Below are 57,671 nucleotides of genomic sequence, written 5' to 3'. Positions count from 1 at the left end.
TTATCTGCTCCAATTGTTCCATCAGATCGTTATACATGATGAGGGTCGCCTTCAGGCGATCAGCCAGCCTGTAGATTCGGAGCAGTTGCCGCACCGCCCATTCCGGCATTTCCAATTCGAACGCATGAAGCACCTTGCCCATATCCTTCTCCGGCACCGGCACCTCCTGCAAGAATTCCATCAACCGTTCCTGCTGCTCTTCGGTCAGCCTTGATCCGATCTGGACGGCAAATTGCAGCTTGGTGGTCCCGGCCTTCACTCTGTTCTGCCAATCCCTGTTCAAGTTCATCAAGGCCCGGACGAACTCGACAATATAAGGTTCGGTCACCGTAACGCCTTCCGAATCATGCACATTGGCGAATTGAGCCCCTTCCATGTAGCCATCTTCTCTGCCGATCTCCATATCCTTCCTCACCTCGAAATGGACGCCGCCGTCTGAACTAGATAATTTCTTCATCATCATTTGTCGTCTCATGGCCCGAAGGGACGCTTCGCTTCCCGGTAATGCGGAACATGCATTTACGCCCGCCGTCCGCCATGCATTCCGTCCGCTCGACATCGGCTTGCAGCAGATCTGCAAACAAAGCCAACTCGCACTGGCAGGGCGGGGAATGCTTGGCGGCCACCTGCGCAATCGGACAATGGGCCTCCTCCAGCCAGAACGATTCATCCGAGCCGTATCCCCACCGGGCCATATAGCCTTCCCGGTCCTGAATATCAGCCAGCGCCTGCACCCGCTGCTCCAGCTTCTGTCCCTCCAGGATGCTCGCATATCGCTGCATCAGCTTCCGCTTCCGCCGCTCGAACAACCGCTCCACGAACGTATCGCCGGCCATGGCCCGCATCTCTTCCATCAACTCCAGCGCAAGGCTGTCATACTTGGTCACGAACAAGGCGCTTGCCTTCTCCGACAAGCTATATAGATAGGCCGGTCTGCCGATGCTGGGGCGGGTCAATTGAATGCGGACATATCCGCCTTTCTGCAGATCGTACAAATGCCTGCGGACCGCGATGCACGTCAGATTCAGCTGATCCGCCAGCGGTTGAATGCCAATGGGCCCCTGCTGCTTCAGCATCGCCAGGATGTCTCTGCGCGTGGGCTGGTTGAGCAGACGGGCTTTCTGCGCAATTGTCATCTTTCATCCCTCCGCCGATTCATTCTTATGAAATTCAGACGGCCACGCTTGCCGTCAGACCCGGTTTTCACTCCTCTTAATTGTACCTTATCGAAAAAGTTTTGTATATGGTAAACATTATTGGTTAGAGTAAAATTTGTAGTCAAAAAAATATTGCTGAATTCGAATAAACTCCCCAAAACCCGCAATTTTGCATTATTCTTCCAGGTTCGCTATTTGAAGATGGCTATTTCCACCATCCTGAAAACTGCACCATTTCCCTAGACACGCCCATCCGGCAGGTGAAATCCGCAAAACTCCACGATTTCTCCAGATACGCCGATTCGGTAAGCGAAATCCTGCATAAATACAGCAATTCGATATGGACGACTATTCCAGAAAGGGAATCCTGCAAAATTACAGGAATTTCCCCTGTTTCGCTTCGGCTTGAAGCAAAAGGGCCTAAAATGATGTAGATTTGCAGCAATTCCTCGGGATGTGGACTCATCAAGCCGAAATTCCTGTAAAATAGCAGCAATTTCCTCCGCACGTCCAAGCCCCAGGAGGCAACGATGCTTCCAGCAGACCGATAATGCTTCCTGAAGGCAATGATGCCCCAAGCATCCGACGCGGTCGCTTGGATCCCGTAAAATCAGGCCTTTGAGTAGTCTATGGGACTTTTTTACCTGTGATGGATCTCTTCTCCCGGTAGAAAGATCGATTTAAAACGCTGTGAGAGCCAAAGTTTGGATGAGGAAAATGGACCATCTCCACCCCTTCGCAAAAAAACAGGGGTTTTCCAACAGCCAGAACCCGACGTCATTCTGTCCACCATATCACTTCTCTTTACTCATGTCGTTTGCAAGTCAGACAACGCCCGATAACATTGGCCGAAGGCGGTTCAACTCCCAGCTCCCTTGCCCAGATCAATACATGATGACATCTTTGATTTCCTTATGGTATTGCTCGGACAATGCCTTCACAGACTCCAAGCTCATGTAACCCTCATAATCGGGATCATAACCGATTTATTTTCTACCACTCGGATCCAACTGTACTCGATATCAACGATATGAAAAAAGGTTTAGAGTATCGAGCCGACATCTCTATACAGAAACAATGATTTCATCGATTCACTCCTTGTCACTCAATATAATGTCCTCATGATACGGTCTATACAAGGCAGCACAAGCGGACATAACGCATTCTCATAGATCACGAGTTCCCGTTGATTCAGCTTGCCTCCCGGAACTTTCGCAATCTCACCCACAACGGCATGGCTGCAGGAGTCGGATATCGTTGTCGTCCTGTTCAGCGGATCTTTGGCTATCACATACTCCTGCTCTTCATTCGTCCATATCAACCGGGGATGTGTGGCAATCTTCGACCGATCCTTGAGAAAAGACAAGCTTTCCCTGCCTTCACGCATCGTCGCAATCGTCCATTTTCTGCGTCCAAGCCATGGGCTGCTATCCATAATTTTTACATGCAGCTCCGAGTGTATATGCCGCCCCTCCAAGCTCAATTGCCAGTTATCAACCACCCAGCTTAATGCTTTATTTGTCCTCGTCGTAAATATTCGGTGAAAAGAGCCGACTGCATTACCGCCCTCATCTTCGATTGCTATAGGAGCAGTTGACATTTTAAGCAATGGACAAGTGTAATAATACCTTTCCATAAAGAGACTCCTTATCTCTGTTTTACACTTTGAAACTTAATCTCCTTAAGTTTATCATCCAACCCGAATATTGGATACTCCTTCAATCTTTTTCTTAGGCTTGGAAAAATAGGCTCTTCTCTTATCTGCCCATCACGAAAAAGCACCCAGAAAAAAGCGATCCCTCGCCTTCCTTTCCGAGTGCCATAAGTATTCTAAATTAGAAATTAACAACGCCCAAGCCACGAACCGAAGCTGTGCGCCTGGACTTACTTGGCGTGCTGCTTATTGTACCATGCCACGAAATTATCGACGACCGAATCGAGAAACGCGATGGTCGGCTCATGAATCAAGGTTCCGCTAGCGTCGATCTTCTCGTGAACGGAGCCGACATACACTTCATTCCCGGGAAGAAGGGGAGAAGACACGCCCGGCGAGAACAATATATCGCGCAAATGTTCCTGGGCCCGCACGGTTCCCAATGTGCCCATCGAAGCGCCGACGATCCAGGACGGCTTGCCCGCCAGCACCTTCTCCCCGCGGGACAGCCAGTCAATCGCGTTTTTCAATACGCCCGGGATGGAATAGTTATACTCCGGCGTCACCCATAGGACGGCGTCTGCCGCGCCTACCTTTTGGACGAATTCCTTGACTTCGGCCGGCGGATTATTTTCAATATCCTGATTGTAGAAGGGGAGCTCCTTGATGCTGACAATATCGATCTCGATTCGCTCCTGATACCTTTTTTGCATATAAGCAGCCAACTTCAAGTTATAAGACTCTGTGCGGTTACTTCCGACAAGCGCAACAATATTCATGGATCACGCCTCCTCTGAAATAAAAGTCCAATCGCTTTAACCTATCCTCTCGGGTTCATCCTTTATTATCCAGTCCTGATATATTCTCCAAAGCGAAAGATTAATCCTGCTTCCGCGGAATAGAATTTGTCCCGGATTGACTACGGCATTATACCGGTGTAAAATCATATCCAACATATGTATCCAAATTAACGACATGGAAGAAGAGCAAGTACGTATCAGAGATCGAGGTCCAGAGAGTCGGTGGCTGCTGTGAACCGATCCTCGCCTGATGCCGAATGGGCTTCGGAGTCGCTTCGCTGAATCTGGGAGTAGGCGTGGCCGGGATTCTCTTTCCGTTATCATGAGAGGCGTATCGAAGGAAGATGCTCCTTCCGTACGCAAGAGTGAATCGCTGCGGCGATTAATGAAGGTGGTACCACGATAACCTCGTCCTTTGGTGACGGGGTTTTTTTGTTTATTTGGCAGAGGGGGTGATGGTCATGGATGACGGCTGGTGGTTCACCAGTACGACAGAAGTATGGAAGATCATAAGGAGGAATCTCTATGCAAGAACGTATATTAACGGGAGATCGCGTAACCGGCAAACTTCACCTTGGCCATTACGCCGGCAGCCTCAAAAATCGGGTCGAGCTGCAGCACCGATTCGACACCTACCTCATCCTGGCGGATGTGCAGGCGCTGACGACTCATTTTGGGCAGCCAGAACTGCTGCCGATCCATTTGCGCAACGTGGCACTCGACTATGTGGCGGCCGGAATCGATCCGGAAAAAGCAACCATTTTCGTGCAATCCCTTATCCCGGAGATCGCGGAACTAACCGCCTATTTTTCGATGTTCGTCACCGTCAATTCGCTGCGCCACAATCCGACGATCAAATCCGAAGCCAAGGATCGGGGCTACCAAGAGATGCACTATGGTTTCCTCGGCTATCCGGTCAGTCAGACGGCGGATATTACTTTTTGCAAGGCGACGCTCGTCCCTGTCGGGGAAGATCAGTTGCCTGTGATGGAACAGACAAGAAAAATCGTGCGCCGGTTCAACCAGTTATACCGGCCGGTCTTGCCGGAACCGCGAGCGTTGGTGGGCGACGTGCCTCGCCTCGTCGGGCTGGACGGCAATCATAAGATGAGCAAAAGCCTCGGCAATGCTCTTCCGCTCGATTCGACAGCAGCAGAGGTTCAGGAAAAAATCAAAAGGGCGAAAACCGATCCGGCCCGCATCCATAAAAACGATCCCGGCCATCCCGAGGTATGCCCGGTATACAGCTATCATCAAGCGTTCCGCAAGGAAGGTGCCGACGAGATCTACGACAGCTGCTCCACAGGGCGTATCGGATGCGCCGAATGCAAACAAAAAATTGCCCGGAGCATTAACGATTTGCTTGACCCGATGAGAGAACGAAGAGCGGCCTATCTGAAGCATCCCGGAACAATCGACGAGATCATGATCGCAGGCACGGAAAAGGCGCGTCTCGCCGCGAAGGAAACGATGCTGGAGGTGCGCGAGGCAATGGGTCTGAATTATTTCACACGGTAGTATTCAGGCAGATTAAGCTATAGACATGCACCCCTTGGGATACATCCGCACAGGCCCGAGAGCCGCCCATGCCGATTCCAAGGGGTGCACGATAGTGCCGTTATGGAATCAATTCAAATCCCGTCGTATTCTCCAAAATCTCAACGGCGAAAGACTCGCCCTCGCGGCGGGAGACGCTTACCGACAGGTGGCCCGAACCAATGGCGATGCGCTCGGCCTTCACTTGATCCATTCCTTCCGGAAGGAACGGCGAGAGCGCGATCTCCCGCTTCACGGCATCCGGGTACAAGCCGAGCATCGCCTGCAGGAAGACGATCGACGTTCCCGCCGCCCAAGCCTGCGGCGAGCAGGTCGTCGGATAAGGGACCGGATGGCCGGTCTCCGGGCCGTAACCGCAGAACAATTCAGGGAGCCGCTGATATTCGAAGAAGGACGAAGCCTGGAGCAGGCCGGAGATGACTCGTCCCGCCTCCTGCTTGAAGCCGAGCTTGCCCAGTCCGAGCAGAATCATCGCATTGTCATGCGGCCATACGCTTCCGTTATGATAGCTCATCGGGTAGTAGCCTGCCGCGTCCGTGCTCATCGTGCGGATGCCGTATCCGTTGAACATATCGTCCTTCAGCAGACGCTGGGACAGCGCCTTCGCCCGCGAAGCCTCCGGCAGGCCGGTCATCAGCAGATGACCCGGATTGGAGGTCACGCTCTGGATTTGGCGTTGGTCCTTGTCGAGCGCAATCGCATAGCATTGCTCGTCCTCCATCCAGAAGGAAGACTCGAAGCGCGCGCGGAGCCCTTCCGCTTCCTCCTCCAATCGCTGCGCCCACTCCGCTTCGCCCATGGAAGCCACAATCGGGGCAAGCGACTTTTTGGCCTGGTAGACATATCCCTGCACCTCAGACAACGCGATCGGGGCTTCCGCATATTCGCCGGAGCGGTGCACGATCGAATTCGCCGAGTCCTTCCATCCTTGATTCGGGAATCCCTTCTCCGCTTCCTGACGGTAAGCCACGAACCCGGAGCCCGCTTCCAGAGCGGAATCGATATAGTCCAGCGCGCGGATGACATTCGGCTTCAATTCCTCGACAAGAGCGAGATCTCCCGTCCACCGATAGTATTCGCCGAGCACGACCAGGAACAGCGGCGTCGCATCGACCGTGCCGTAATAAGGAGAGAATGGCGATTGCTTCGTCGTCACCAATTCTCCGAATCGAATCTCATGCATAATCTTGCCCGGCTGCTCGTCTCTCCATGGATCGACCTTCTCCCCCTGGTAAGCGGCAAGCGTACGGAGCGTGCCCTTGACAATGTCCGGATTGACAGGAAGCATGAACAGCGCCGTAATCAGACTGTCTCTTCCGAACGGCACGGCGAACCATGGCAGTCCCGCCACCGTCGTAGCGCCATAGCCGACATCGGTCGTCAGCATGCGCAGATCTTGAAGCCCCCGCTGGAACAGCCCGTTGAACCGGTCCGAATCCGTGCTTACCTTCGAGCTGTTCTCGTACCATTGGAGATAGGAGGCCTCGAGCTTCCGCAGCCCTTCTTCATACGTTAAAGGATCCGCTGCCGGATGATGATCCGATGACGGAGTGATGAAAAACGTAATTTCCTGCTTCTGGCGTGCGTTCAACGACAGCGGGAACCGCACAGTGCCGCTCGCATCGGCCGTTCCTTCCGCGTCCCACGCGATGCGCGTCGATCTTCTCACGTTATCGGCCCCAAGATACGACAGGGCCAATTCCCGGCCGCCCGCCCGCGTCTCCTCCTGCTTGCCCACTTCGCCGGTGCGATATTTCCGGACCAGGAACATATCTTGGAAATCGGCATCGAAGAAGGCCGAAAATTCAAACTCGACCGGATGGGTAAAATAGTTCGTTAACGTGCAGCGCTCATATAAAATGCCGTCATAAATAAACCGCTCCCGCAGCACTTCGATGGCTCCTTCGTCCTTCTTGTCCTTCATCAGACGGAAGGAAGCCAGATAACTCTTGTCGCCGACGGAAGAGAGCAGTGTCGGCTTCTCGCCGTCAATCCACACTTCCATGCGGCTTAGATAACGCGTGTCCTTCATATACAATCCGTGACCCTGATCATCGCCCGCGACGATATCTCCATCCAGACCTGTCAGGAAAAACAGCTCGCCTTCTTTGATTACGCGATAGTCCATCATCGATCTCCCATCTATTCATAGTGTCTGCGTGAACGGCAGCTCCATCTATCTCCTTGGTGCGGGCCAAACATCTACGTTACCGTCAATTCGGCCTGCAGCCCTTCCTCGGAATGCGGCCCGATCCAGATATGGAATTTCCCCGGCTCCACCTTGAACCGGAATTGCTCATCCAGCAGCCCCAGCTCTGCCGGCGTCAGCTCGAAGCTTACCGTCCGGCTGTCTCCCGGCTCCAGGAAGACTTTGCGGAAGCCTTTCAATTCCTTGACGGGACGCGTCGTGCTCCCAACCAGATCGCGAATATAGAGCTGTACCGTCTCTTCCCCGGCGCGCGTTCCCGCGTTCGTCACCCGCACCGATACCGCGACCGACTCATCGCGGTGAATCGCGCTTCGTTCCAATTGCAGATCGTCATAATGAAATGTTGTATAACTCAGGCCGTACCCGAACGGATACAGCGGCGAATCGTCACAATCGATATAATCCTCATACAAATGCGGCCGGCCCGTATTTTTCCGGTTATAGTAAATCGGAATTTGTCCGGTCGATCGCGGGATCGTGACCGGCAAGCGCCCGCTTGGGTTATGGCGGCCCGTCAGCACATCGACCAGCGCATAGCCCGTCATCGTCCCCAAGTGCCAAGCCTCCACCACCGCATCCGCATGGTGATGCACCCATTCGGTCGCGAGCGGCCGCCCGTTCATCAGAACGACGATGACCGGCGTATTAGTCTTCGCCTTCAGCTCCCGGATGAGACGCTCCTGGCAAGCCGGAAGCGTAATCGAAGCGACATTGTAATGCTCGCCTGTCATCGCCTCGCTCTCGCCCGCCGTCACGACGGCCACATCGCATTGCTTGGCCAGCTCGACGGCGCGGTCAATCCCGCCCGGAATCGCCTCGTTGATACCGCTGCCCGGCTCATGGTACACCTCGGCATGGGGCCCGATCTCGGATTGGAACGCATCCCATGCCGTCACGACATCCTCGTCCCGGCCTTTCCAGGCCCAGCAGCCCATCGAGTTGTGGCGGTCATCCGCCAGCGGTCCGATCAAGGCGATTTTCCGGTGCCGCCCATAATCGAGCGGCAGGATGCCGCGGTCGTTCTTCAGCAGCACGATCGACTTGCGCGCGCTGTCTCTCGCTTGCTCCGCGTGCTCCGCCGGAATGCCGGGCGCCGGCGGCTCCCCGGCATCGACATACGGCCGCTCGAACAAGCCGAGCCGGAATTTCACCATCAGAATGCGCAGCACCGCTTCATCAAGCAGCTTCATCAGTTCGGGATTCTCCTGTACGAGCGATTCCAGATGCTCCAGGTAGACGCCGGAATGCATATCCATATCGACCCCGGCAAGCAGCCCTCTGCGTGCGGAATCGCGGCGATCCTCCGCATAGCCGTGATAGATTAATTCTTCGATCGATTCCCAGTCGCTGACCACCATGCCGGTGAAGCCCCATTCCTCCCGCAAAATATCCCGCAGCAAGCAGGAACTCCCGGTGGCAGGCACCCCGTTCAGCTCGCTGAAGGCGCTCATGACGGTCAAGGCGCCAGCCTGAATGCCGCCGAAGTAAGGCGGCAGCACGGTCTCCCGCAGCGTCCGCTCCGACATGTCGGTCGTATCGTAATCGCGTCCGCCTTCCACCCAGCCATATCCGGCGAAATGCTTGACGCAGGCGGCGACCGTCGGATACCCTTCCGCGTTCGGACTCTGGAAGCCTCTCACCTTCGCCGCTGCGGCCAGGGCAGACAAGTAGACGTCCTCTCCCGTGCTCTCCGCGATTCTCCCCCAGCGGGGCTCGCGCGTAAGGTCCGCCATCGGGGCGAACGTCCAACGGATCCCTTCCGCCGCCGCTTCGGTCGCCGCGATGCGGGCGTTCTTCTCCATCGCTTCCGGATCCCAGCTCGCCGCTTCGGCGAGCGGAATCGGGAAGATGGTCCGGAAGCCATGAATGACATCGTCGCCGATCAACAGCGGAATGCCCAGGCGGCTCTGCTCTACCGCGATTCGCTGCAGCTCATTGACTTTATCCGCGCCGTGCACGTTCAGCAGCGAGCCGATCCTCCCTTCCGCGATCAGTTCCCGCTCCCGTTCCTCGCAGCGGCCGTATTGCACGGTCTGGCCGATTTTCTCGGCCAGCGTCATTTTGCCAAGCAGTTCCTCCGCCTGGCCTCTCCATTGCTCCAACCCGCTCTTTTCCATTCCGCTCTCCTCCATCCATCAGCCTTTGACGCCGGCATTGGAGATGCCTTCAATATATTGTCGCTGGAACACGAAAAAGAAGATGATAATCGGCAGCGTCGAGAGAACGACCCCCGCCATAATGAGCGGCGTATTCTCGAAGAACATATCCTTCACGCTGTTCAGACCGACGACGAGCACGTATCTCTCCGGCGTATTGGCCAGCGTGCTCGGAATCAGGTAGCTGTTCCATGTCCCGGCAAAGGCAAGAATCGACATCGTAATCAGCGAAGAACGGGCCAACGGGTATACAATCCGCCAGAAGGCGCCCATCTTCGTCAAGCCGTCAATCCGGGCCGCCTCGATGAATTCATTCGGCACGGAGATGAAAAATTGGCGCAGCATAAAGATATACAGGCCTTGGTACAAGAAAGGCACCGTCAATGCCCAGAAGGTGTTCAGCCAGCCAAGCTGGGCCACATTGACGTATACCGGAATCAAAATCATATGATAAGGAACCATCATCGTGGCAACGACAATCCAGTAGATAACGCTTTTGCCCCGGAAATCCAGCTTGGCGAGCGCGAATCCCGCCATCGGGTTAATGATCAGATTCCCGATCACGACAATCCCCGTCATAATGAGCGTATTGAGGAACCAGCCTGGCACATCATACGCTTCATTGGTGAAGAACATTTTATAGTTGTCGAGCGTCCACAATTCGGGCGACACCAGCTTGTTGACGTAGCGCATCGGAATGAGCGACGTATAGATCGTGTAGAGAAAAGGAAGGGCAAACAAGAGCCCAATCAAAATCGCGGCGATATACAGGAACAGCCGTCCGGTTCTGCTTCGGGTCTTCATGCGCTCACCCCTTCTCGTCCAATAGTTTTTTTTGCAGGAACGTAATAAACATGATGATGAAGAAGAACAGCACGACGGCCGCGCTTCCGTACCCGATGTTCATGTAGCGAATCCCGTGCTGGTAGAAATACGTCACGACCGTGCTCGTTGCGCCGGCAGGCGACCCAAGCGCGCCGTATCTCGAGATGGCCGCGATCTGGTCGTAAATCTGGAAGCCGGTAATCGTGGAGACCGAGACGATAAAGAACGTAATCGGCCGCAAGGAAGGCACCGTAATATAACGGAACTTATGCCATTTCGAAGCGCCGTCAATCTCTCCCGCCTCATACAGATCCTTCGGAATCTCCTGCAGCCCGGACAAATACACAATCATCGTGAAGCCGGCCTGTTGGAAAATAAACAGGATGCAGACGAACAGCAAGGCATAGTTCGTGTCCGCGAACCAAGTCACATTGCCGAAGCCGAGCATGCCGAAGAAGTCCGTCAGGAAGGTCCCCTTCTTGAAGAGCATCATGAATACCGTCGTAATCGCAATCTGAGACGTGATATAAGGAAGGAAAAAGACCGTTCGGAATATCCCCTTCCCCTTCAAATTCTGATTCACGACCAGCGCCAGCAGCAGGCCGAGCAGCGTCTGAATCGGAACGGACAAGACCACGATTTCCAGGGAATGAAGCACCGCCCGGAAAAATTCCTTGTCTTGAAGAATCGTAATATAGTTTTGCAGTCCGATGAACTTAGCCTGATCGAGACTTGCAAAGTTCGCGTCCTGAAAGCTTCTCACGAAGGACTGGATGAATGGATATAAAAACCACCATGCCCATAAAAATAGAAAAGGCAGTGAAAACATCCAACCTAGAGTCTTATCGGAATCCGCCAGGGAACGGAACCAGGATTGCCTAATTTTCGCCCCCCTTAATTCCGCGTTGTTGCTGCCATGTTTGGACATTGTTTTCCTCCCGGTACTGAAAGTGTAAGCGGCCTGCGTGAACGGCGCCCTCTGCTCATATCATCACAGATAAAAAGGTACTGCTCCCCCTCCCGGGGAGGGAGAAAGGAGCAGCAATCAAGACGGCCGACTCACCTTATTGGAATTGCTTTTGAATATCGTCCAGAATTTGCTGGGCCGATTTGCCGGAACCGCCAAGAATTCGTTCTTCCAATTGCTTGACCAATTCGTCGGTGAACCGCTTCGTATCTGTCGGATATCCATAGTCCGTGCTGTATTCCAGCGCCGGCTGCACTGGATTGAATTCCGGATTCTTCTCGAAGTATTGCTTCGACAGTTCCGGAACGGCCGGGTTGTAACCAAGCTCCATGAACTCGGTCTGTGTCTTGTCATTCGTCATGTAGTAAGCGGCTTTGAGCGCAGCTTCCTTATTTTTGGCATCCTTCAGCACCACATAGGCGTCGGAGCTCATCGTGCTGCCATTGGCCGTGCCCTTCGGAACCGGAATCGCGGCATATTTCAGATCCGGATTCGCATCCTTCAGGAAGCCTTTGTACCAGTAGCCGCCGGTGCTCATCGCGCCCAGCTCATTGCTGAATACTTCGCCGTCCCAGCCGAACCCAAGCGCCTTCGGCGTCACGGCCAGTCCGTCATTGTACATCCCGATAATCGCTTCCAGCGCTTTTACGTTTTCCGGGGAGTTGATCGTTTTCCCATTTCCCCAGCCGCCGCCGAAGCTTTTCACATAGTTGGTGATATGGAATGCATCGATATTGATGATAATCCCGTGCACTTTATCGGTATTCAGCTTCTTCGCCGCCGCTTTTACCTCGTCCCAGGTTTTCGGATAATCGCCCAGGCCCGCATCTTTCCACATCGTCTCATTAATCAGGAACATCGCCGGCATGTCGCTGTTCGGGACGCCGTATTGCTTGCCGTCCACGTTCCAGATCTTCATCGAAGCTTCCGGGAAACGGGTCATGTCCACCTGGGTCGAGCTGATCAGCTCGTCCAGCGGAGTGAACAATCCTTTATTGATATACTCAAAAGCGCCTTCATTCGAAATTTTGATAAAATCCGGAGCCACTCCCGCGGCGATCTCGCCCGGAAGCGTATTCCAGAACTGTTCGCTGCTAGGGTATTGCTTAATCTTCAGTTCGATGTCAGGATATTCCTCGGAAATACGCGCGGCCGCATCCTGATAGACCTTCAAGTCCTGCGCGGTGCCCCAGAACCCCATGTTAACGGTTACTTTTTCGCCGGCAGCCTCGTTGCCTTTTCCTTGATCCGCGGCGTTGTCCGCTTTGCCGCCTCCGCAGGCCGTCAAGCCGACAAGCAGGGCCAGACAGAGAATCAGCGTGGCCGAGATTTTTTTCTTCATCTTGCGCATGTACGGTACCCCCCATGTAGTATGTTGGACTTTCCCTTGCTACTTCAGCATAAGATGAAATGGACACAAAAAAAATTAATCAAATGATGATTAATTTCAAAATATCGGCCAACTCGGCCCTTTTCTTTTTTTTATCCTGCACCGGGAAAATCATTTTTATAAATTTTTGTGCTTTTTTTTTCGAAAATCACACTTTTTCTTTGCGATATTGCATCGGAGACAGCCCCGTGTATTTTTGAAAGACGATGGAGAAATGAGCCTGATTATTGAAGCCGACCATTTCGGCAATATCATAAATTTTGTATCGATAGTCCTTGAGCAGGGCTTTGGCCTTCTCGATCCGTAGCTCATTGATATAGTCGAACAGCCCTCTTCCTACCTCCTGCTTGAACAGCCTGCTGACGTAATTGGGACTGACATGGAACAGCTCGCCAAGCATTTTCAAGGATAACCGCTCGTGATAATGCTCCCGGGTATACTGCATGATATTCCGCGTCAATTGACTGTAGCCTCTATCCTCCCGCTCCCTGTACTGCGCAAGCTTCATAAAAATCTCCCGATAATAAGCGGACAGTTGTTCGAAAGTTTCCAACTCGGCGGCGCCCCCGTCCTGGCGTTCCGGTTCATTGCCCCCCATCATGAACAGCAAGCCTTCATAGATTTTGCGCACTTCCTTCTCATCCAGACATTCCTCTTGGCGGAGAAGTCCCTCCCAGCGAGTCAGCAAGCTCATGAATGTCTGATCCGCCTCTTCTCTCAGGGCCGCCTTCATCTCGGAGACATATCGGTCGGCCTGCTCCACGGCCTCCTCCCTCGGCCGCTTCAGATGCTGATAATAGAAGATTGACGCATTGGGGTGATAGAAGCTGCGCGCGAGCGCCTCCTCCGCTTGCGCGTAGCCGTTTGGTATCCCGCTGAAATCGGCGAACCAGTCGCTGATGCCGAACACCAGATCAATATTGACGAACCGCTTGAGGGCCGAGCCAATCATTTGCACCTTCTCATTGACCCGCGTCAAGGAGGCCAGCAAGCTCTTCAGCTCGCTGTTGCTGATGAAGACGACGCTTCGCCGCTGATCCAACTGCAAATATTCCAGTTCCTTCTCCTTCGAGAACAGCTCGGTAACGATGTTCCGGATCGTATTCGGCAGCACCGACTCCGTATCGGCCGTGTATCTCCGGATCACCTTGTCATAGTCCTTGACGGCGAACAGCACCACGTACAGATTCCCTTCGCGCAGCCCCGTCGCCGACATCGTGTGAGGATGGCCATGAAGCGCATCCGTCAAGGCCTGGTCAGTCTGGCGGGCGGGGCTCCCGGCCTCGGGCACGGCCGGCGCCATACCGTTCGCGGCATTCTCCTCCCTGATGGCCGCCAGCATCGAGACCAGCTCATGCTCGTTAATCTCCGGCTTATGGAAGTAATCTACCGCCCCCAGCTTCAGCGCCTGCTTCACATAGGATATATCATCGAAGCTGCTCAAAATAATAACCTTGGCTGGAATACGATTCTCCTTCATCGCTTTCAGCACGTCAAGGCCGTCCATTTTCGGCATTTTAATGTCCAATAGCACAACATCCGGCGCATGCGCCCTCATCATCTCGAGCGCTTCTTCGCCATCCCCCGCTTCCCCGACAATGTCCACGCCCTGCTTGTCCCAATCGATCGCCGATTTAATCCCGATTCGGACAAGCGGCTCGTCATCTACAATTAGCAATCGCATCGATATCACCCTGCCGTTTCTTCGTTGATAACCGGAACCCGGATCGTCGCCACGGTTCCGCCCTGTTCCCGGTCTGTAATCCACAAGCCGTACTCCGTTCCGAAATTGAGCTCGATGCGGCTCCGCACGTTCGCGATGCCGATGGAATTGAACGGATCGCGCGGGCCATCCTCTTCCGCCCGCGATTCCTGTCCTTCTTCCGGGAAGCCGCGCCCGTTGTCAATGACTTGCATGACCAGCTCCTGTCGTTCCCTATCTTCTTGTATCGAAATAATGAGGCTTCCTTTGTAGTCGATTCCGGTAAATCCGTGGAATACCGCGTTCTCCACCAACGGCTGAAGCAAAAATTTCAAGGTTTTATAGGAGAGGACGCCGGGATCGACCTCATAAGCCACATCGAATTTGTTCATATAACGGTAATCGAGAATATTGGTATAATTTTTGATGAATTCCACTTCATCCGCAATCGTGACATAGTTGCCGCTCGTCTTTACGGTGAATTTGATGACGGACGAAAAGGCATGCAGCGCTTCTTCGATTCCCGTGGCCCCCTGGATCTTGGCCATCCACTTAATTACGTTCAGCGTATTGTAAATAAAATGGGGGCGGATCTGCGATTGAAGGGCGATCATTTCCAAATCCCGCTTCTCTTGTTCCTCGCGGTAAATGCGCCCGATCAAGCCTCGAATCTCCTTCAGCATATTATCCACCGTATTGCTGATAATGCCGATCTCGCCATACTGCTTGTCGAATTGTACATTAAGCTGTCCCTGAGAGACCAGCTTCATCTTGCTGTTCAAGACCGAAAGCGGCTTCATGATCATGGTCGCGATTTGCGCCGAGATCATGATCGACAGCACCAGCAGCAGAATGAGGCTGACCGCCATAATCGCAACCATCAGATAGACGATAGAGAACAGCTCATTTTTCGGAATGACGGTAACCGCCTTCCAGTTCGACAGCTTGGAGGAGGAGGAAATCAGGTACGTATCCTTGCTCTCATGCGTCAGCGTCTCGCCCGGCAGCTCCTTGAACGGTTCCCCAAGAAGCTTGGAAGCCGGCTGGCCGATCCCGCTCGGGTCTTTGCTGTAGATAATGCGGTTGTCCTCGTCGATCAAATAAAAACTCGTGTTCTCCGTCATGGAGGAATCCCTCCATAGCGTCTTCAGCTTATCGACGGATATGTTCAGCAGGATGAATCCCAGGTCCTTTTTGGTATACGGATCCAGAATCGCTCTTCCGACAGACACGACCGGCTCGCCATGCGGGGACAGCAGCCGTTCCTGGTGGATCCCGATAGGCACGTATCCCCCGCGTTCCTCGCGAATCCTCTGCACGAATGGCTCGTGGACGAGTTCCTTTTCCAGGTAAGACATGTTCATGTATTGACTATTGCTGCGGCCGATAATGAGATGGTCATTGCCATGGTAAATGATGGTCGAATCGATCAGATCGGAGTACAGCATCATGCCATTAAGGATCAGACCGTTCACCGTGTCGAAGTCCCGTCCCCGTTCCAGCATCGGATATGGCTTCTTGCTATATTCCTTGCGCATAATCTGGTATATGGTCGATTCCTGGAGAGGGAACATGGATAACCGCACCAGCGGCTGCAGCGACGTGTCGATATTGTTCATAATCTGCCGGTTGTTCTCGACCGCGGCATCCAGCATCGTATTCCGGTTATTGTCCACATATACCCAGGACACAATGCCGCCGATCAGCAGCAGCGGGACGATAATAAAACAAGAAAACGCCGCGATTAATTTCTTCTCGAGGCTCCAATGCAATATTTTCTGCTTCAGTGCGTTCATAGCTGATTCCTACTTTTTTCAGATTTACTTGCCGGAATTGTCCCTGCGGAACTGCCTCGGCGTCAGGCCCGTAAATTTTTTGAAGATCTGAGTATAATAACTTTGGCTGCAGAACTTGAACAGGAAAGCGATTTCCGAAATAGACTGATTCGTATAAATGAGCAGATGCTTCGACTCCTCCACTTTCTTCGCTTGAATGAACGAAGTAATCGACATGCCGGTCTCGCGCTTGAAGCGATCCGACAAATAACTCGGATGCACGCCAATATGGGCCGCAATCCCTTTCAAGGCGAGATCCTGGAATATATGCTCCCGAATATAATGCACCGATAAATTGACAATATGCGAATAGGGCAGCACTTCCTTCTCCCGCCGGATGGTCGCAATGAACTGCATCAGCATTTCATATTCGAACAGATTGAGACGTTCTACATCGCTCATCCGTTCAATCTCCAAAATCAGCGTATCGCTGAGCTGGAAGGCGGTCTCCGCATCGACGCCGCCCCTGATAATCGCCCGGGTGAACAGCGTGCAGGAAGCAATCAAGGCATTCTTCCTGGAGCGCAGCGGATAGGAAGCCAGCACGGCGCCTTCCAGTTGATTGATGCGGTTCAGCATATCGAGCGCCTTGTCCTCGTCCCCGAACCGGATCGCCTCCAGCAGTTCTTGTTCATAATCGAACGGAGGATGAACATAATTATCCCGCAAGTATTGCATCCGGGACGACAAGAAACTCGGCCGATTCCCGGCATGGAACGACTTGTTCATGCATCTCTCCCCATTCACCTAAAAATATTGATAATAATCTAAATATTTTAGTATAATCTTATCCTTTTACGAACTAAAATTCAAATCATAATCACACAAGGGAGGATCCGCAACCATGACCTGGACAATTTCCAACCGTGATTTGACATCGGACGCGCTGCTCAATATGGAAAGTATCTTTGCTCTTGGCAACGGTTACTTAGGCGTGCGAGGCAACTTCGAAGAAGGCTACGGGGAAGCCATGCCGACGATTCGCGGCACCTATTTGAACGCTTTTCACGATGTTATCGATATTCCTTACGGGGAGAAGCTGTTCGCCTTCCCGGATACGCAGCAGAAGCTGGTTAACCTTATCGACGCCCAGACCATCCGGATTTACGTCGGCGAGGAGGAAGAACCGTTCCGCCTCGATCAAGGCCAAGTGACGGCCTTCGAACGCCGCCTTCATCTGGATAAGGGATATTCTGAACGCACGGTGCGCTGGACCTCGCCTTCGGGCAAGGAGCTGAAGCTGACCTTCCGCCGGTTGGTGTCGTTCACCCGCCGGGAACTGTTCGCCATTCACGTTTTGATTGAACCGGTCAATTTCACGGGCTCCATCAAGATGGTCTCGACCGTCAACGGCAATGTGACCAACTACACCAATCCGAATGATCCCCGCGTCGGCGCGGGCCATGCCAAGCGGTTGAATATCGCGGATTTCGGAATCGAGGGCCCGTACGGCTATGTCGTGGACGAGACGATGGCCTCCGGGCTGCAGGCGGCCTGCGTGGCCCGCCACCGCTTCGACGGCGAGGCGCAGGAAGCTTGGGAAGCGGCCTCCGGAGAAGTTGTCTATACGGCGTCTGCCGATGGATCCGGTCTGGTAAGCTTCACCAAATACAGCATCTATACCGACACGCTGCGCCACGGCGACGGCCTGGTGAAGCAAGGCATCGCGCTTCACGAGCAGCTTGCGTCGCTGTCGTTCGACGATCTGCTCGCGGAGCAAGCGCAATATATGGATAATTTCTGGAAATCTGCAGACATCGTGATCGAGAAAGATGACAAGCTGCAGGAAGGCATCCGCTTCAATCTGTACCAGCTGCTTCAATCGGCGGGCCGGGACCGGCACAGCAACATCTCGGCCAAAGGCTTGAGCGGTGAAGGGTACGAAGGCCATTATTTCTGGGATACGGAAATCTATATGTTCCCGCTCTTCCTGATGACGCAGCCGGAGATTGCCAAGCAGCTGCTCCTGTACCGCTATTCGATTCTGGATCAGGCCAGAGCGAGAGCGCGGGAGATGGGGCATCGCCGGGGCGCGCTGTTCCCGTGGCGCACGATCGCGGGGACGGAATGCTCGTCCTTTTTCCCGGCAGGCACGGCGCAGTACCATATCAGCGCCGATATCGCTTATAGCTATATTCAATATTATCTGGCCGAGCTGGACAACGAGTTCCTGCTGTCCTACGGAGCCGAGGTGCTCATCGAGACGGCCCGCCTCTGGGCGGAGATCGGGCATTACCATCAAGGGGCCTTCCATATCGACGAGGTCACCGGACCGGATGAATACACCTGTCTGGTCAACAACAACTACTATACGAACGTGATGGCCAAGCATAACCTGAAATGGGCGGCCAAGAGCTGCGCCATCCTGCAAGCCTACGATGCCGCTGGGCTGAAGGCGCTATGCGAGGGTCTCGGCGTCACATCCGAGGAGATCGAATCGTGGGAGAAGGCCGCGGAGGCGATGCTGCTGCCGTATGACGAAGAGCTCGGCATCAACCCGCAGGATGATACGTTCCTGCGGAAGGCAGTCTGGGACTTCGAGAATACGCCGAAGGACAAGTACCCGCTCCTGCTTCATTATCATCCATTGACCATCTACCGCTATCAGGTATGCAAGCAGGCCGACACGGTGCTGGCGCATTTCCTGCTTGAGGATGAGCAGGATCTCGAGACCATTCGCCGATCTTACGATTATTATGAACGGATCACGACGCATGACTCTTCCTTGTCCTCCTGCATCTTCAGCATTATGGCTGCCAAGATCGGCGAGGTGGACAAGGCTTACGACTATTTCATCGAGACGGCGCGCCTTGATCTGGACAATACGCACGGCAATACGAAAGACGGCTTGCACCTCGCCAACATGGGCGGCACATGGATGTCGATCGTCTACGGCTTCGCCGGAATGCGCCTGAAGGAGAGCGGACTGTCGCTCGCGCCGGTCCTGCCGGCGGCATGGGAGCAGTACGCCTTCCGCCTCACGTTCCGCGGACGCCTGATTGGGGTGCGCGTCGCCGGCAATGGCATCACGCTGGAGCTGCTGGAGGGCGACAAGCTGGACATCGCCTTGTACGGCGAACCGGTAAGCCTGGACAGCACCGGAGCGGTTCACCGTCCGCTCGGCGCCAAGTAAGCAAGGGCTCGATAAGGAGGAGCTCAGGAAGGGCTCGAAGAAGAAACCGGAACCTATGGGAGGAGAGATAACGATGAATCAGACAAGTTCGCTCCAGGCTGTCCTGTTCGATCTGGATGGCGTCATTACGGATACGGCCGAGTATCATTATTTGGCCTGGAACGCCATTGCCGAAGAGCTGGGAATCCCGTTCAGCCGCGAATTCAACGAGAATCTCAAAGGCGTCTCGCGGATGGATTCCTTGAAGCTCCTGCTCAGCCAAGCGCCAACGCCTCCGTCCTATACGGCAGATGAGCTGGAGCAGCTCGCGGATCGCAAAAACAAGCTGTACCAGGAGCTCATCGATAAGGTGACGCCGGCTGACCTGCTGCCCGGGATCGCCGACTTCATCGCCGATATTAAGCGGCACGGCGTAAAGATGGGCCTCGCCTCCGCCAGCAAAAACGCGCTGGCGGTCATCAGCCGCCTCGGCATCGCGGATCAGTTCGACGTCATCGTGGATGCCGCCGCATTGAAAAACAACAAGCCCGACCCGGAAATTTTCCTGACCGGCGCAGCGGCGCTGAACGCCGATCCGAAGTTCTGCATCGGGGTCGAGGATGCGGTCGCGGGCGTGGACGCCATCAAGGCCGCGGGCATGTTCGCGGTGGCGATCGGAAGCCCGGCCGCCTTCCCGCACGCCGACCTGGTGCTGGAGAGCACGGCGCAGCTCCGCTTCCAGGAGCTGGCGAATCGGTTCTCCTAAGCCGCGGTACTTTCACGCGAACAGGCAGAGACATCCGTCTCTGCCTGTTTTGTGTACTCGCATTAACGGAACGAGGTTATTCCCTAGAGTGTGGCTGTGCGCTAGGATACGGGGCAAAACGGGCCAAAGGGTACATAGAGGCGGGGAGGCGGGAGACAGCGGCGGGAAAAGCGGCGGCAGAGGAATGCGGCCGATTCGGCAGTGAAATCCTGCGTGAATGCAGGAATTTATGCCCCTTGAGCCGATATTTTCATAAATTCCTGCAAAAGCCAGGCTGTTGGAATACCCCTGTTTTTTGTGAAGGGGTGGAGATGGTCCATTTTCCTCATCCAAACTTTGGCTCTTAGAGCGTTTTAAATCGATTTTCTCTACCGGGAGAAGAGATCAATCATAAGTAAAAAGCCCCATAGACTACTCAATGGCCTGATTGTACGGGATCCAAGCGACCGCGTCGGATGCTGGGGGCATCATCGCATTATCCGGCCTGCTGGAAGCATTATCGGCCTGCTCGAAGCATCGTTCCCTCCTGGGGCTTGGACGTGCGGAGGAAATTGCTGCTATTTTACAGGAATTTCGGCTTAATGAGTCCCCATCCCGAGGAATTGCTGCAAATCTACATCATTTTAGGCCCTTTTGCTTCGAGCAGAAGCGAAACGGGGAAAATTCCTGTCATTTTGCAGGATTCCCTTTCTGGACTAGTCGTCCCTATCGAATTGCTGTATTTATGCAGGATTTCGCTTACTGAATAGGAGCGTCTGGAGAAATCGTGGAGTTTTGCGGATTTCGACTGCCGGATGGGCGTGTCCAGGGAAATGGTGCAGTTTTCAGAATGGTGGAAATATCCATTTTCCTACTCAAAACTTCTTTCTCAACAGCCTGAAAAGCGCATTATTTCTGGAGGATTCTTGCTGTAAATCTCTTTTATATACAGAAAATGATGCAGATTTGCAGGAACTCCCGCAGTGAAGGAGATGTGATAAGGAAAAGCTGCAGTTTTGCAGTTTTCCGGCAAGTCGGGCGCTGAGAAGCAAGGGCGGCTACCAGTCCCGTGTGGCACCCGCATTATCCGGCCATTGAAGGCTCGGACGGGGCGGGCCGCGGCGGGCCGGGATGGGCCGGCAGACCGCGGGCCGAACCGGGGCGTTTCCCTCACGGCCTGGCCTCATCGGCTGCTTCGAGCTCCGGAAGCCCCGCCTTCCCCCGCTGTTCGATCGTGTTCCGCCAAGCACTCATTTCAACTCGTCGATTGGACCGTCTGTGCCTCGCTGTTCCATTCCAATATTCCGGTCATGGCGAAGGCAGCGTCGGCCCGCAGTCGCGGCGTACCGATCAAGGTGATTTTTCCCTGCGAGCGTAATCTTCTGTAAAAAAAATCGCACCCCCGAGAAGAACACGACCCATTCAACGGCGGATTCGTTCTCTAAGGGGTGCGATTCATTCCGCGTGCCTTCCGCGGCAAGCTTCTATTGATCCACGTTGTGATAGACCTGCTGCACATCGTCCAAATCTTCCAGCGCATCAATCATTTTTTCAAATTGCGCCTGCGCGTCTTCCGGGAGGGTGACATAGCTTTGAGGCAGCATGGTCAGCTCCGCTACGGTGAATTCCGAGGTGCCCGCTTCGCGCAGAGCGTGCTGGACCTGATGGAACTGATCGGGCTCTGCATAGATAATGACCGCCTCATCCTCCTCGAGGATGTCCCGCACATCGAGATCCGCATTCATCAGAATCTCCAGTACTTCCTCGGCGGTCTTGCCTTCCAGACCAATAACGGCGGTCTGATCGAACATATAAGTGACTGAACCGCTGACGCCGAGGCTGCCGCCGTTTTTGTTGAATGCGGCACGCACTTCGGACGCTGTCCGGTTCACGTTGTTGGTCAGAGCGTCCACGATGACCATCGTCCCGTTCGGACCGAAGCCTTCGTAGCGAAGCTCGTCATAGTTCTCATCCGAGCCGCCCTTGGCCTTCTCAATCGCCCGATCAATGATTGCTTTCGGCACATTGTATGTTTTGGCGCGCTCAATTACAAATTTCAAGGCTTGGTTTGATTCGGGATTCGGCTCCCCTTGCTTCGCAGCTACATAAATCTCTCTGCCGAACCGGGCATATATGCGACTCGTGTTCGTATCCTTTGACGCCTTTTTTTCCTTAATGTTATTCCATTTACGCCCCATCTGTACTCGCTCACTTTCCACATTGAATGTCCATATTTATAATAATATCTCTTCACCGAAGCTTGAGCAACAATGGTCACACTTCAACAGGAAAGATATGCGGAGGACGGGCCTGTTCCGGCGGAAAAGACGCCAAGTCCCGCGAAATAGGGAAAAGCCCCTTTCCCGGGATAACAGGAAAAGAGCCTCTCAGAGCCAGCTCTATTACATCGACAATGCCTTGTTGGCGTTTTTCATATCGTTCTCCAACAGCTTCGGCAGGTCGTATGATGGATAATATCCGCGATCCAGCATATAATGGAACACTTTCGCGTGCAGGTCGATCGCGGCATTGAGCTGCTTCTTCAGCGTCTGGCGCAGCGAAGGGGTCGATGTCTCGGTAATGCCGATGGCGTAGCTCCGGACCGACGTCTTGCAGAAGCCGAGCAGATGTCCGGCGTAGAACCCGGTCAAATCCGCTCCATCGCCCTTATGGCGAACAAATGCCGGGGCCATCGGGTAGTAGCCGAGCAGTTCCTTCAAGTTGTTCTCCATTGCGAAGATAGCTTCCTCGTATAATCCGCGCAGCTTCGCATCCTTGACGTCATCCAGCATCATTTTGAATGCCATCAGATGGTTTGCCTGGAATGCCGTCAACTCGTGCATTTCCATCGTCTCATGCCAAGCCAGATGCTTCTTCCGTTCACTTTCCGCCAACATAATCCCCCCACCTTCGATTATGGTGGTAGCATATGCCTGGATTGGGCGGATGGTGCCTGCCCAATCTGCCGCCCCCGTCTTACTCTGCCTCCATGGCGGCTCTCCCTATTTCCGGCCGTAATCGGCCTTAATCTCGCCCCATGCCTTCGTGTCCCATTTCAGCACCTTGTTGCTATAGGTGTTCGTCTGGAGCCAGGCAAGCGCCCGATCGACGAGATTCCAGATCTCCTTCGTCGACTCGTTGCGCTCCAGGGTGGTGGCGACCTTCTTCTCCCGCACCCATTTCATGGCGGTGCGGGAGTCGCTGTACACCGTCTGGCTGCTGCCCTTCCGCTTCAAATACGCCAGCGAGTGCACGATAGCCAGGAACTCTCCCAGATTGTTCGTGCCGTTCGGAATCGGACCGACGGCGAACAACACCTCTCCCGTCCGCGTGGACACGCCCCGGTACTCCACCGGCCCCGGATTGCCCCTCGTGCCGACATCGACCGAGATGCTGTCGTAATCCACCTCGGCCGGCGGGGAGCTGGCAGCCGCGCCTCCCCGGGCTGGAGCGCCTGTCCCGTCCTTCTTCTTGCCCCAATGCTTCTGCCAGCCGTCCCGATAGGCCCGCTCCGCCGCGGCCTTGGATGGAAAGGATTTGTATTTAGCATCTTTATAGTTATCCGTCTGCGCCTTGCATTCCGCCCAGCTTGCATAGACGCCGGGACGATGGCCGGCCCATACGACGTAATATTTTGCCTGCGCCACGCTTATGTCCACCCCCAGCAGAAGCCGTCCCGATCCCAGGCAATCCGGCCGCGGTGCAGCTTCCGGAACGCCTTCTTCACTTCCTTGTCCAACGACGCATGGCCCCTCTCATTCACGAACACGAACGCTTCGCCGAAATGAGCGCGCACATACGCAATCACATCGCTCTGATGGACGACTCCCTTCGCCTGAATCTCGGCTACCATCCATTCCGCCACCTGCTGTGCGGTCGCTTCCATTCTGTCCACTCCTTAACAAATACAAGTCTTCTTCCGGGTCCCCAGCTTGCCGGCGGCAACCGTCTTCCCAATATAAGGCGCGGCATCCGGCACCTTGCACGCGGTCTGCCCCATATGAACCTCCACCTTCCCAATTGCCTCGGCCACTCGAACCGCTTCCTCGTGCAGAGGGCGCACATAGGAGCCGACGACGATCACGAACATGTTCATCGCATAGCGCACCCGGTTCTTCTCACTGTGAATCGTGGCCGCGAGCTGCTGCAGAAGCCGGCGGATCTCTTCCAGATCCAAGTCTTCATCCTGCGTAATCGAGATGTAGTTCGCGTACGTGCTCCAGCCGCAGGCGGCGATCATCCCGTCGTCCGATTTCATCCATTCCCGGGCCAATGCAAGGGCATGCGGGCTTTCGGCCGCTACCCCCGCCACTGTATACTCCGCGAGTAAATACCAATTGGCCCGCTTCGCCCAAGCCTGCAGCGTCTCCCTGTCCATCGTCTTCGGATTCACGGTCAGCCCCGCCAAATACATGGCATCGCTGTTCCCCGTCTCGTACAATGCCCGGGCGAGCGTCTGATCCTTCCTCACATCCTTGACAAGCTTCTTCAGATCCCCTACCTTGACGCCGAACAGCGGCTCCTGGGCCCCGTGCCGGATGAACGTCTTTTTCGTCTGCTCCGATCCCATCGCTTCCAGCTTCTTCATGATATCGTCTACGGTCATGCGCTTCACCTCTTCGGGCAGAATGAGTATGGGTGTATTATATCATGCCGCCAAAAAATAAATCTTTACAAAAAAGGAGTTTGATGCTAGTGTTATTGATGTACATGCGTTTCCAATATTCCCCTTTACTGGACTCTTATTCCGAGGTTCGTTGCATCAGAATGCAGTCCTCCCGCAGCATCATAGACAATTTCTTATGGACGCTAGTTTAAATATTACATAGGGAAGCGTCTTAACTCCCGTACGTTTTGATTGTGACCTGCTCCGTGTGCGACATAAACCGGTACTTATGCCCGCTTCCCTTACTTCAGCAGCGATTCCATCTCATCATTGCTTAGGTTCGATCCATGCTTCGGTATGATTTGATTAGCTGGCCAGCTTTCAAATATATCACTTTATTCATGGAGGTCTCATTGGTGATGCGTACTAAGAAGATAGTAAACAAATCATTATTGGCACTATTGTCCGTACCTGTGCTTAGCTTGTCCTTATTTTCCGGGGTGTCCTTCGCTGATTCCCAGGCCAAATCGTTAACCATTCCGGGAGGTCAAGGCAAATTAACATCGAATGTATGGAGAAGTACGTCGCCGACATCCTCCGGCAACACGTATCAATGGGATTGGCAAGTATCGGCGGTCTATAGCGGCTCCAAAACCGTGCAAAGAGTAAGAGCCTCTTGGAAGAGCACCGCGTCATTAAGAAGTTCCGCCTCCATCAGCATGGGCGTATCCGCTGACGGAGCCAGCGCCGGCGGCAGCTCGTCATGGCAGTCGATCTCTACGAAGGAAAAATATTGGGAGAATTCCAACGGCTCCAAATCCTCGGATTGGCGTTCGAACATCGTCATCGGACCGAAGAAAGACTACCGGAGCGGAACGATTGTAACGACCAACAAGGCACAGGTGAAGCTCTCAAGCGATCCGAAAACATACGAGATCAGCGCTGGCGTATAATTAAAGAACGTATCCAATTAAATAAAGAATCGGCAGACGCATCTGTCGATTCTTTATTTGTCACGATAGACGGCAACCATTGCGATGAGGGGGAGAAATGAAAAAGTTCACGCTCGCATTCCTGTTCATTCTTTGTTCCTTGGCCACGGGCTGCGGCACAAGCAGCCCCGGCACGATAGCAGACGCTCCACCCAGGATCGCGCTGCCGGAGTGCGGTTCAACGGTGAATTGCATCTACCTGTATAACCGCTATTCCCAGAAATTATTATCCTATAATGTAGATGCCAAAACCGTTGAACAGCAGTCCAATATCGTCAATTACATCCAGTATGAGTTCAATGAGGCGAAGAACCGTTACTTTACCGCCGGCAACAGCCTCACGAACGGCTTCGCCATTCTGTCGGTCGACCGGAAGGAGATCGCAGAGGTCCATCGCCTCGCAGACGAGAAAAACGAAGCCGTGTTCCCTCTGGCGACGGACGGCGGGAAGCATTTGTTTATTCGGAGCTATTATGACGAGGAAGGTACGGAATCGAAGCGTTCCATCGCGCAGTTGAACCCGGACAATACGCTGTCCGACTTTTCAAATGTAACAGGGCTTGTGTCTTCGGGAGTCTTAATCGGCGAGCAGCTGTACTACACTACTTATGAGGAAGCCATGAACGCTTACTCGCTGTTTGCGTTAGACGTCACGGATTTGTCGAGCAAGCCGCAGCTCGTGGGAGAGAATCTGGAAGCAAGCGAATTATATGCCTTGAATGGCCGCCTGCTGGTGTCGGATCATCAATATATTTACAACGACGAGGAACGTTTTGTGAAGCAGCCCCTCAACTATTTCGATTCCGGGAACGGCATTCTGATTCAAATCTATCCTGACAGCAATGCCAACCTCGCCCTCGACGCCATCGATACCGCCACCAAGCAAGTGATTGGAACCGCAAGCAACATCATTGATTTTGCGATTGAGGACCATCAGATTACGGTCTACGGCCAAGGGCATATCGCTCACATTCCATTGAAGCCGAGGGGGGACCAATGAGCAGTCTGCGTTTGATTAACATATCCAAGCAGTTCGGAGACAAATTGCTGCTCGACGCCCTCGATTTCGAATTCCAGGCTGGCCGGATCTATATTATCAGAGGGGAGAGCGGTTCCGGCAAGACGACCCTGCTGAATATTATCGCGGGATATATTGAGGCGGATACCGGCCGGCTGGAAATGCCGCCGAATACAAAAATCGAATATCTGTTCCAGGATGAAATGCTATTCTCGAATCTGACGGCAAAAGAGAACATGTATATTAAGTATAGCGCGCTCAATCGCGATGACGCAGGCTTCCTCCCGCTTGCCGAGGGCACATTGGCCCGGTTCAATATCCTCGATCTGGCGGACCGGAAAATATCGATGCTCTCGGGCGGAGAAAAACAACGAGTCCAGTTGGCCTCCATCCTCATCTCGGATCCCGACATTATTTTGATGGATGAACCGACCTCCAAGCTGGATCTGCACAATAAAAAAACGATTTATGAAGCGATCATGTCAGTGTTTCATCAGAAATTAGTCATCATCGTCAGTCATGAAAACAACCGGCTCATTGATGCCAGCATCAATCTAACGTTGGAGCATGGGAGATTGCATGATGAAAAGCGATAAACAATTAGCGGCCAACATCTCTCGTCTGATCCGGAAGAAATCCAGCTCGCACCTGAAAATATCGATTTTACTCTTCGTCGTCTCGCTCGTGTTAATATCAACGGCGTCTGTCTTTTTCATTAACCAGTACTTGCAAGTGGAAAAAGATTTTATTGCGAATCATAATACGCATACGATCGAGATTACTTCGGCCAGAGGGAACGCCATGCACGCCGTGCCCTTGCAATTTGCCGATGAACCTATTTTGCGCGATCACATTTCTTCGCTGGGGTCCGGGACGAAGTACCGTCTGTTCAAAGAATATCAGTTTAATTTCGGCATTCAGGACAGCGAGGGAAATACTCACTTCATTTACGGCCTGGACGAGGACGCCGCCGCCTTGTTGGGAGACTGCAGCCTGGAGCGTGCGGTAACCTGCGGCCAGACCGACAAGGGGCCCGCAGCCACCTTGCGGATTCCCGTGATTGACATTCATGAAGACGGCCTGAGCAGCAGCCGCTTCGCGGATTATACCGTCACGCACCACACCGGGGTAGCTGAGAACAACCCCTTCTCCCTGTATAATGACGAACAGTTGGATAGCGTGTACGTCGGCAGCGCAACGTTCAAGGATATGATTGAGGCGGCGTATTCCGTCTCGTGGGACGAATTCGTCGCGCAATACGACGAGGACAATCCCTTCGGCATTCAAGCGCTGAGGAAGATGTATATCTATGTGGAGGATTTGTCCCAAGTCGAGAAGATTGCCGAGATCGTGAACGACAAGGGGTATAATACCAATTATACGTTCAAAGCTTTCGACGATTTCAGCCAATCGATGAACAATACGCTTGTGTTGTCCGTCTCGCTCGCCAGTCTTATTCTCATCATTACCGCATCCCATGTGCTGCTGTCGTTTCATTCCTTTTTAAAGGTGCAGCAGAAAGATATGGGCATCTTAAAACAGTTCGGATATGGAAATCGGATGATTCAACATATATACGCCGGCAACATTAATCGTATTTTTGGCCAGGTTGCCGCGGGAATCGCGGCATACACCGCGATCATTTGCCTGTTGTTCGTTAAGGAACGGCTTTTGCTATATTCATTTTCTTTACTATTTTTTCTAATGATAGTATTATTTATAATTAATCGAATTATTGTCCTTGTCATCGCCACAGGCTACGCGTCCAAAGATATTCTGACGCTGCTGAAGACGAACAAGGAATTCGAATGACGCTATCCTTCGACATCGAGGGTACCGAACGGGGAGGATCATCGATGAAAATGAGCAGAACTTTGATTTTTTTATTTGTCCTGTTGTTCGCGCTCGCGGGTTGCGACTCGAACAGCCGCAACGCAGGCACGGGAGACAAAGATATTTTTCAGTATAAAAATTCCTATGTCGGCGACAACAGCGCCATCGGCAGCATTCTGGGGATGCTTCCGCAGAGCGACCGGGTGAAGCAGTTCTCGCTGAGCACGGCCGAGAAGCCTTACCGCATCACGGTGCAATACAACGAGGCGGCTTCACCGATGACCGAGAGCGACATTCGAGAGACCGTCATTTTCAATGCCACCTTTTTGTTCGCCTTGGTAAGGAATGTCGACCAGGTCCATCTGGAGTTGGAGGGCCAGAGTTACCATATCACCCGAGATCAATTGCAGAGCTGGTACGGCAAAGACCTGGATCAATTCGAGAACGAACAGGATCTCAGAAATTTGACGCAGGAGTTCATACCGGATAAAGGCAAAGTTGATCAGTTGTTCGCCAACCTGCAGCAACAATGACCGCGGGAGAAGGGTTCGCTGGCCGGCCCGCCAAGCGCCGCCCGGCAGCGGCCTCTCGGCAGGCCGGGTCTCCTTCTAATTCGCGCTCCGGCCGCATACATACGTAAGTAGCGGAGTCATTCCGCGCCGTATGGGGGCCGTTCAGCGAACGTCCCATAAAAGACGGCAGACTGTTCCCAAGAATGGAGGAGCCTCTGATGCGCGGAACTTGGGTGAATTCCCCGCTGTCCTACGCGCTCGGCATGTTCGCGATGATGGTGCCCACGCAAGCCTTCAGCGCGTTCTACAGCTACTACTATGTCGAGAAGCTGGGGCTCGGCGTCGGGCTGGCTGCATTGGCCCGCACGATCTACCTAATCTGGGATGCCGTCAACCAGCCGCTGTTCGGCCACTGGTCCGATCGCACCCGCACGCGCTTCGGTCGGCGCAAGCCGTGGCTCTGGGCATCCATTCCGCTGTTCATGCTGACGTTCTGCATGATCTTTGCCGTGCCGCCAGGATTGGCGCAGCACCAGAACAGCCTGTTCCTCTGGTTCCTCATCGCGCTCCTGCTCTTCGAAGCGGTGTCGACCGTCATCTGGGTCAACTATGGGGCGCTATTTCCGGAATTGTTCCGCGGGGAGCGCCTGCGAGCGCAAGCTTCCGCGATACAGCAAGGCTTCCAGATCGCCGCCATCCTGATCGGCTCTGCCCTGACGCCGATTCTATTTGCCTTCATCGGCTTCGGCTATATGTCCCTTGTCTATGCCCTCCTCTTCGCCGTGTTCATGCTGTTGTGCACCAGCTCCATCCAGGAAAATAAGAGCATTCAGCAAGAGCCGCCGCTTCTACTGAAGGAAGCGTTCCGCGAGACCCTGAAGAACCGGGAATTTTTGCTCTTCAATATCGCCAACTCGTTCGCGCAGACCGTGAACGGGCTGGTGAGCTCCATGATCCCCTTTTACGCCAAATATGTGTTGAACATTCCCGAATCTCAAGTCTCCCTGCTATTGGCTTCCGTCTTCGTCTCCGTTATCCCGCTCGTCGCCGTCTGGTACTGGATCGTCAACCGGCTGGGCGGCATCCGGGGCTGGCGCCTGTCCATGGCCGCCTACGGACTGTCCGTCCTCCCGCTCTGGTTCGGAAGCGGTCTCGCCAGCGGCATCGCCGCGGGCATCCTCGTCGGGTTCGGCTTGGCCGGCTTCCTCGTGACGCCGCCGGTGCTGAGCAGTCAGATTATCGACCGGGACTTCGCGAAGACGGGGCGGCGCCGCGAAGGTGTCTATACGGCTGTCGGCGGCTTCATCACCCGCTCCAGCGGGCTGATCTCGGCCCTGTCGTTCTGGGTCGTCGGCCTGCTCTTCGGCTATGTGAGCGGAGACAACCCCGGGCCGAACCCGGAAGGAACGTTCCGGGTATTGATCAGCGCCGTGCCGTTCTGTCTGCTGGCTGCCGCCTTTCTTCTATCTATGTCCGTCAAGCAACCTGATGAGCCCCAATCTTATGGAAGGAGCCATACATCATGACTCAGCGCCATATTCGCACTCGACTCATACTCAATTGCGACGACTTCGGGCAGAGTCCGGCGGCCAATCAGGCCATCATCCGCCTGCTGGAGGAAGACGCCGTATCCTCCGCCACGATTATGCCTCCCGCTCCGGCCTTCGCGGAAGCCGCGGAATGGTGCAGGCGGACCGGCCAGCGCAATGTCGGCCTGCACCTCACGCTGACCAGCGAATTCGAGGGGTACCGCTGGAGCAGCCTAACCGGCGGACCGTCCCTGCATGATGTCTCCGGCTATTTGCACGCCACCGTAGAAGCGTTCGAACGGAGCGCGAAGGCTCCCGACGTGAAGAGAGAGCTGCACGCCCAGTTCGAGGCCGCCCGCCAAGCTGGCATCGACATCTCTCATGTCGACAATCATATGGGAAGCCTGTACGGGATGGCCACGGGCCGAAGCTTCCTGCCCTATATCCTGTGGCGCTGCTCCCGCTGGGGCTTGCCCTTCCGGCTGTTCCGGCGCATCGATGAGCGTGATCATCTCCTCGCCTCCATCCCCGGGGCGCATCAGACCTTGCGGAGGGTGGCGGCCCTCGCCGATGCGCTGGGCGTTCCCCTGCCCGATTACCTGCTTTCGCACCCGTATTTTATCGAAGAAGGAGAAACCTATGACAGCTTCAAGCGGATGCTGATAGGCAAGCTGTACGAGTTGCCGGAAGGCATTGTCGAGACCTATATCCATCCGGCGGTCGAGGATCGCTTCATGGCGGCGCGGATTCCTTCCTGGGAAAAGCGGGTATGGGAGTACCGGCTGATGCTGGACGATGATTTCGCCTATGCGAGGCGTGATGCGGGGGTGGAATTGACGGATTACCGTTACGTGCGGAAGACTCGGAAGCCGGTCAGGCTGAGAGGAGCGCTGCGCCTGCTCGCGATGCTTCTCCCCGAATTCAGGAACGGAGCCAGGTGAGAATGCGGATAATCGCGGAATAAATACCTGTGATCAAGCAGGTTACACATGCCAAAGAGCACCGCGAGATGCAGGTGCTCTTTTCACGTAAGGATCTCTTTTCCCGTGCAATGAAGCCGGCTACCACCCGAGATCCAGCGTTCTGCCCGTCTCGGCCAGCGTCTTGACGTTAGAGAGTATCATCCACCAATGGGAACTGGCATTAGCGTAGGAAGGATGGTTGGCCGGCCACTGATCATTGACTAGCGTCAACTTCGTGCATTGGCCAACCGTCTCCAGCGTGAAGGTGATTCTCGTCTCCAGCTCGGCATGATTGCTGTAATAGGACGGGCCCGGATGCTCCGTTCCGCTGAATATCTTGTTCGGCTCGCAGTGCAGCACGGTGCCATACACGTGAACGGTCTCGTCGCCATCATTGCCCGGTCCTACGTATTCATACCTGTCCCCGACCTGGAACGTGGACCGAAGCTCGCTTCCAAAAAAGATTTGGCGCGTCCCTTCCGGCGACATTAGCGTATTCCAGACCGTGTCGACAGGGGCGCCGATATAGAACTCGTATCTCAAATCTTCCATGTCACTCACTCCTCTGCTCTCGGAGCCGAAGGCTCCCTCTCAAATTATTGTGCCGCGTGATTGCTTCGATTATAGCGTCTTCCCTTCAGCAAGGATTGTAAAAATGCGACAAGCTGTCCGCCGCTCCCGTTCTTTACCAAATACGAACATTAAATTGAATAAAATCTAAAATCGTTCGTGTTTTTATTGACATCGAGGCAGTTAAACTGGTATCGTAAACATGGAATGATGGGAATTACTAAACAATGACGATATAATCTGCTGAAGCGAAGAGAGGGATTATCCGGTGGGACAAATATGGTTGAAGAACGGCTGGATATTGACGATGGACGGGGAGCGCCGCGTCTTCCAGAATGGCGATGTGCTGATTGAGAACGACCGCGTCAAGGCGATTGGCGCTGTCGATCCGTCCGAGGTGAGGGCGGACGCGGAAGCAGTAGAGCTGAACGGGAAGACGGTCATGCCGGGGCTGATCAATACGCATGTGCATACGATGCAGCAGCTCGGCCGCGGCATTGCCGACGATGTCGATCTGCTCACTTGGCTGTACAAGCGCGTCTTCCCTTATGAGAGCTGCATGACGGAGGAAGAAGCGTATCTGTTCGCGCTGGCTTGCAGCCTGGAGCTTATCCGCTCGGGCGTCACGACGTTCGCGGAGGCGGGCGGCAAGGAAGTGAACGGCATCGCCCGCGCGGTGCAGGAGGCAGGCCTTCGCGCCGTGCTCTGCCGCGCGACGATGGATATGCCGGAAGGGCTGCCGGAGCCATGGCGGGAATCGACGGAGCGATCGCTCGCCGTGCAGGAGGAACTGTTCGGGCGCTGGCACGGTCAGGCGGACGGACGCCTGCGCGTGTGGTTCGGCCTGCGCACGATCTTCAACTGCTCGGACGAGCTGATTGTGCGCACGAAGCAATTGGCCGATCGCCATGGCGTCGGCATCCATATGCATGTGGCGGAGATTCCGGAGGAGATCCGCTTCGTGGAGGAGCAGCGCGGCCGCACGACCGTAGAGCATCTCGCGCACCTCGGCGTGCTCGGCCCGAATATGCTGGCCGTTCATACCGTGTGGATGACGGATCGGGAGATCGATCTGTTCCGCCTGCATGATGTGAAGGTATCGCACAACCCGGCGGCCGCGATGCGCGTGCTCGGCTTCGCCCGCATTCCGGAAATGCTGGAACGCGGCATTACCGTATCCATCGCAACGGATGGAGCGCCGTGCAACAACCGTATGGACATGATCGACGAGATGCTGCTGACCGCGCTGATTCACAAGGGCCGCACGCTTACGCCCACGAAGCTGCCGGCCGTGCAGGTGTTGGAGATGGCGACGGTGAACGGAGCGCGCTGCCTCGGTTGGGAGGATGAGATCGGATCGCTGGAGGCGGGCAAGAAGGCCGACCTTATCATCATCAATCCGCGCAGCGCGGGCGTGCTGCCGGTGCATGATCCGGTATCGACCCTCGTCTACGCGATGCATTCCAGCAACGTCGAATCGTCGATGTGCAACGGACAATGGTTGATGAAGGATCGCCGCATTCTCACCTTGGACGAGGACGCGATTCTCGATCGCGTGCAAGACACGGCCCGGACGATCGTCCAACGGGCGGGCATCGAGCTGCCGCACCCATATCCGGTTACAAAAGTCCGTTAATTGGAGATAGATTGTTCGTGAAGCCGCCTTTCCTCCGTTCATTGGGGAGAGGCGGTTTTTGGTTCGGTTATTTGGGCGCATGCTGCCTTCCTCTTCACAATTTTCCCATTTCCTCCGATAATGATGACTAGGCTTGATTTTCAGGAAGCGTCTTATTCCGCAATAGGAGGTCCAACCATGAACCGGCTAAAAAAGTATGTACATGCCACTCTAAGCTTTCTTGTCGTTCTGATCCTTACCCAGGCGATCATCGTCCCGCTCCTCCGCTCCGTAGAGGCACCGCAATCTGGATTTCCGCTAGCCTTGGTGATCTCCGTTATCATCTCATACCTGATCACGAGAAAGCTTCTGCGTCGCTTGGAACGGAAGCATACGCTGAAGCTATAGCGATTCTTCATTGTGATATGCAAAAAGCTGGTACGCCGCTATAGATGGGATACCAGCTCTCGCTTCCATTTGTTTATTTGGACTTTCTCCAATATGCGCCATAGTAGTCACTCTGAATCAGCGGATCTTGAATTTGATGGAATCCCCTCATAAAGATGCAGGCTCCGCCTCTCCTAACGCCAGTCTCGATAAAATCCCCTTCGACCCGATCTTGAATAACGGTCTTCATGCTCTCATGCAGTTGATTCATCCTGCGCATGGCCGAAGAGATCTGGGAACAGGCTGTTAATGAAGCGAAGCAAGCCCACCCTCAGGAGTATAAGCGTTATAAGCAAAGTCCGTATGCAGGCAACCCGGAGCTGATTGGCCGGGATTTATATCTCATCGAACGAATCAAAAAGCAATACGAGCATATAGACCAGTATCGGCGGACGATGGAAGAAATGGGCACTCGAGCAGAAGAGATGCTGTCGGTCTCCATCTTCTATCAGGAGGGAACTTACTCCTACCGCAATATTGGGAAAACGGTGCATGACTTCGAACCGCTCCGCGGCTTGCCGCTGCAGTTGGGACTGGAAGAAGGGCTGACCCGCTTGATCCGATCCACGCGCAATGGTCTGCTTGACCTATGGAGCGCGAAATGGGTTGTTCTGAGCCTGCTGACCGTACTGCTGACTCTCTTCTATCATGGATCGATTCTGGTGATAAGCGAGCAGTTGTATGGCTTTGGAGACCTTCACCGTTATATCCAATCGATGCCGTCATTCCAGGGTGCAGTCGAAGCATTGACAGCAGGACAGTTCCTGCTCCTGTATCTGCTGCTGAAGGGGGCAGCCAACCTATTGTTTGCCTGGACGCTTGCCGCCTTGTTCTTATTATTTCGCCGGGCCGGAGGAGTCTACCTGGCGACAGCGGCGTTGTTAGGCAGCAGCTTTCTATGCTATTCCGTGATTCATCCGAATTCATACCTGAATATGTTCAAATATATGAATGTGGTTGCATTCTACGATTCCTTTCAGCTCCTTGCCGATTATCGCAACCTGAATGTATTCGGTTACCCGGTGAAGAAGACGACATTGACGTATTGGCTTGGCGGGGCTGTGATGATGCTGCTGCCTATGCGCGTGGCTATATGTGTCCGATGCAGGGATCGGCTCTCAGCTTCCTTGGGATCGCTGGCGGAGAAGACTGCACGAGGCATGGTTCAAGCTGCGGCGCACCAATTCCCTATTGATGCATGAAGGATTTAAATTGTTCATCTCCGGGAAAAGTATCCTCCTGCTGCTGCTCGCAGGAGTTCTCGTATATCAGCAGATCGATTGGGATGATAAATATGATGATCTGCCGCGGCAGTTCGCTTATTGGTATGACCAATATATGTCCGGCAGCATTGATTTTACGGTCTATAATACGGAAAAGGTGAAGCTGGAGGAGTTCGCCAAGCAAGCGAAAGCATTTCAATTCATTGAAGAACAGAGGGATTACTTGCTCAGGCTGCAGAAAGCCCGCGGAATTACGGGCAGCTTCGTGAATGTCATCTATCGCTTCAGTGCCGAGTTCTCTCCCGGAATATACGGCATATTGGGTCCGAATGGGGCAGCAAGTCTACGTTAATGAACTTGATTACCAACCAGTTGAAGCAGGATGAGGGAGAAATTCGTTATAACGATCAGAGCATCTCTCGTCTCGGCAAGGAGTATCGGAATATTTTAGGATACATGCCTCAGCAGCAAGGAATTTATCATCATTTCACGGGTCGGAGATTTCTATGGTACATCGCCGCTCTCAAAGGGATCAAGGCGCCGCAGGCTAGAGAAAGAATCAATGATCTGCTGGACATCGTGAATCTGCGCCAGGATGCGGATACGAAGCTTGGCGCATACTCTGGCGGAATGAAGCAGCGTATTCTGATCGCCCAAGCGCTGTTGAATGATCCGATGCTTTTGATCCTGGATGAGCCGACCGCAGGGCTTGATCCAAAAGAACGCATACGCATACGCAACTTCATATCTACCATCGCCATGAACAAAATGGTGCTTATCGCAACCCATGTCGTGTCCGATATCGAGTTCATCTCGAAGCAAATTCTTCTCATAAAGGAAGGCAAGCTTCTTGTCAAAGACGAGCCCGCTCGCATCCTGGCCGGCATGGAAGGGAAAGTCCATGAGGTGCGCGTCACAGAGTCTGAGCTTGCCGAGGTGCAGTCCCGCTTCAAAGTTAGCCAGATTACGAGCGATTCAAGCGGTATCTGGGTACGAATCATTCATGATGGAGCATTGGAGCATATGGAATCACGAACCGTAAAGCCGAATTTGGAGGATGTCTACCTTCGATATTTTGAATGAATCAAACCGGCAGTCTTGGTCTGCCGGTTCTCGCTTCCATGATTTAGTTGCGCTTCTTCACCGGACGCAGCACGGCATAACCGTAACCCTCCGGGAAATGACGCTGATAGTCCTGCTTTGTCTCTTCATCCCATTCATAACCCATTCCCGCAGGGTCGAAGCTCCACGCCGCCAGCTCCACCTTGCTCATGACCTCGCCGTTGCCCTTCAAATAGTCAAAAGGGGGATGAAAGAAAACGAGATACTCGGACTCCGGGATGTCCCGGCACTCCATTCCCTCCGGAATGTCCCCCTTATAATAATGAGGAACAGGGATGCCGTAGAAATACCCCTTCCGCCCGTTTTCGTAAAACCATCCCGCCGTCTGGCTCAATTGCCCAGACAGCGTATGATGAGACAGGCTCTCCAGAATCCCGCAAATGTCATCGCAATCATGCCCATTGCTCCAGAATTGGCCGTAGTTCTGTGCCGAACTGTCCCAAATTCCGATAAACTTATGCGCCGGTATAAACTCCACCTTGACTTCTGTCTCCTGCACCTGTACCTCTTTCATTCTGCCTCGCTCCTTGATTACATAATGGTAAGGGGAGAACACTTCGGCTCGAACGGCTAATGGAATCGGTCCCGGACTTTTGCGGTAAGCCGAGGGAGTGACTTGAAAAGCTTTCACAAAGGCCCGCGTAAACGCCTCCTGCGATGAAAAACCATACTTCACGGCGATGTCCAAAATACGCTCCTCCGTATCGCGAAGCTCCAGCGCGGCGCGGCTAATTCTGCGCATCCAGACGTAATCCCGCAGCGTCATTCCCGTTAACGCATGAAATTGCTTTGTACAATAATAGGGCGAATATCCGAGCTGCCTGGACATCTCCATCAACGAAGGCGCGGTTGTAATCTCCTTGTCGATCCAATCGATCATGAGCTGGACCATTTCATTCCATTCGTACACGAAGGCCTCCTCCTTTCCTTGTCATCATAGCAAGCAAGAGGAACTGTATATTTGACCCGAATTGCAATCACTTGCTCTTGACATTCCTGGCGAAGTCTTTATAATGAGATAGCTTATACTATATGTGAAATATGTAACAAGGAGAGCGAATCATGTGGTTTTTGTTTGCGGTCGTAACCGCACTTGCTTGGGGAGGCGCTGATCTCTTTTATAAAAAAGGCAGCGACCCTCATGATCGGTTCAGCCATATCAAAATCGTCATTATGGTCGGCTTGGTTATGGGGATGCACGCTACGGCCTATCTGTTCATCCAAGGACTCCACTTTGATCCGATCGATCTCGTTCGCTATTTGCCGGTATCCGCGCTGTACATTTTGTCGATGACGATCGGGTATATTGGCTTGAGATATATGGAGTTGTCCATCGCATCTCCCGTGCAAAATTCGTCAGGAGCCGTCACCGCCATCCTTTTGTTTATTTTCTTCACCCACGAGTTGAGCATCCTAGAAGTGTTAGGCATAACCATGATTACGGCCGGCGTGATTGGCATCGCCATTTTGGAAAAGCGGGCGGAACGCGAGGCGCTTCAGAACAGCGCAATCCTCATCGATCAGAAGTATCAAATCGGCTTCATGGCCATCACCTTTCCGATTCTGTACTGCATCATCGACGGGCTCGGGACGTTTGCCGACGGGATTTATTTGGATGAGCTGAGTCTAATCAGCGAAGACGCCGCTCTGCTCGCCTATGAATACACCTTTTTCATTTGCGCCGTGCTGGCCTTTACCTATCTTAGATTTATTAAAAAACAGCCGTTCCGCCTATTCCAAGAACGCGTAAAAGGCTATGCCGCTTTGTTTGAGACAACGGGGCAGTTCTTCTATGTATTCGCCATGTCGAGCAACGCTATCATTGCGGCGCCCCTGATTGCGTCCTACAGCATTTTTTCGGTCATCCTGTCCCGAATCTTCCTCCAGGAGCGGCTGAACAAGAAGCAATACGCGATTATTGTCCTGGTCATTGCAGGCATCGCCTTGTTAGGCCTTGCGGATGAACTGTAGTCTGTTTTGGCGGCACCAAAGCCTAAAAAAGCCGACCTTGCACGGTCGGCTTTCGGATGGCCCGGGTCAGTTGAGCTTGTGGCCGCAATTCGGGCAAAAGTTGGCTCCTTCGTTTTTGGTGCCGCAGTCGGGACAGAAGTTCGGCTTTTTATTGCCTTCCGCAGGGGAGGAAGCGGCAGGCGCCGTCTCGGCCGCAGGCTTTTGGTTTTGGTTCATATTTTTCATCATTTCATTGGCGATGTTCATCCCCATCATCATCCCAGCCATATCCGAAGCGGCGCCGCCGCCTTTGACGCGGCCGGAGGCAATGCCGTCCGTCATCGACACCTGCTGGTACTTCTGCAGATTGCCGATCATCTCATGGGAAGCCGTCTTCGTAATCATCTCTTGAATTTCTTGCGGGTAATTGAAGCTCATCACTTGAAAGCCGGTAATCGTCAGCCCGTTGTCCATCACTTGCATATCCAGATCCTCGCGGATGCCTGCGGCAATATCGGACGCATTCGCCTGCAGGTTGAACATGTCCTTTCCTTCCCGGCTGATCCATTTCATCAGCAGTTGATCGAGCACGGAAGTAATCCGGATTTTCACATCCTCCACCAGGTAGCTGTCCTTCATCCCGGCCACCTTATCAATCAGCGTCATATAGTCGTTCACTTTAAAATTGAACGTCCCGTTGGCGCGAATAGGCATCCCGCCCGGAAGCTGCGGAGACGGGATCAGAACCGGGTTCTGCGTTCCCCAGCGGACGGTGAACTCCTTCGTGTTCACGAACAGGACTTCCACCCTCATCCCGCTGTTGAAGCCGAATTTGAACCCTTTTAACGTGGACAGGAACGGGATGATATCCGAATCAATGCTGTATTCCCCTTCATCCTTGAAAATTCCTTCGATCTTGCCGTTATTTACGAAAATCGCGTCTTGCCCGGCGCGGATAATTAGCTTGGAGCCCTTTTTAATCTCCCGGTTGCTCCATTTCCAAAAAATCATATCGTCCCGAAATTCTTCCCACTCGACCACATTCGCAAATTGATTTCTGAAGAATCCCATCCTCATCCCGTCCTTTCGCTAATTCTCTAAAATGATCCTCTGCTGCCGCTATGCGAATGGCCCCCTGATGTGGTCCCTCCGCCTCCGCCGCTGGAGCCGCTGCTGCTGCTCCGTTCGATCTTCCGTCTCGTCGTGCTGGTATGAAGGTACCTGTCCTCATGAGCGACGACGCCTGAAGTGCTGGCGTTCTCGTAGGTCCGGGAATTGACCGTAACCCGGCCCCCGGAATGATGAACCATCAAAGTAACGATGCCCCCTCCGATAAGCACCGCGATGCCCAATTGCAACCACGTATTGAAAAAGAGATTGTCCGGATTCACCCCTGGGCGGAATCCCATATATTTATGCGCCAATCGGATATATTTTTCAAAGGCAAGCTTGTATTCGCCATCTGACATATCTGAGGATATCTTTCTTCGTATATTGTCCAGTCTGTCATCATCCAGATAGGTCTTCGCTTTATAAAATCCGGCCAGGTACACTTCCCGATTCGTCATGTCCACCATCAAGATGGCGGCATTGCCATGCGGCTTATCGTAGCCGGGTCCATAATTATCGTAGAAATCCTGCGTCATTTCCTTCACGTCATAAGCGTCCGGACCGCTGATCGTCACAATAAGAAAGTCCGTTTCCCGCTCGGCTCCGTATTGATTCGCCAACGCGTTCAGCTCTTTAACCTCCTGCGAAGTAAGCAGCTCCGCCATATCGAAAATCAACTGCTTTTCCTTCGTTACAGCCGCTTCGCCCGCAATAATCTCCATCGGAATAGCGGCCATCATAAGGAAGAAGAACAGGAAGGCAAGAATCGCTCTTTTCCTTGTCACCAGAATCCACCTCCCAAAATCCAGGAGGACACCGCGTGCATGATGAGAAAGGAGGCGGCCGAAATTCCCGCAAACCAGGCGGCCACTTTCCCTTTGCTAATCGGAGGCTTGCCGACCACCTTGCCCGTCTGGCCGTTCATGGCAAACGTATACTCCTTTTTATTGTAGTCGTAGTTCACCATCCATACCGGAAGCAGGACATAATCGGCACGCTCCAACTCGGTATCAATGTCGACATCGGTATAGGTCACGGTCGTATAACCCGACACCGTAGACCTGATATAAGAGTGAATGTATTCTTCGACCTTATGTTTTACCCGGGGATAGAGTTGTTCCTCGTTATAGCTGTACTTTTCGGCAATGTAGCCGGCCAGATACGGCGTTTTGAAGCTTTCCAGCTTCTCATATGGAAATGGCTCCAGTTTATCCATCACTTCATCATTCATTTTCTTCGATGCGTCAATCGGCACCCTTACATAATCAAGATGGATTTCCCGGTAGATGTCATAATAATCGGTTTTGGTATACTCGTAATCTCCTGAAGTATACGTGCTTACTCTCGTGGCGCGGGCATATGCCTCAACTTCATTATGGAGATCATACAGCCAGAAGGGCACATACAACCCGGTGATTCCTTTGATTCGATCCGCCGTCATGAACCCGCGTGGCGTGACCAGACCGCCTCGGCACCATTTGCGGAAGGCCTTCATCGCTTGTTCCTTGCTGATGGAAAACGGAATAATCTTCGCCGGGGCCAGTTCCCCGGTCAGCCGATCCCCGAGCACGACGGCCGATCCGCAGAAGCTGCAGTTCGTTGCGCTCGTCTCCGCATCGGTCATAATGACGGCTCCGCAGCTATTGCAGTGGTATTCCTTGGTCTTATCTTCTTCCGAGAACACTTGCTTCGTCAAAGGATCGGGAAGTTGCTCGATATTGTCTTCCCTTCCGCAGCTGCGGCAGGCTAGCATTCCCGTTTCCGCATTGAACTCCATCCCGCTGCCGCAATTCGGGCATTTATATTCGATAACCGGCATCTGCTCACCCCTATTACAAAGAAGCCCTTATTCCTTCTTGTTCAGTTTCTGTTTGAGTGCAGCCAATTCATCTTCCGCATTGGTGGACGGATTTGCATTCTTGTGCATATCCTTCTCCAATTGCGCAATCAGGTCATCCAGATCGTCTTCCTTCGCTCCTGCCCGAAGCTCGGCCAGAGCCATCGCTTCATCGAGAGCGCGATTCGCCTTCTCCTCCAGGGCATCGAACGAGGCATTGACATCGCCCGGGGAAGAGCCGCCGGAATTCATTTTGGCAGCCGCCAGCTTGCCTTTCAGCTCCGCATGCCGCGCTTCCAGCCGGCCGATATCCGATACCAGCTTCTCCTGCATTTGCTTCATTTTTGCGGCGTTGGCCGCAGCCGATTCATAGGCGGTTTGCAATTCACTTTGCTCCCCTGCCAGCGCTGCCTTCCTCTCGAGGAACTTGAGCGCATCCTCTTCCCTGCCGGCTTCCACGGACTTCTCCGCATAACGCTGCAGCTTGCGGATCTCGGCATTGCATTCATCCAACGCCCTGCGGGCCCTGCCCTCGTCCGCCAGCACCGAAGCCGTCTCCGCCTTCACCTTGCCCAGGTCCTGGTGCAAGCTTCGCATGTACTGATCAATCATCTTCTCCGGGTCTTCCGCCTTATCCAATAAAGCATTCACATTGCTTGCCATAATATCCCTGAACCTCGACAAGATTCCCATGCTGCGCTCCCCCTCGAATAGATTCCATCTTATCTTATAATACAGGAAAATGAGGTGGGAGGTTTCATTTCGGGGAAATTGCCGCGCGGGCAGACGCAAAAAACCGCCAAAAGCGTTAGTGGGACGCAGTTGACGGTTCGTCATTTTTCTATCCGGGTACAGCCGGCCTTTAATGATATTAAGAATACAGGTCTGCGTTGCTTCCGCAATCGTCAAATAAACAGCTAGATATCCCCGCCGCCACATCTTACATTTTGATGCAATGTTCTGCAAAAATTTGAGCCATTTCTGCAATGGAATATTTTCCATTCTCAATGTCCACCATGAAATTCACTGCAAATTCCCGTTCCATTTTTAGATGATAGCCATTAATTTTAAGGAATGATTTTACAGATAAATAAGCCGTTCGTTTATTGCCATTGTGAAAGCAATGGTTTTTAGCCAAAGAATCAACCAACGCAGCTGCTTTCTCAAATAATGTTGGATACGCATCCTCAACTTAATCACATTATAACGGAAAATACGAAGGAGTAAAGCAAAAACCCGACCTCATGCAGTCGGGTTTTTCATGGTGGGGACGGGGGATTGGAACACCCGTTCGAAAATTTACCCTGAAGCAGACGACTATCTGCTCTCGGCTGGCTAGACTAACGATTGTTTCATGGCTTCGATGGTGGCTTCACGCAGATATTTAATCTGATTAACCATAAATAATATAAGTTAACCGGATATTACGCTGCCGCCGATTCTGTTCCCTTATCGAAAGTGTATGAATGCCCAAAATAGGCGGTGCTGTAAGTACCATAGGCGAATCCCCAACATAATGTAATGCAAAATAGTTACAAGAAAGGAAAATATCAATGTATCAATACGATTTCGGTCAATCCAATTACGCTCCTTGCGGTTACGACCCGTATGGTTACGGTCAATTTGGCGGGTATTATCAACTTGATTATCCTTCCGACATATCCGGCCCCCACGGGTGTAACCACATTGGATATCCCCCGAATCAGATTCGTCTAATCTTTCGCAGCTCATCGATAAGAGCAGGCCGATTGCTATAAGCGGTGCATAACTGGTCAATAACCTTTTCCGCATGGGCTGCTCCGCCTGCTTTGATGAGGTCACGAATCATTCTGCATCCTTTCTGATATTGTTTGCGATTGGAAGCGCGGGCGATTTCCTCTGATATGGTTTGTGTAAATAAAATAAAGACCTCTTCTGCATATTTACTTACGAGGTAAGGATAGTAGTCCAGTACCGTTCGCTTGTTCTTACGAACATAATTCAGTAGTTTCTCCGTTTCCTTCTCTTCAATAAGCACTCGGGTGTATAAGGACTCCGTTCGCCAATTCCTGTTGTATTCGTCTTCCAATTTGGCTAATAACCTCTCATATGCCTCTTTCCATTCATCTCTGCTGTATAATTCTTTCAACATCATATAATACTGATAATCCCCTGACACTGCGAATTCCTCTGCAAGCTTCTTTTGAAGATCCACTTGACGAGTATGCCCATAAATTTCGAACCGATACTCCTCCCATTGTTTAACAAGACCGCGGTAGCCTTTTTCAGCGTCTTGTTGTACTCCTTGCTCGGCAAGCTCCAGCGCTCGATCGAATTCCTGTCTCTTGATAGCATCTTCAATCGCCATTTTGCGAAAGTGCGGATTGTCGAGGTGGTCTAGTAAAAATTGCAATGCTACACTGTCACCTTCAAACTTCTGAATGACTTGGTATCGAAGTATAGCTGCATGCTCTGTAAAAAAAGTACCGGAGAAGGATTGACTTTTTTCATGCGCCTCTAATTTAGCGATCAACTCACCCCATAAATCCTTTTCCGCAGAAGTGGCCATCAAATAACTTGCACTTTCCAGAAGAGACAATTGCCACTCATTCCAGCCCTTTGTGTTCGGATGGAGCACCTCTTTGAGAACTCGTTGAAATAGGACGGCTCTATCCTTAGAAGAGCTATTTTCTAGTTGAACGGATATACGATGAATATTGTCTAAACATTCCTGAATTAGACCTCCGACGACTCCGCCGGAATCATCACACATCTGCAGCAAATCTCCCATCTCATGCATAACGCAAAAATTAATTTCAGCGGCACGAACGTAATTTCCTGTATCCAGCGCTTCCTCCGCCTTCTTCAGTATTTGTTCGGCACCCGTGACAGCCTTGGGAACATTCGGATAAGCAACAAAGCCAGAACGATCAGAGTTTTGCTTAATAGAGTTACGAATTATTTTTTTAAAATGGTTTACACTTTCCTTTTCACCGGTGTCTATAAATTTCAGTGAGAGCGCTTGCTCTACTTCCGTGATTTCGTTAGAGAAATGGACAAGAAGCGCGATCAACTCGTCCTTACTGAGCTTGGACAAATGGTCAGCCATACTCTTTTTATTTGCAGACTTGCCTTTAGAATCAGATTCCGCCTCCTTTTTTGGGGAGGCATGTCTGATTTCCAAAAGGACAGCTGTGACATGCTTACAAATGGGGCCTTTGTCATAGGGGCAATCACAGAATGTATGGACGACCTTCCCGCGCGAACTAAGCTTAATTTCGACATTGTAAAACACGACCCCCTCCACCTCGGCGTGGTAAACCCGGGGCTTCACTTCACGAAAAGCAACGATATGACCATTTTCCCAGTACGTTTCTCCTCGCTCTAAAACATTTGGATCTATCGTATTTTCAATTTCCGTCAGCTTCATTTTGTTCACCTGCTTTCTCTTTATTGGACTAGCTGTTAATGACACTGGATACAAAGGTGATTGAAATATTTATCTTCTCTGATGGTAAACAAAGAACTAAAAACATACTCTTATTATAACAATCTTGACAAATTGCGATAAGTTAACTATACGCCGCAGGTTTTCCCAGATGGCATTCGTAGATAGAGGTTCAAGGGCTTATAACGCAAAAAACGACCTATCACGGTCGCTTTTCTGATAGTAATGGCGGAGGCGAAGAGTTACGCCTTAGAAAATTCTCGGATCATTACAACTAGGCACGAAACATTCCTGCGACCGATTCAAGGTCGTCTTCGAGAAGTACTCGCAAGATATAGGGTCTCAACGTCTGCAACGACAATAGTTACTTCATTTGCTTTTCAAAACAACAAATCATATTCCGATTTCCCTCATTTTCACCCTTACTTTCTCGATCCTGCCATCCATATCCGTCCCGTTGAACTTCGAAAGCTTCAGTTCGCTTGCGATGGTTCCGTCGCGCATAAACATAATACGCTCCGTCCGGGCCGCAACCTTGGCGTCATGAGTGACAAGCATAACCGCCGTACCCTCCGCGTTGATTTCGGAAAATAGGTCCATGATCTCCTGCGCGGATTGGGAGTTGAGCGCGCCCGTAGGCTCATCCCCGAAGATGATTCTCGGGCTGTTCATAAGCGCCCGGCATATTCCCGCACGCTGAAGCTGACCTCCCGACACCTGTGTAATGCCGCGCTTTTCCAGCTCCGCGATGCCTGTCCTTTTCATAAGCGCTCTTGCCTTTTGCGTTATTTTCACGGCGTTTTTCCGGTTGCCCCGCAGGGACGGAAGAATGATGTTGTCGAGGATATTCAGACTTTTCAGCATCGTCGGCTGTTGGAACACAAATCCCATTTTGGTTCTGCGTAAATCTGCCAGCTCATTCTCCCCCATCTCCGCTAAATCCCTTCCGTCGACCATGACTTTTCCGCCCTGAACGCCATCCATCCCGCTCAGTGCAAACATCAGCGTTGATTTTCCCGAGCCCGAAGGACCCATCACCGCCACGAACTCGCCCTCGTGTATTTCAACGGACACACCGACGAGAACATTGCGCTTTTCATTACCCTCGCCGAAGGATTTTATGATTTGATCACCGACAACGATCTTCTTCATCTGCCTACCCCTTTATGTTTTCGGAAATTTTGATTTGCCCTGCACGCAATGTCCCGATGATCGTCGCGATAAGAACCGAGCCTACCAGCAACAGCGGACTAAAAAAATACGCAGCAAGCGGATTGACCGTAAACTGAAATGCCGACGCCCCAAAGGAGGAGATCACCGCGCCCGCAAGCCTCTCTCCGAGCGTGTTAGCCAGAAGCGTACCGAGAATGACTCCAATAACTAGAACGAATGTCGAACGCGTTATGTACTGCGCCTGAATATCCGAGTTTGTAAAACCGAACGCTTTCATAACGGCAATGGAATATCTGTCCTTTGCGACGAGCATGTTCATAAACAAAAAGGTTACTAACACCGTGATAACCAGGGCGACAACAAGTGCAGAATTGGAGGCCTTTCCGACAGAGCTTATTGTCGAGCCGTATGTCTGCGCAATATATTCTTCAATGTCCGAGACCTTGGCGTAATCAAACCTGGCCGCATATTCCGAAACCTTGCTGTCGATAAGAGAGGGGTCCGCCAGCTCCGCAGAGATCACATACCACATCATATCCGCCGAATGGCCGGTAAACAGAGCCTTTGCGGTCTTGCCTCCGTTGGTAATGTCGGAATAAATGCCGCTGACCGTAAGATCTTTTTCCTCCCCCTCAAGCACCAAAATCATGGTATCGCCGACCTTCTTGTCCAATTCATCGGCGTTAAGAATCGAGAGCGCAATTTCGTCTTCCGCGGCGGGTGCTCTGCCCTCGGCATAGGCAACCGGGAATATGGAGTGGTCGCCAAACTCAATTTTTAACCTTTTCTCCGAACCGTCCTCCATCTTTGCATTAAAGGTTTTTGTCGCAAGCACGGCATACTTTGAAATGGCATTATCGCTGCGCATCGTTTTTATGACTTCAGCGGCTTTTTCAGAAATATTGTCGGTCTGCTGAATGTCTATGCGTATATCGCTGTTGCCTATCCCCATATATTTAATAAATTCTTCCGAGGAAATCGTGTTGTAGAGGTTCTGCGGAACAATGATGATAAATGCCGACATCACAAGCACGGCAAGCATGGTAGCGTAAAGTCTTTTCCTTGCGAGAACATCCTTGACACCGAGAAACATATTCGTGTTGAACAGCCTGTTGCCGCTAAGGTTCAAACGCTGCGCGCCCCCGTTTTTTTCCCGTGAGGCCCCGAACCGAATGGCTTCGGCGGCTGATATTGTCCGAAAGCGTCGCAGCACTCCGCTTACATAGGCCGTGATGGCAAGGAATACTAGCGATATGCCGCTGATTCCGAACAACAAGGCAAGAAAAGAATTTTCGCTTTCCCCCATATAAAGCCGGATATTTTCAAGAAGCATGCCTCTGAACACGAACGACAGCGCAAAACCGAGAAGACAACCAGTTGCCGCAATCGCCGCGTATTTGGCCAAATAAATCTTCTTTATGTCGGCAACACGCAGCCCTATCGCCTTCATCACGCCGATTTCGCGGTAGTCGTCTTCGATTTTCGCAAGGAGTGTGAAGCGTATGCACATCAATGCGACCGCAACGACAAGCACGCTTACCAGAAAGATTACCCCAATCATCATCCCGTCGGAAAGTGCGTTCATCGTTTTGAAAAGCGGATATGTAACCGTGGGTCCGTTCGCTTCAAGGCCCGCGGAAGCATAAGCCGTTTCGAATTCGCTGAGCTTCGACACGTCTTTTAATCTAAACTCGATCAGATACTCTATATTTCCAACACTTGTTAGCTCCTCGAAATCATTTTTACTGATCAGAAATCTTTTGGAAGAGGCTAGCATGGAATTCATCTGCGAATCGCGAAGAAAACCCGCAACAGTAAATTGCTTCCCGCCTATTACGGCCTGGTCGCCGACCTTAGTGATGTTATCTCTCATATAACTTACTGGAACATAAAGCTCGCCGTCGGATACGTTGATGACATTACCGTCAAGATCAAGGAGATAATCGAACTTCTCGCTCTGAATGCTAAGCCCATTGTCCTGAACACTATTCGCAAGAGAACGATCGCCAAACCGAATTTGTGATCCGTCCATATTAATCAATTCAAGCACCTGAAATTCTTCGACATTGTGATGCCGCTCCGCAAAAGCCTTCAGCCGTACCGGATTGATATCACCTGAATGCATCTGCATAAAATGCGGAGTTTTCGCCTGTGTCATAAGCATATCCAGCGCGCCCGCAAGATTGACGACAAGGATTGCCGCAAGCGAAACCAGCATAGCCGCGGCAGTCACGAATATCATGGTTGCCACCGTAATTACTTTGCTCCTTGACATGTCATTGCGGATTATCCTGTAGTACATAAGTCACCTCTGTTTTCAAGCTTTTTGACCGATTTCAGTTACAAGTGCCATGGCCGATGCCTTTCCCGTCTGCTTGAAAACATAAATCCCAAGCCCGACCGACGTAAGCCCGCTTCCTATTGCTGAAAAAACGGCCCCGACCACAAAAGAAGAAACTTCTTAATGTCTTTCCAGAATTATTCATGACTTCCTCCGTTTTTGTCGCCAAACATCCGCACTACGTGCATAAGACTTCCGCTTTGGGCGCCAAGGAGCCTTTCAACGTTGAAAACAAAAGCCTGCATGCGAGAAGCGCGCTCGTCGTCTGTCATTTGAACCATATCATCATCAAAAACAGTATTCGCATAAATCACAACCATTTCCATGCACTCATACGGAAACGGTGTGTTGAACATTCCCTGCTCAATGCCCTCGCGGATGATTTCTGTCAGTAGTGGCGGAACGCCGTTGATGATGACCGTTTGTATTTTCTGATGCATAAGCGCGTTCTGCGACTTATGAATGTGCTCCATAATCTCGTTGCTGCTTCCGCCGCTTATATTTAGTGCCATAACGACGCGGATAATGCGCTCGACGACGGGGATGCTCTTATCTGCGGCAACTTCCCGCGCCGCACCCAAAAGACGGACACTATACCGTTCAATCAGCGCGTCCATAATATCCTCCTTCGACTTGAAGTGATGATACAAGGTTCCCCGCGCAATTCCGACCTTCTCAAGAATATCGTTTGTACTTGTCCCGTCAAAGCCCTTCTGGCCGAAAAGCTCGTCTGCCGCATCAAGTATTTCGTTCCTGCGTTCCTCCGCTTGTTTTACAACTCTCATTTTTGTACCCCCTTAATAACCGACCGACTGCCTGTCTGTTTAATAGTAGCATGCATTTCAAGGATGTCAAGGGAGACCTAAGTTGGTCAAAGAAAAGCTAAAGAAAACACGTCGAGAAAAAATGGACTTTCGCCCGGAAACACTTTATTAAAACGGCATGCCTGTCCGTTAGCTCCCTTCCACGCGGTGAAATCGCCCATTCCCTGCGTACCATCGAACCTCCTGTCTTCTTCAGTCCTTCACGACTTCACGTGAACCAGCTCACTTACAACATTATTTTCCATATATAGTGAAATAGTTGGAGCCATATGGATGATACCCAAATCATACTATGGAATAAGCGCGAATCGACAGACAAGTATGTAGGGGATAACGATAATTCCAGACACAACAAAAGCCCAAACCGTATGAGGTCGGGCTTTTGGCGAGGGAAGTTGAACCCCTGTCCGAAGGCAACGCCACATAGGTGTCTACGGGTGTATTCACAGATTTGATAGATAAATTATTCCTATTACAGATCTCGTTCCCCTTCCTTAGCATGATAGATTCACTAGTGAACGAAAGAGGGATGCAGGTTTCTTTGAAGCGATAGAACTCTCAAAAAAACTGCAAGCCCTAGGGAGAAATCCCTTACGCTTGCAGTTTCTTTCATACAGTGGCAACTTCAGCTATCTTAAATTAATTGTGGCCTTGTCCTTATCTTTTGCCAGCTTCAGAATCAAACCATCTTCTGATTCAACTACTGTGTCAGGAACTTCCATTACAACAAATCCGGTTTTTGAAGATAATGGCTTAATACGTTCTTTGCCAAGGTCTTTATCTATCATCGTGAGCGAATATTTATACTCATATTTGTCCTTAAATATCGCTTTCATTTCGACTCCGCCAATCATTGATGTAAAGTTGTCTGCTTCCGTTCCTTCATTAGTAACCGTATAATTTAAAATTAAAAACTTATTGCCCTCGTCCGCACTAGAAGAAAAGTATTCATCACTGACTTTTTGATTGAATTCAAAGGAGTCCAGTACAACTTCCCAATTGCCCAATTTGAACTTGTCCCCTACTTTGTAAACAACCTCTTTCGGCTCTTCAGGCTCCTTAGTCGGTTCTGCTGTAACAGCGTCACCTGTTTGCTCATTATTTACGTTCTCTGCAGGGCTCTGATCCTTCACAGAAGTATTAGCATTCTGCGTTCCTGTTGATGTAGACGTAGCACCTCCACATGCAGTAACCAGTAATAACAGTGCCAAAAGTAGAACTCCTAAACTAGTCTTTCTCAAAACTCTCTCCCCCTTTTCTACATATTACCACATATTACGAGCTTTTTGGTCCCTAAGCTTCATTTTTTTCAAATATTTTGCCCTTCTCTCGTCCCAAATTTAAATGACTGGGATTATATTATACGCTTCGAAAAGGCCGATCCTTCCTTCGTGTATCATCTCTTCGAAGTATTCTTTTTATTTGTATATTTCACAAGCTTCTTTCCCTCAAAATAAATACGCTGTGAGTGTTCTTCTAGAACTTGTTCAAATTCTCCAAGGTGGGGGGTTATCTCTATACTGTCCCGCTCCTTCATTGTACTTCAAAAGAATCCTATCAATTAGACATGGTAAACCACAAATTCACATTTGAGGAATTGGCGAAATCATTAAAAATTTGCCTAACTTTTTAATGACATGAAGATGCAAAAAAGCCGACCTCACGCGGTCGGCTTTCCTGATGGTGGAGGCGAGGGGATTCGAACCCCTGTCCGAAGATAACGCCACACAGGCTTCTACGGGTGTAGTCACAGTTTTGATGTCACCCGCGGGAACGCCCTGTAACCGGCTCTCTCACAGGTCAGCCTGATTGTCTTCTTCCGTTAGCCCCAGGCGGAGACTACGCGGCGTATCCCACTGAAGTTGAGCCCCTATCCCGGCACATGGGCGATGCAGGGTAGAAGCACGCTAGCAGGTTATTAAGCTGCCAATGCGTAAGAAGTTTGTTGTTTGCCGTTTAAATTTGGCGTTAGCGTTGTTGAAGCGGACGCGTCCCCACTACCCGCTACCCATGCTCGAACTATCCCCGTCGAATCCAAGAACGCCCCCATAGTCGAAGCGAAGCGTACGAGGCTTCACCCCAAGGGGTAGTCCGTCTCGGATTAAGATGTCGAGACATCGGTGCATTGCATTTCATCGTCCGCCCAGCTCCACCGGAACCGATACGGCCGATGCATTAAGTATACCATAAATCAGGCCACAATGGGTATTCACTTCTTGCCAAGGAGGGAGAAGACTGGATAGTGTCCATCCTGCCGACACCGCTCAATACTTCTGCTTCTCCCGCAGGGCCCGCTGAATCTCGCGCTGCGCATCGCGCTTGGCGGCCGCTTCGCGCTTGTCGTAATTCTTCTTCCCGCGTCCCAGACCAATCAGCAGCTTCGCATAGCCGTTGCGCACATAGATTTTAAGCGGCACCAGCGTATAGCCTTCCTGCTTCGTCAAGCCGATCAGCTTGCTGATCTGCTCCTTATGAAGCAGCAGCTTGCGCGCCCGGGTCGGATCCGTCGGATTGAACCGGTTGCCCTGCTCGAACGGGCTGATGTGCATATTGTGCACGAATACTTCGCCGTTCCGAATCGTAGCGAACGCATCGGCGATGTTCGCCTTGCCCAGCCGGAGGGACTTAATCTCGGTACCCGTCAGCACCATGCCGGCCTCATAGGTGTCCTCAATGAAATAATCATGGGACGCCTTTTTATTTTGAGCCAATACCTTGCCATCGGTCTTTTTCCCCATGATCGACGACCTCCAACGCACGACAGTGATGAGTCCAATTCGGCTTCCCGCTCCGCCGCACCCCTTCCTTCAGGAAGCGCAGATGCCGGCAGGACAGCAATCGGACTAGAACTATATTGTATCAAAAAAGCCCCATCCGACTCAAGCCGATACCGCCGCCATTCCCGAACTTCGACACTCGCAAAACAAATCATTCCTCCGCGCAACCAAAACAAACACCTCAGGACACAAGCCGCACATCCCGAACGCCTTCCTTCGCGAGAAGCAGCTCGGAGCACGCGGCGAGCGACTTCATGTCCTCGGCCAATACCTTCAGCTCGATGCGCACATAGCGGCCGGAAGCGGCCGCCTCACTCGCAGAATCAGGCTCCTCCTCATCGCTTCCTCCCGCATCATCGGGCTCTTCGGAAGCGCTTGCTTCTTCCCGTTCCGGCTGCAGCCATCGAGTCCAGATCTTGCCCCGTGCAGCGGACACGGCATGCATCCGGAAGCTGCGCACAGACATGCCCTGAGCCTCGACTTCCTTCGTCATCGCGGTGAGCCAGCCTTCCCGTTCGTCGGCGATAATCTCCAACAGATGAAGACGGTGAGCGACCCGGTTTTTGATATCATACTGATTCAACACCCACAGCGCGACCAGCGATAACCCGCATCCGAGCAGCGCCGCCGTAATGAAGCCCGAGCCGCAGGCGAGCCCGATCGCAGCGGAAACCCACAGCGAAGCGGCCGTCGTCAGCCCCTTCACGCTGGTGCCATTGCGAATAATCGTTCCCGCGCCGAGGAACCCGACGCCGCTGACCACCTGGGCCGCGATCCGGGCCACATCGACCTGCGCCTTGTCCCGCCCGTCGAGAACGGGAAATCCGTACACCGAGATCAGCATGACAAGCGCCGACCCGAGACTAACCAGCATATGCGTGCGCAGGCCGGCGGCCTGGCTTCGCTTCTCGCGCTCCAACCCGATGAAGCCGCCCAGCACGACGGCCAGCACCATGCGAAGCACCACATCAACCAGAGAAATATCCGCAGGAGTCATCTGCCATCACCTTGCCCTTCCTCTCCCAACAATATGTATATTATACCATATGCCGGCGAATTAGAACCGTTTTCATCGGACGGGAGCCAGGGCCTGCCTCCTTAGAATGCCCAAGACCGAACCATTTCATGGCTTCTGGCGAAGAGACAATTGAAGCGACACAGGCGCATGGAGAGAAACCGGGACGGATCGAGAGCGCTTCAACCCAACGCAGCAAGGGCCAGCCGCATAAGCGGAAGGCCCTCGCATACAATCTGCAACTGCATGGATTTCCGATTCATCAACAAAGGAACCATCCCCTGCTGTACAAGAAGCCCACCGTCAGTCAGCTCCTTGATAGGACAGAGGAGGATAGCGTCCGGCTATTCGTCTTACCTCTTGGCTTTCGAATCGCCGTTCGTATTGACAAGCAAAGGCAGCATTTTCATATCACGCGCCATGGCAGAGGAGCACATCGGACAAGTCGGCTCCAGATCAAAAGCAAAATTGTCCCGCATCCAGCCGTTGCAGTCCTCATTCGTGCACGACCAGATCGGCGTGTTCTCCACCGGAATTTCCTCTACTGGCTTCTTGCGATAATTCATTGTGATACCCCTCCTTTTGATAATCGGACCAAAAGAAAGAACTGCCCCTCACGTACGTTCAGAGCAGCCCGGCTTTTACTTACAGCTTGGTTACATTTTCAGCTTGTGGTCCGCGGTTGCCTTGTACCACATCGAATTGTACGCGTTGGCCTTCGTCCAGGGACTTGAAGCCTTCACCATTGATTGCGCTGAAATGTACGAATACGTCGCTGCCGCCTTCGACTTCGATGAAGCCGAAGCCTTTTTCTGCGTTAAACCATTTTACTGTACCTGTTTGCATGGATAAACAAACCTCCAAATATTAAATGAATATGATCCATTTTTTACATCAGATATAAAAAAATTCACATATTGAAAAAAGTTCCATTGTGTAAAATGATACCCTTTTCAATATGTGAATAGCGGTTCAAATTTAACAACAATGTAAGTATAACACATTCAATTATAAATAGCAAATGGATTTAGAAAACTTTTTCAGCAGAAGGGGATTTTGGATGGAGACTCGACCGAAGGAGCGGCCCCGCAGGGCCGCCTGGCCGACTCATACCTTACCGCTTCTTCCGTACGAACTTGGCGGTCTGGCTGCTTGCCTTGCGCTTTTTGCGCCCCGCCTGGCTGGCTTGCTTCCGTGCCCGGGCCGCAGGCTCGCCGATGAAAATGCCGCTCTCGGACGTGCTCTTGCGGCCCTTCTTCCCGCCGCTTGGCGCGGTGCTGCGCCGGCCGTATCCGCCCCGTCCGGATCCGAAGTCGAAGCGGCGCTTCGTCTCCTTCGCTTCCGCTTCGGCCCGTTCAATCAGTTCATCGACCCAGTTCTCGCCGTCCGGCTGCGAACCGGCCTTCTCCGCCTTGCCGCCGCCTTCTCCGAGGCGAATGCCGCCCTTTCCGCGCGCCCGCGTGCCCGTGCTGCGCTCATACGGATTCGCCTGCGGCTCGTTCCCGCGCCGCCCGCGGCCTCGCCGGCGTTGCCCCTGCAGCTCGCGGTACTCGGCCTGGTTATACCAATCGCCCTCGAACGAATCCGCCAACTCGGCCAACTCCGCCTCGCTCGGCGCCGCCTCGGCCCCCGGCGAATCCGCCGGCTGGGCCCCGGCGCTCACCCCGCTCCCGCGCCATGGCTTCGGCGCCGCCTCCGCGCGCCCGCCCGGGCCGCTCTGCCGCCCGCGGCGACCGTTGCCGTTGCCGCCGCCTCGCTCCTCGCCCCGGGCGGCGCGCTTCCCGCCGCGCTCGCGGCCCGCGCCGCGGCCGCCGCTGCGCTCGGCGCCTTTGCCCCCGCGGCTGCGCTTGCGCAGGTCGAACCCGAACTCGCGCACATCCCGGTCGCTATACCGCGGCGAGCTGCTCACGAGTTCAAAATCAATCGTGTAGTCCTCCATATTCACCCGGCCTACCCGGATGCGCACCTCGTCGCCAATGCGGAAAATGTTCGACGTGCGCTCCCCGACCAGCAGCATATGCTGCTCGTGGAAATGATAATAATCATCCGTCAGATCGCTGAGCCGGATCAAGCCTTCCACCGTATTATCCAGCTCGACGAACATGCCGAAGCTCGTCACGCTGCTGATGATGCCGTCGAACTCCTCGCCGATTTTGTCGAGCATGAACTCGGCTTTCTTGAGCGCCTCCGTATCCCGTTCGGCGTCGACAGCCACCCGCTCGCGCTCCGACGACTGCTGCGCAATATCAGGCATGCGCGTCTCCAAATACTCATGACGCTTCTCGGACAGCGCCCCGCCGTTCTGCAGCACCTCGCGGATGATGCGATGAATGACGAGATCCGGATAGCGCCGGATCGGGGACGTAAAATGCGTATAGAACTCGGCGGCCAGCCCGAAGTGGCCCGTGCTCTCCGCATCATACTTCGCTTGCTTCATCGACCGCAGCATCATCGTGCTGATCACCGTCTGCTCGCGCGTTCCCTCAATCTCCTCGAGCAGCGTCTGCAGCGAGCGCGGATGGACCGAATTGCCTTTACCGCGCACGACATAGCCGAAGTTGGCCGCGAACGTCATGAAGTGGAACAGCTTCTCCGCGTTCGGCTCCTCGTGAATCCGGTACAGGAACGGCACGCGCAGCCAATGGAAATGCTCCGCCACCGTCTCGTTCGCCGCCAGCATGAATTCCTCGATAATCTGCTCGGCGATCGAGCGCTCCCGCTTCACGATATCGACAGCCTTGCCCTGCTCATCCACAATCACCTTCGACTCCTCGAAGTCGAAATCAATCGCCCCGCGCTGCATGCGCCGCTTGCGCAGCTTCAGCGCCAGCTCCTTCATGAGCAGAAAGAAGTCCTCCAGCTCCGCATAGCGCGCGATCACCTCGGGATCCTCGCCCTCGACGATTTTGCGAACATTCGTATATGTCATCCGCTCCACTGTCCGGATCACGCTCGGAAAAATATCATGGCGTACCGGCTTCATCTTCTCGTCGAACTCCATCACGCACGACAGCGTAAGCCGATCGACATGCGGATGAAGCGAGCAGATCCCGTTCGACAGCCGATGCGGCAGCATCGGGATAACCCGGTCCACCAAGTACACGCTGCAGCCGCGGGCATACGCTTCCCGGTCCAGCTCCGAGCCTTCCGGGACATAATAGCCGACATCGGCAATATGAACCCCCAGCTCATAGTGCCCGTTCGGCAGCTTCACCACATGGACCGCGTCGTCGAGATCCTTCGCGTCCTCCCCGTCGATCGTCACGATCGTCATGCCGCGCAGATCCCGGCGTCCCTGGCTAACGATCTCCTCTTCGCTGATCGCATCCGGAACCGCCTCCGCTTCCGCCATCACCTCGTCCGGGAAAGCCTCAGGCAGCTGATGCTTGCGAATAATCGACAAGATATCGACGCCCGGATCATCCTTATGCCCGAGCACCTCGATGACTTCGCCCTGCGCCGCCGCCCGGCCTTCCGGATAGACAACGATGCGGACGACGACCTTCTGCCCCGTCACCGCGCCATGCATATGCTCCCGCGCGACGAAAATATCCCGGTTAATCCGCTTGTCATCCGGGATAACGAAGCCGTATGATTCATGATTTTCAAAGATGCCGACAATCTGCTCCACCGCACGCTTGACGACGCGCACGACCTCGCCTTCCATCCGCGTTCCGTCCGTTCCCTTGCTGGTGATGCGGACGAGCACGATATCGCCGTGCATCGCCGTCTTCATATCATTGGCATGAATGTATACATCGGGATGTCCCGTCTCATCCGGTATCAAAAATCCAAAACCCTTCGCATGCGCCTGCAGCCGGCCGCGCAGCAGATTCATTCGCTCGGGAACGCCGTAGCAATCCGACCGAGTGCGGAGAATCTGTCCTTCTTCCTCCAGCCGGTTAAGCAGTACGAGAAATGCCTTGAAATCGGCAGCATCCTGAAGATCGAAATGCTGCTCCAGTTCGTGATAGGTCATCGGCTTATAAGCGGTTTCGCGCATAAAATCCAACAACTGTTGTTCCGTTATCATGTCCTCACCTCACACCTCGCCATGACCTTGCTTGTAACAGTATACCAATATATACCCGCGTATACACGTAATAAATGCGAAAACATCAGCGGTCGCGGCGTTCCTTCCCTACCGTTGCATTTAGCAGATTCAAGAGCCCCTTCATCGGTTACACATGAAGGCTCAATACCCAGTCTTCCCGGAGCGGCGGAAATTGTGCCATGCAGTTTTTGCCGTTCATATTCGTTCCATCCGCTCCATCCACAATGCCAGCTGCATGAGCAGCCTTGTTCAAGCCGTTCTCCTCGAAGGCCGAAATCCACACACAAAAAAGCGGAGACCTTACGTCCCCGCTTGCTCATTCCCATTATTTCGTTCCCAAATAAGCGACAATCATCGACACAATCATAAAGCCAGCAGCCGTTACGATGGTTGCACGCTGCATGAACAGTTCCAAACCACGCGCCTTTTGCTTTCCGAAGAGATGTTCCGCACCGCCGGAGATGGCGCCTGACAGGCCGGCACTTTTCCCTTTTTGCAGCAGGACGATGCCAATCAAAGCGATTGAAAAAATGACAAGCAATATTTTCAAGAAAACTTCCACAACTTCCACCTCCAATGCGATAACACCTTCGAAAACGTCAAGCTGCATGAAAACAGCAATATT

At 52.8% G+C, this 57,671-nt stretch carries 52 protein-coding genes, 1 other RNA gene, 1 pseudogene and 1 other annotated feature (1 of these 55 only partly in view); of the genes and pseudogenes, 16 read left to right on the top strand and 38 right to left on the bottom strand.

All coding sequences use genetic code 11. The annotated features are described in order from the left end of the window. From L6439_RS00555 to L6439_RS00535, 5 genes are all read right to left on the bottom strand, one after another. Positions 1-463: the 5' portion of a molecular chaperone DnaJ gene (locus L6439_RS00555; RefSeq protein WP_237096694.1), read on the bottom strand. The gene continues 398 nt to the left of window position 1, outside the view; the window shows 463 of its 861 coding nt (coding positions 1-463); the start codon lies at positions 461-463; the stop codon falls past the left edge of the window. Continuing rightward, complete coding sequence (locus L6439_RS00550; protein ID WP_168182295.1) at positions 441-1,136, bottom strand: helix-turn-helix transcriptional regulator; 696 nt, start codon at positions 1,134-1,136, stop codon at positions 441-443. Before L6439_RS00550 ends, L6439_RS00555 begins: the two co-directional genes overlap by 23 nt. A gap of 226 nt (positions 1,137-1,362) precedes the next feature. Beyond that, entirely contained in the window at positions 1,363-1,623 is a 261-nt protein-coding gene (locus L6439_RS00545) for a hypothetical protein (RefSeq protein ID WP_213468544.1), read from the bottom strand. Between the two features lie 639 nt (positions 1,624-2,262). Next, a complete protein-coding gene (locus tag L6439_RS00540; RefSeq protein ID WP_168181085.1) occupies positions 2,263-2,793 on the bottom strand; it encodes a tubby C-terminal domain-like protein in 531 nt (176 codons plus the stop codon). Positions 2,794-3,041: 248 nt separating this feature from the next. Further along, positions 3,042-3,590 carry an NADPH-dependent FMN reductase gene (locus L6439_RS00535; RefSeq protein WP_168181086.1) on the bottom strand — a complete coding sequence of 183 codons (549 nt, stop codon included), beginning with the start codon at positions 3,588-3,590 and terminating at the stop codon, positions 3,042-3,044. A gap of 188 nt (positions 3,591-3,778) precedes the next feature. After that, positions 3,779-4,030: a binding site (T-box leader), on the top strand. 106 nt (positions 4,031-4,136) lie between these two features. On the opposite strand from L6439_RS00535, the gene trpS reads away from it, so the two are divergent. Beyond that, positions 4,137-5,129 carry a tryptophan--tRNA ligase gene (gene trpS, locus L6439_RS00530; RefSeq protein WP_213468543.1) on the top strand — a complete coding sequence of 331 codons (993 nt, stop codon included), beginning with the start codon at positions 4,137-4,139 and terminating at the stop codon, positions 5,127-5,129. 100 nt (positions 5,130-5,229) lie between these two features. On the opposite strand, the gene L6439_RS00525 is transcribed toward trpS, so the two are convergent. From L6439_RS00525 to L6439_RS00490, 8 genes are all read right to left on the bottom strand, one after another. After that, on the bottom strand, positions 5,230-7,296 hold the full coding sequence (locus L6439_RS00525) for an amylo-alpha-1,6-glucosidase (RefSeq protein WP_213468542.1): 2,067 nt from the start codon (positions 7,294-7,296) through the stop codon (positions 5,230-5,232). Between the two features lie 74 nt (positions 7,297-7,370). After that, entirely contained in the window at positions 7,371-9,494 is a 2,124-nt protein-coding gene (locus L6439_RS00520; protein WP_213468541.1) for a glycoside hydrolase family 3 N-terminal domain-containing protein, read from the bottom strand. Positions 9,495-9,512: 18 nt separating this feature from the next. Then, entirely contained in the window at positions 9,513-10,337 is an 825-nt protein-coding gene (locus L6439_RS00515; protein ID WP_168181090.1) for a carbohydrate ABC transporter permease, read from the bottom strand. Between the two features lie 4 nt (positions 10,338-10,341). Then, positions 10,342-11,286 carry a carbohydrate ABC transporter permease gene (locus tag L6439_RS00510; RefSeq protein ID WP_168181091.1) on the bottom strand — a complete coding sequence of 315 codons (945 nt, stop codon included), beginning with the start codon at positions 11,284-11,286 and terminating at the stop codon, positions 10,342-10,344. Positions 11,287-11,422: 136 nt separating this feature from the next. Further along, the gene (locus L6439_RS00505; protein ID WP_213468540.1) at positions 11,423-12,676 is read right to left on the bottom strand and encodes an ABC transporter substrate-binding protein; all 1,254 of its coding nucleotides are present in this window, start codon (positions 12,674-12,676) and stop codon (positions 11,423-11,425) included. A 187-nt stretch (positions 12,677-12,863) separates the two neighbouring features. Further along, positions 12,864-14,399 (bottom strand): response regulator transcription factor, encoded by a 1,536-nt coding sequence (locus L6439_RS00500; RefSeq protein WP_213468539.1) that lies wholly within the window; start codon positions 14,397-14,399, stop codon positions 12,864-12,866. Positions 14,400-14,404: 5 nt separating this feature from the next. Beyond that, positions 14,405-16,213, bottom strand: a complete 1,809-nt coding sequence (locus tag L6439_RS00495) for a cache domain-containing sensor histidine kinase (protein ID WP_168181094.1) — start codon at positions 16,211-16,213, stop codon at positions 14,405-14,407. 24 nt (positions 16,214-16,237) lie between these two features. Further along, complete coding sequence (locus L6439_RS00490; RefSeq protein ID WP_168181095.1) at positions 16,238-16,981, bottom strand: helix-turn-helix domain-containing protein; 744 nt, start codon at positions 16,979-16,981, stop codon at positions 16,238-16,240. Positions 16,982-17,096: 115 nt separating this feature from the next. Between L6439_RS00490 and L6439_RS00485 the strand changes: the two genes are divergently transcribed. Continuing rightward, positions 17,097-19,385 carry a glycoside hydrolase family 65 protein gene (locus tag L6439_RS00485; RefSeq protein WP_213468538.1) on the top strand — a complete coding sequence of 763 codons (2,289 nt, stop codon included), beginning with the start codon at positions 17,097-17,099 and terminating at the stop codon, positions 19,383-19,385. A gap of 73 nt (positions 19,386-19,458) precedes the next feature. Next, complete coding sequence (gene pgmB / locus L6439_RS00480; protein ID WP_213468537.1) at positions 19,459-20,130, top strand: beta-phosphoglucomutase; 672 nt, start codon at positions 19,459-19,461, stop codon at positions 20,128-20,130. Between the two features lie 1,463 nt (positions 20,131-21,593). Here pgmB and L6439_RS00475 read toward each other — a convergent pair. The 5 genes from L6439_RS00475 to L6439_RS00455 all read right to left on the bottom strand — a co-directional run bounded on the left by L6439_RS00475 (position 21,594) and on the right by L6439_RS00455 (position 24,715). Continuing rightward, complete coding sequence (locus L6439_RS00475) at positions 21,594-22,307, bottom strand: YebC/PmpR family DNA-binding transcriptional regulator (protein WP_168180800.1); 714 nt, start codon at positions 22,305-22,307, stop codon at positions 21,594-21,596. A gap of 204 nt (positions 22,308-22,511) precedes the next feature. Continuing rightward, complete coding sequence (locus L6439_RS00470) at positions 22,512-23,006, bottom strand: spore coat protein (RefSeq protein ID WP_168180802.1); 495 nt, start codon at positions 23,004-23,006, stop codon at positions 22,512-22,514. Positions 23,007-23,111: 105 nt separating this feature from the next. Next, entirely contained in the window at positions 23,112-23,756 is a 645-nt protein-coding gene (rnhA, locus tag L6439_RS00465; protein WP_213468536.1) for a ribonuclease H, read from the bottom strand. Between the two features lie 2 nt (positions 23,757-23,758). Beyond that, a complete protein-coding gene (locus tag L6439_RS00460) occupies positions 23,759-23,995 on the bottom strand; it encodes a DUF6953 family protein (RefSeq protein ID WP_168180805.1) in 237 nt (78 codons plus the stop codon). 12 nt (positions 23,996-24,007) lie between these two features. Beyond that, positions 24,008-24,715, bottom strand: coding sequence for a DNA alkylation repair protein (locus L6439_RS00455; RefSeq protein WP_213468535.1), 708 nt, complete (start codon positions 24,713-24,715; stop codon positions 24,008-24,010). A 419-nt stretch (positions 24,716-25,134) separates the two neighbouring features. On the opposite strand from L6439_RS00455, the gene L6439_RS00450 reads away from it, so the two are divergent. The 7 genes from L6439_RS00450 (at position 25,135) to L6439_RS00420 (ending at position 31,540) form a co-directional block, all read left to right on the top strand. After that, positions 25,135-25,668 carry a hypothetical protein gene (locus tag L6439_RS00450; protein WP_168180848.1) on the top strand — a complete coding sequence of 178 codons (534 nt, stop codon included), beginning with the start codon at positions 25,135-25,137 and terminating at the stop codon, positions 25,666-25,668. Between the two features lie 97 nt (positions 25,669-25,765). Then, positions 25,766-26,707: a hypothetical protein gene (locus tag L6439_RS00445; protein WP_213468534.1), complete on the top strand. Its 942-nt coding sequence runs from the start codon at positions 25,766-25,768 to the stop codon at positions 26,705-26,707. After that, positions 26,704-27,321 carry an ABC transporter ATP-binding protein gene (locus L6439_RS00440; protein ID WP_168180810.1) on the top strand — a complete coding sequence of 206 codons (618 nt, stop codon included), beginning with the start codon at positions 26,704-26,706 and terminating at the stop codon, positions 27,319-27,321. Before L6439_RS00445 ends, L6439_RS00440 begins: the two co-directional genes overlap by 4 nt. Next, positions 27,305-28,537, top strand: a complete 1,233-nt coding sequence (locus tag L6439_RS00435) for a hypothetical protein (protein WP_237096693.1) — start codon at positions 27,305-27,307, stop codon at positions 28,535-28,537. Before L6439_RS00440 ends, L6439_RS00435 begins: the two co-directional genes overlap by 17 nt. Positions 28,538-28,581: 44 nt before the next feature. Further along, entirely contained in the window at positions 28,582-29,091 is a 510-nt protein-coding gene (locus L6439_RS00430; RefSeq protein ID WP_168180814.1) for a DUF4825 domain-containing protein, read from the top strand. 197 nt (positions 29,092-29,288) lie between these two features. Further along, positions 29,289-30,596, top strand: a complete 1,308-nt coding sequence (locus L6439_RS00425; protein ID WP_213468532.1) for an MFS transporter — start codon at positions 29,289-29,291, stop codon at positions 30,594-30,596. Then, positions 30,593-31,540 (top strand): polysaccharide deacetylase family protein, encoded by a 948-nt coding sequence (locus L6439_RS00420; protein ID WP_213468531.1) that lies wholly within the window; start codon positions 30,593-30,595, stop codon positions 31,538-31,540. Before L6439_RS00425 ends, L6439_RS00420 begins: the two co-directional genes overlap by 4 nt. A 120-nt stretch (positions 31,541-31,660) precedes the next feature. Here L6439_RS00420 and L6439_RS00415 read toward each other — a convergent pair whose 3' ends face one another. Beyond that, the gene (locus L6439_RS00415; protein ID WP_213468530.1) at positions 31,661-32,113 is read right to left on the bottom strand and encodes an SRPBCC family protein; all 453 of its coding nucleotides are present in this window, start codon (positions 32,111-32,113) and stop codon (positions 31,661-31,663) included. 286 nt (positions 32,114-32,399) lie between these two features. Between L6439_RS00415 and L6439_RS00410 the strand changes: the two genes are divergently transcribed. Both L6439_RS00410 and L6439_RS00405 read left to right on the top strand, forming a co-directional pair. After that, positions 32,400-33,767: an amidohydrolase gene (locus L6439_RS00410; RefSeq protein ID WP_213468529.1), complete on the top strand. Its 1,368-nt coding sequence runs from the start codon at positions 32,400-32,402 to the stop codon at positions 33,765-33,767. A 177-nt stretch (positions 33,768-33,944) separates the two neighbouring features. Then, the gene (locus tag L6439_RS00405) at positions 33,945-34,154 is read left to right on the top strand and encodes a hypothetical protein (RefSeq protein ID WP_168180822.1); all 210 of its coding nucleotides are present in this window, start codon (positions 33,945-33,947) and stop codon (positions 34,152-34,154) included. Between the two features lie 133 nt (positions 34,155-34,287). On the opposite strand, the pseudogene L6439_RS00400 reads toward L6439_RS00405, so the two are convergent. Then, a pseudogene (locus tag L6439_RS00400) lies at positions 34,288-34,407 on the bottom strand (TylF/MycF/NovP-related O-methyltransferase); the annotation flags it as partial. Between the two features lie 4 nt (positions 34,408-34,411). Between L6439_RS00400 and L6439_RS00395 the strand changes: the two are divergent. The 3 genes from L6439_RS00395 to L6439_RS00385 are packed head-to-tail and all read left to right on the top strand — an operon-like array spanning position 34,412 to position 36,499. Continuing rightward, a complete protein-coding gene (locus L6439_RS00395; protein ID WP_213468527.1) occupies positions 34,412-35,395 on the top strand; it encodes a hypothetical protein in 984 nt (327 codons plus the stop codon). Positions 35,396-35,405: 10 nt separating this feature from the next. Beyond that, the gene (locus tag L6439_RS00390; RefSeq protein ID WP_237096692.1) at positions 35,406-35,768 is read left to right on the top strand and encodes a hypothetical protein; all 363 of its coding nucleotides are present in this window, start codon (positions 35,406-35,408) and stop codon (positions 35,766-35,768) included. Then, complete coding sequence (locus L6439_RS00385; protein ID WP_237096691.1) at positions 35,768-36,499, top strand: ATP-binding cassette domain-containing protein; 732 nt, start codon at positions 35,768-35,770, stop codon at positions 36,497-36,499. The genes L6439_RS00390 and L6439_RS00385 overlap by 1 nt, the downstream gene beginning before the upstream one ends. 43 nt (positions 36,500-36,542) lie before the next feature. On the opposite strand, the gene L6439_RS00380 is transcribed toward L6439_RS00385, so the two are convergent. Continuing rightward, positions 36,543-37,448: a helix-turn-helix transcriptional regulator gene (locus L6439_RS00380; protein ID WP_213468526.1), complete on the bottom strand. Its 906-nt coding sequence runs from the start codon at positions 37,446-37,448 to the stop codon at positions 36,543-36,545. A gap of 152 nt (positions 37,449-37,600) precedes the next feature. Here L6439_RS00380 and L6439_RS00375 point away from each other — a divergent pair, with 152 nt between their 5' ends. Then, a complete protein-coding gene (locus L6439_RS00375; protein ID WP_168180830.1) occupies positions 37,601-38,509 on the top strand; it encodes a DMT family transporter in 909 nt (302 codons plus the stop codon). Positions 38,510-38,575: 66 nt separating this feature from the next. Here L6439_RS00375 and L6439_RS00370 read toward each other — a convergent pair whose 3' ends face one another. From L6439_RS00370 to secG, 17 genes are all read right to left on the bottom strand, one after another. Then, a complete protein-coding gene (locus L6439_RS00370) occupies positions 38,576-39,559 on the bottom strand; it encodes an SPFH domain-containing protein (protein ID WP_213468525.1) in 984 nt (327 codons plus the stop codon). Between the two features lie 26 nt (positions 39,560-39,585). Continuing rightward, positions 39,586-40,383 carry a TPM domain-containing protein gene (locus L6439_RS00365; RefSeq protein ID WP_213468524.1) on the bottom strand — a complete coding sequence of 266 codons (798 nt, stop codon included), beginning with the start codon at positions 40,381-40,383 and terminating at the stop codon, positions 39,586-39,588. Next, complete coding sequence (locus tag L6439_RS00360; RefSeq protein WP_168180833.1) at positions 40,380-41,417, bottom strand: TFIIB-type zinc ribbon-containing protein; 1,038 nt, start codon at positions 41,415-41,417, stop codon at positions 40,380-40,382. Before L6439_RS00360 ends, L6439_RS00365 begins: the two co-directional genes overlap by 4 nt. A gap of 27 nt (positions 41,418-41,444) precedes the next feature. After that, on the bottom strand, positions 41,445-42,128 hold the full coding sequence (locus L6439_RS00355) for a PspA/IM30 family protein (protein WP_213468523.1): 684 nt from the start codon (positions 42,126-42,128) through the stop codon (positions 41,445-41,447). A gap of 247 nt (positions 42,129-42,375) precedes the next feature. Next, on the bottom strand, positions 42,376-42,573 hold the full coding sequence (locus L6439_RS00350) for a type II toxin-antitoxin system death-on-curing family toxin (RefSeq protein WP_237096878.1): 198 nt from the start codon (positions 42,571-42,573) through the stop codon (positions 42,376-42,378). A 564-nt stretch (positions 42,574-43,137) separates the two neighbouring features. After that, positions 43,138-44,844, bottom strand: coding sequence for an SWIM zinc finger family protein (locus tag L6439_RS00345; RefSeq protein ID WP_213468522.1), 1,707 nt, complete (start codon positions 44,842-44,844; stop codon positions 43,138-43,140). A 411-nt stretch (positions 44,845-45,255) separates the two neighbouring features. Next, positions 45,256-46,014, bottom strand: a complete 759-nt coding sequence (locus tag L6439_RS00340; RefSeq protein ID WP_213468521.1) for an ABC transporter ATP-binding protein — start codon at positions 46,012-46,014, stop codon at positions 45,256-45,258. A 4-nt stretch (positions 46,015-46,018) separates the two neighbouring features. Next, entirely contained in the window at positions 46,019-48,337 is a 2,319-nt protein-coding gene (locus L6439_RS00335) for an ABC transporter permease (RefSeq protein ID WP_213468520.1), read from the bottom strand. 176 nt (positions 48,338-48,513) lie between these two features. Next, positions 48,514-49,161, bottom strand: a complete 648-nt coding sequence (locus tag L6439_RS00330; RefSeq protein WP_213468519.1) for a TetR/AcrR family transcriptional regulator — start codon at positions 49,159-49,161, stop codon at positions 48,514-48,516. Between the two features lie 668 nt (positions 49,162-49,829). Further along, a complete protein-coding gene (locus tag L6439_RS00325) occupies positions 49,830-50,411 on the bottom strand; it encodes a DUF4352 domain-containing protein (RefSeq protein WP_237096690.1) in 582 nt (193 codons plus the stop codon). A 470-nt stretch (positions 50,412-50,881) separates the two neighbouring features. Beyond that, positions 50,882-51,248: a transfer-messenger RNA gene (gene ssrA, locus L6439_RS00320) on the bottom strand. A 216-nt stretch (positions 51,249-51,464) separates the two neighbouring features. Further along, positions 51,465-51,938: an SsrA-binding protein SmpB gene (gene smpB / locus L6439_RS00315; protein WP_168180844.1), complete on the bottom strand. Its 474-nt coding sequence runs from the start codon at positions 51,936-51,938 to the stop codon at positions 51,465-51,467. A 220-nt stretch (positions 51,939-52,158) separates the two neighbouring features. Beyond that, on the bottom strand, positions 52,159-52,974 hold the full coding sequence (locus L6439_RS00310) for an MgtC/SapB family protein (protein WP_168180845.1): 816 nt from the start codon (positions 52,972-52,974) through the stop codon (positions 52,159-52,161). A gap of 371 nt (positions 52,975-53,345) precedes the next feature. After that, on the bottom strand, positions 53,346-53,558 hold the full coding sequence (locus tag L6439_RS00305) for a cold-shock protein (RefSeq protein ID WP_168180846.1): 213 nt from the start codon (positions 53,556-53,558) through the stop codon (positions 53,346-53,348). 79 nt (positions 53,559-53,637) lie between these two features. Continuing rightward, positions 53,638-53,838, bottom strand: coding sequence for a cold-shock protein (locus L6439_RS00300; protein WP_168180847.1), 201 nt, complete (start codon positions 53,836-53,838; stop codon positions 53,638-53,640). A gap of 268 nt (positions 53,839-54,106) precedes the next feature. After that, on the bottom strand, positions 54,107-57,025 hold the full coding sequence (rnr, locus tag L6439_RS00295) for a ribonuclease R (RefSeq protein WP_213468517.1): 2,919 nt from the start codon (positions 57,023-57,025) through the stop codon (positions 54,107-54,109). Between the two features lie 346 nt (positions 57,026-57,371). Further along, positions 57,372-57,608: a preprotein translocase subunit SecG gene (gene secG, locus L6439_RS00290; RefSeq protein WP_168182537.1), complete on the bottom strand. Its 237-nt coding sequence runs from the start codon at positions 57,606-57,608 to the stop codon at positions 57,372-57,374. Positions 57,609-57,671 lie beyond the last annotated feature (63 nt).

It is taken from the genome of Paenibacillus dendritiformis (assembly GCF_021654795.1).
Taxonomy (GTDB): Bacteria; Bacillota; Bacilli; order Paenibacillales; family Paenibacillaceae; genus Paenibacillus_B.
This window is presented reverse-complemented; position numbering and strand designations above follow the sequence as displayed.

Bases quoted from the DNA above. Each gene is read 5' to 3' on its own strand.
- L6439_RS00550 (WP_168182295.1), bottom strand. From the start codon at position 1,136: ATGACAATTGCGCAGAAAGCCCGTCTGCTCAACCAGCCCACGCGCAGA.
- L6439_RS00545 (WP_213468544.1), bottom strand. From the start codon at position 1,623: ATGAGTCCACATCCCGAGGAATTGCTGCAAATCTACATCATTTTAGGC.
- L6439_RS00540 (WP_168181085.1), bottom strand. From the start codon at position 2,793: ATGGAAAGGTATTATTACACTTGTCCATTGCTTAAAATGTCAACTGCT.
- L6439_RS00535 (WP_168181086.1), bottom strand. From the start codon at position 3,590: ATGAATATTGTTGCGCTTGTCGGAAGTAACCGCACAGAGTCTTATAAC.
- trpS (WP_213468543.1), top strand. From the start codon at position 4,137: ATGCAAGAACGTATATTAACGGGAGATCGCGTAACCGGCAAACTTCAC.
- L6439_RS00525 (WP_213468542.1), bottom strand. From the start codon at position 7,296: ATGGACTATCGCGTAATCAAAGAAGGCGAGCTGTTTTTCCTGACAGGT.
- L6439_RS00520 (WP_213468541.1), bottom strand. From the start codon at position 9,494: ATGGAAAAGAGCGGGTTGGAGCAATGGAGAGGCCAGGCGGAGGAACTG.
- L6439_RS00515 (WP_168181090.1), bottom strand. From the start codon at position 10,337: ATGAAGACCCGAAGCAGAACCGGACGGCTGTTCCTGTATATCGCCGCG.
- L6439_RS00510 (WP_168181091.1), bottom strand. From the start codon at position 11,286: ATGTCCAAACATGGCAGCAACAACGCGGAATTAAGGGGGGCGAAAATT.
- L6439_RS00505 (WP_213468540.1), bottom strand. From the start codon at position 12,676: ATGCGCAAGATGAAGAAAAAAATCTCGGCCACGCTGATTCTCTGTCTG.
- L6439_RS00500 (WP_213468539.1), bottom strand. From the start codon at position 14,399: ATGCGATTGCTAATTGTAGATGACGAGCCGCTTGTCCGAATCGGGATT.
- L6439_RS00495 (WP_168181094.1), bottom strand. From the start codon at position 16,213: ATGAACGCACTGAAGCAGAAAATATTGCATTGGAGCCTCGAGAAGAAA.
- L6439_RS00490 (WP_168181095.1), bottom strand. From the start codon at position 16,981: ATGAACAAGTCGTTCCATGCCGGGAATCGGCCGAGTTTCTTGTCGTCC.
- L6439_RS00485 (WP_213468538.1), top strand. From the start codon at position 17,097: ATGACCTGGACAATTTCCAACCGTGATTTGACATCGGACGCGCTGCTC.
- pgmB (WP_213468537.1), top strand. From the start codon at position 19,459: ATGAATCAGACAAGTTCGCTCCAGGCTGTCCTGTTCGATCTGGATGGC.
- L6439_RS00475 (WP_168180800.1), bottom strand. From the start codon at position 22,307: ATGGGGCGTAAATGGAATAACATTAAGGAAAAAAAGGCGTCAAAGGAT.
- L6439_RS00470 (WP_168180802.1), bottom strand. From the start codon at position 23,006: ATGTTGGCGGAAAGTGAACGGAAGAAGCATCTGGCTTGGCATGAGACG.
- L6439_RS00460 (WP_168180805.1), bottom strand. From the start codon at position 23,995: ATGGAAGCGACCGCACAGCAGGTGGCGGAATGGATGGTAGCCGAGATT.
- L6439_RS00455 (WP_213468535.1), bottom strand. From the start codon at position 24,715: ATGACCGTAGACGATATCATGAAGAAGCTGGAAGCGATGGGATCGGAG.
- L6439_RS00450 (WP_168180848.1), top strand. From the start codon at position 25,135: ATGCGTACTAAGAAGATAGTAAACAAATCATTATTGGCACTATTGTCC.
- L6439_RS00445 (WP_213468534.1), top strand. From the start codon at position 25,766: ATGAAAAAGTTCACGCTCGCATTCCTGTTCATTCTTTGTTCCTTGGCC.
- L6439_RS00440 (WP_168180810.1), top strand. From the start codon at position 26,704: ATGAGCAGTCTGCGTTTGATTAACATATCCAAGCAGTTCGGAGACAAA.
- L6439_RS00435 (WP_237096693.1), top strand. From the start codon at position 27,305: ATGATGAAAAGCGATAAACAATTAGCGGCCAACATCTCTCGTCTGATC.
- L6439_RS00430 (WP_168180814.1), top strand. From the start codon at position 28,582: ATGAAAATGAGCAGAACTTTGATTTTTTTATTTGTCCTGTTGTTCGCG.
- L6439_RS00425 (WP_213468532.1), top strand. From the start codon at position 29,289: ATGCGCGGAACTTGGGTGAATTCCCCGCTGTCCTACGCGCTCGGCATG.
- L6439_RS00420 (WP_213468531.1), top strand. From the start codon at position 30,593: ATGACTCAGCGCCATATTCGCACTCGACTCATACTCAATTGCGACGAC.
- L6439_RS00415 (WP_213468530.1), bottom strand. From the start codon at position 32,113: ATGGAAGATTTGAGATACGAGTTCTATATCGGCGCCCCTGTCGACACG.
- L6439_RS00405 (WP_168180822.1), top strand. From the start codon at position 33,945: ATGAACCGGCTAAAAAAGTATGTACATGCCACTCTAAGCTTTCTTGTC.
- L6439_RS00395 (WP_213468527.1), top strand. From the start codon at position 34,412: ATGGCCGAAGAGATCTGGGAACAGGCTGTTAATGAAGCGAAGCAAGCC.
- L6439_RS00385 (WP_237096691.1), top strand. From the start codon at position 35,768: ATGAACTTGATTACCAACCAGTTGAAGCAGGATGAGGGAGAAATTCGT.
- L6439_RS00375 (WP_168180830.1), top strand. From the start codon at position 37,601: ATGTGGTTTTTGTTTGCGGTCGTAACCGCACTTGCTTGGGGAGGCGCT.
- L6439_RS00370 (WP_213468525.1), bottom strand. From the start codon at position 39,559: ATGGGATTCTTCAGAAATCAATTTGCGAATGTGGTCGAGTGGGAAGAA.
- L6439_RS00360 (WP_168180833.1), bottom strand. From the start codon at position 41,417: ATGCCGGTTATCGAATATAAATGCCCGAATTGCGGCAGCGGGATGGAG.
- L6439_RS00355 (WP_213468523.1), bottom strand. From the start codon at position 42,128: ATGGGAATCTTGTCGAGGTTCAGGGATATTATGGCAAGCAATGTGAAT.
- L6439_RS00345 (WP_213468522.1), bottom strand. From the start codon at position 44,844: ATGAAGCTGACGGAAATTGAAAATACGATAGATCCAAATGTTTTAGAG.
- L6439_RS00340 (WP_213468521.1), bottom strand. From the start codon at position 46,014: ATGAAGAAGATCGTTGTCGGTGATCAAATCATAAAATCCTTCGGCGAG.
- L6439_RS00335 (WP_213468520.1), bottom strand. From the start codon at position 48,337: ATGTACTACAGGATAATCCGCAATGACATGTCAAGGAGCAAAGTAATT.
- L6439_RS00330 (WP_213468519.1), bottom strand. From the start codon at position 49,161: ATGAGAGTTGTAAAACAAGCGGAGGAACGCAGGAACGAAATACTTGAT.
- smpB (WP_168180844.1), bottom strand. From the start codon at position 51,938: ATGGGGAAAAAGACCGATGGCAAGGTATTGGCTCAAAATAAAAAGGCG.
- L6439_RS00310 (WP_168180845.1), bottom strand. From the start codon at position 52,974: ATGACTCCTGCGGATATTTCTCTGGTTGATGTGGTGCTTCGCATGGTG.
- L6439_RS00305 (WP_168180846.1), bottom strand. From the start codon at position 53,558: ATGAATTATCGCAAGAAGCCAGTAGAGGAAATTCCGGTGGAGAACACG.
- L6439_RS00300 (WP_168180847.1), bottom strand. From the start codon at position 53,838: ATGCAAACAGGTACAGTAAAATGGTTTAACGCAGAAAAAGGCTTCGGC.
- rnr (WP_213468517.1), bottom strand. From the start codon at position 57,025: ATGATAACGGAACAACAGTTGTTGGATTTTATGCGCGAAACCGCTTAT.